34 protein-coding genes and 1 other annotated feature are annotated in these 47,165 nt (G+C 35.0%); of the genes, 4 read left to right on the top strand and 30 right to left on the bottom strand.

Annotated features, from left to right (window positions below):
* From RMR19_RS12260 to RMR19_RS12200, 13 genes are all read right to left on the bottom strand, one after another.
* On the bottom strand, positions 1 to 400 hold a 400-nt coding region (locus RMR19_RS12260; RefSeq protein WP_331654725.1), incomplete at its 3' end, for a hypothetical protein.
* 6 nt (positions 401 to 406) lie between these two features.
* Entirely contained in the window at positions 407 to 2,182 is a 1,776-nt protein-coding gene (locus RMR19_RS12255; RefSeq protein WP_310603776.1) for a hypothetical protein, read from the bottom strand.
* 21 nt (positions 2,183 to 2,203) lie between these two features.
* Positions 2,204 to 2,947: an ABC transporter ATP-binding protein gene (locus RMR19_RS12250; RefSeq protein ID WP_310603775.1), complete on the bottom strand. Its 744-nt coding sequence runs from the start codon at positions 2,945 to 2,947 to the stop codon at positions 2,204 to 2,206.
* Positions 2,948 to 2,959: 12 nt separating this feature from the next.
* The gene (locus tag RMR19_RS12245) at positions 2,960 to 3,754 is read right to left on the bottom strand and encodes an ABC transporter permease (RefSeq protein WP_310603774.1); all 795 of its coding nucleotides are present in this window, start codon (positions 3,752 to 3,754) and stop codon (positions 2,960 to 2,962) included.
* A 4-nt stretch (positions 3,755 to 3,758) separates the two neighbouring features.
* Positions 3,759 to 4,868: a DegT/DnrJ/EryC1/StrS family aminotransferase gene (locus RMR19_RS12240; RefSeq protein ID WP_310603773.1), complete on the bottom strand. Its 1,110-nt coding sequence runs from the start codon at positions 4,866 to 4,868 to the stop codon at positions 3,759 to 3,761.
* A 68-nt stretch (positions 4,869 to 4,936) separates the two neighbouring features.
* A complete protein-coding gene (locus RMR19_RS12235) occupies positions 4,937 to 5,557 on the bottom strand; it encodes an acetyltransferase (protein WP_310603772.1) in 621 nt (206 codons plus the stop codon).
* Positions 5,550 to 6,695, bottom strand: a complete 1,146-nt coding sequence (locus tag RMR19_RS12230; protein ID WP_310603771.1) for a glycosyltransferase family 4 protein — start codon at positions 6,693 to 6,695, stop codon at positions 5,550 to 5,552. The genes RMR19_RS12235 and RMR19_RS12230 overlap by 8 nt, the downstream gene beginning before the upstream one ends.
* 57 nt (positions 6,696 to 6,752) lie before the next feature.
* On the bottom strand, positions 6,753 to 7,871 hold the full coding sequence (locus tag RMR19_RS12225; protein WP_310603770.1) for a glycosyltransferase: 1,119 nt from the start codon (positions 7,869 to 7,871) through the stop codon (positions 6,753 to 6,755).
* Between the two features lie 83 nt (positions 7,872 to 7,954).
* Positions 7,955 to 9,679, bottom strand: coding sequence for a phospho-sugar mutase (locus tag RMR19_RS12220; RefSeq protein WP_310603769.1), 1,725 nt, complete (start codon positions 9,677 to 9,679; stop codon positions 7,955 to 7,957).
* A 48-nt stretch (positions 9,680 to 9,727) separates the two neighbouring features.
* Positions 9,728 to 10,546 carry an NAD-dependent epimerase/dehydratase family protein gene (locus RMR19_RS12215; protein ID WP_310603768.1) on the bottom strand — a complete coding sequence of 273 codons (819 nt, stop codon included), beginning with the start codon at positions 10,544 to 10,546 and terminating at the stop codon, positions 9,728 to 9,730.
* Between the two features lie 20 nt (positions 10,547 to 10,566).
* Positions 10,567 to 11,241, bottom strand: coding sequence for a sugar transferase (locus tag RMR19_RS12210; RefSeq protein WP_310603767.1), 675 nt, complete (start codon positions 11,239 to 11,241; stop codon positions 10,567 to 10,569).
* Positions 11,242 to 11,425: 184 nt separating this feature from the next.
* Positions 11,426 to 12,991, bottom strand: coding sequence for a putative ABC exporter domain-containing protein (locus RMR19_RS12205; protein WP_310603766.1), 1,566 nt, complete (start codon positions 12,989 to 12,991; stop codon positions 11,426 to 11,428).
* A complete protein-coding gene (locus RMR19_RS12200; protein ID WP_310603765.1) occupies positions 12,991 to 13,686 on the bottom strand; it encodes an ABC transporter ATP-binding protein in 696 nt (231 codons plus the stop codon). The genes RMR19_RS12205 and RMR19_RS12200 overlap by 1 nt, the downstream gene beginning before the upstream one ends.
* Positions 13,687 to 13,897: 211 nt before the next feature.
* Between RMR19_RS12200 and RMR19_RS12195 the strand changes: the two genes are divergently transcribed.
* The 3 genes from RMR19_RS12195 (at position 13,898) to RMR19_RS12185 (ending at position 20,611) form a co-directional block, all read left to right on the top strand.
* Positions 13,898 to 16,321 carry a hypothetical protein gene (locus tag RMR19_RS12195; RefSeq protein ID WP_310603764.1) on the top strand — a complete coding sequence of 808 codons (2,424 nt, stop codon included), beginning with the start codon at positions 13,898 to 13,900 and terminating at the stop codon, positions 16,319 to 16,321.
* Between the two features lie 213 nt (positions 16,322 to 16,534).
* Positions 16,535 to 17,770 carry a tyrosine-type recombinase/integrase gene (locus RMR19_RS12190; RefSeq protein WP_310603763.1) on the top strand — a complete coding sequence of 412 codons (1,236 nt, stop codon included), beginning with the start codon at positions 16,535 to 16,537 and terminating at the stop codon, positions 17,768 to 17,770.
* A gap of 402 nt (positions 17,771 to 18,172) precedes the next feature.
* A complete protein-coding gene (locus RMR19_RS12185; RefSeq protein WP_310603762.1) occupies positions 18,173 to 20,611 on the top strand; it encodes a hypothetical protein in 2,439 nt (812 codons plus the stop codon).
* Between the two features lie 121 nt (positions 20,612 to 20,732).
* Here the strand turns inward: RMR19_RS12185 and RMR19_RS12180 are convergent, their stop codons facing one another.
* From RMR19_RS12180 to RMR19_RS12160, 5 genes are all read right to left on the bottom strand, one after another.
* Positions 20,733 to 21,449, bottom strand: coding sequence for an O-antigen ligase family protein (locus tag RMR19_RS12180; protein ID WP_310603761.1), 717 nt, complete (start codon positions 21,447 to 21,449; stop codon positions 20,733 to 20,735).
* Between the two features lie 15 nt (positions 21,450 to 21,464).
* A complete protein-coding gene (locus tag RMR19_RS12175; protein WP_310603760.1) occupies positions 21,465 to 22,565 on the bottom strand; it encodes a hypothetical protein in 1,101 nt (366 codons plus the stop codon).
* Positions 22,566 to 22,682: 117 nt separating this feature from the next.
* Entirely contained in the window at positions 22,683 to 25,148 is a 2,466-nt protein-coding gene (locus RMR19_RS12170) for a hypothetical protein (RefSeq protein ID WP_310603759.1), read from the bottom strand.
* Positions 25,149 to 25,850: 702 nt separating this feature from the next.
* Positions 25,851 to 27,341, bottom strand: coding sequence for a threonine synthase (thrC, locus tag RMR19_RS12165; RefSeq protein WP_310603758.1), 1,491 nt, complete (start codon positions 27,339 to 27,341; stop codon positions 25,851 to 25,853).
* Positions 27,342 to 27,540: 199 nt separating this feature from the next.
* Complete coding sequence (locus RMR19_RS12160; RefSeq protein WP_310603757.1) at positions 27,541 to 28,512, bottom strand: cell wall hydrolase; 972 nt, start codon at positions 28,510 to 28,512, stop codon at positions 27,541 to 27,543.
* Positions 28,513 to 29,055: 543 nt separating this feature from the next.
* On the opposite strand from RMR19_RS12160, the gene RMR19_RS12155 reads away from it, so the two are divergent.
* Positions 29,056 to 29,868 carry a hypothetical protein gene (locus RMR19_RS12155; RefSeq protein ID WP_310603756.1) on the top strand — a complete coding sequence of 271 codons (813 nt, stop codon included), beginning with the start codon at positions 29,056 to 29,058 and terminating at the stop codon, positions 29,866 to 29,868.
* Positions 29,869 to 30,093: 225 nt separating this feature from the next.
* Here the strand turns inward: RMR19_RS12155 and RMR19_RS12150 are convergent, their stop codons facing one another.
* The 12 genes from RMR19_RS12150 to RMR19_RS12095 form a co-directional block, all read right to left on the bottom strand.
* Positions 30,094 to 30,888 (bottom strand): ABC transporter permease, encoded by a 795-nt coding sequence (locus RMR19_RS12150; RefSeq protein WP_310603755.1) that lies wholly within the window; start codon positions 30,886 to 30,888, stop codon positions 30,094 to 30,096.
* A 1-nt stretch (position 30,889) separates the two neighbouring features.
* Positions 30,890 to 31,813: an ABC transporter ATP-binding protein gene (locus RMR19_RS12145; RefSeq protein ID WP_310603754.1), complete on the bottom strand. Its 924-nt coding sequence runs from the start codon at positions 31,811 to 31,813 to the stop codon at positions 30,890 to 30,892.
* Positions 31,814 to 31,817: 4 nt separating this feature from the next.
* Positions 31,818 to 34,136, bottom strand: a complete 2,319-nt coding sequence (locus tag RMR19_RS12140; protein ID WP_310603753.1) for a hypothetical protein — start codon at positions 34,134 to 34,136, stop codon at positions 31,818 to 31,820.
* Between the two features lie 26 nt (positions 34,137 to 34,162).
* Positions 34,163 to 35,410, bottom strand: coding sequence for a sensor histidine kinase (locus RMR19_RS12135; protein ID WP_310603752.1), 1,248 nt, complete (start codon positions 35,408 to 35,410; stop codon positions 34,163 to 34,165).
* The gene (locus RMR19_RS12130; protein ID WP_310603751.1) at positions 35,361 to 36,053 is read right to left on the bottom strand and encodes a response regulator transcription factor; all 693 of its coding nucleotides are present in this window, start codon (positions 36,051 to 36,053) and stop codon (positions 35,361 to 35,363) included. The genes RMR19_RS12135 and RMR19_RS12130 overlap by 50 nt, the downstream gene beginning before the upstream one ends.
* A 237-nt stretch (positions 36,054 to 36,290) precedes the next feature.
* Positions 36,291 to 36,611: a DUF6142 family protein gene (locus RMR19_RS12125; RefSeq protein ID WP_310603750.1), complete on the bottom strand. Its 321-nt coding sequence runs from the start codon at positions 36,609 to 36,611 to the stop codon at positions 36,291 to 36,293.
* A 2-nt stretch (positions 36,612 to 36,613) separates the two neighbouring features.
* Positions 36,614 to 37,072 carry a VanZ family protein gene (locus RMR19_RS12120; RefSeq protein WP_310603749.1) on the bottom strand — a complete coding sequence of 153 codons (459 nt, stop codon included), beginning with the start codon at positions 37,070 to 37,072 and terminating at the stop codon, positions 36,614 to 36,616.
* Between the two features lie 156 nt (positions 37,073 to 37,228).
* A complete protein-coding gene (locus RMR19_RS12115) occupies positions 37,229 to 39,766 on the bottom strand; it encodes an Ig-like domain-containing protein (protein ID WP_310603748.1) in 2,538 nt (845 codons plus the stop codon).
* 10 nt (positions 39,767 to 39,776) lie between these two features.
* Positions 39,777 to 42,314: an Ig-like domain-containing protein gene (locus RMR19_RS12110; protein ID WP_310603747.1), complete on the bottom strand. Its 2,538-nt coding sequence runs from the start codon at positions 42,312 to 42,314 to the stop codon at positions 39,777 to 39,779.
* Between the two features lie 202 nt (positions 42,315 to 42,516).
* A complete protein-coding gene (pheT, locus tag RMR19_RS12105; protein ID WP_310603746.1) occupies positions 42,517 to 44,955 on the bottom strand; it encodes a phenylalanine--tRNA ligase subunit beta in 2,439 nt (812 codons plus the stop codon).
* A gap of 139 nt (positions 44,956 to 45,094) precedes the next feature.
* Entirely contained in the window at positions 45,095 to 46,126 is a 1,032-nt protein-coding gene (gene pheS / locus RMR19_RS12100; protein WP_310603745.1) for a phenylalanine--tRNA ligase subunit alpha, read from the bottom strand.
* 122 nt (positions 46,127 to 46,248) lie between these two features.
* Positions 46,249 to 46,495 (bottom strand) — a binding site (T-box leader).
* A gap of 92 nt (positions 46,496 to 46,587) precedes the next feature.
* Positions 46,588 to 47,165, bottom strand: a 578-nt coding sequence (locus tag RMR19_RS12095; protein ID WP_310603744.1) for a hypothetical protein, incomplete at its 5' end; no start/stop codon positions are given.

The raw sequence follows: 47,165 nt of genomic DNA, 5'->3' as shown, positions 1-47,165 counted from the left end.
TATCAAACAATAATTGTTTTAATTCATTTGGTTTAAATGGATTAAAGAATCTCATATTTAGTTGCATATATGTTTCATAATAACGCATCGCTGGGTAATCACTAGTTATCGTAGGAACCCCTAAAAAAGCTGCATCAATAGCTGTCATATTACCATTATCCGTAAAACCTGGATGCATAAAAAATCTCGCATTACTTAAGATATTTAAGTATTTATTTTTATTCATATTCCCGTAAAACACAAGATTATCTTTTAGTATTTTTTCTTTTTTTATGAATGCTCTTACTTCTAATATATATCCATTCTGTCCTTCATACTTTTCCTTTATATCAAAGTTTTTTGTATCAACACCAGTAATATAACATTTGAATTTTCCCCCACCTTCGTAGTAATCGACCAAGGCGGCTCAAGCTCTTAAATGATTCTTATGTCTTCCTATATTCGGGCTCCAAACAAAATACTCATCCTTGTTTTTATTTATTATTTTTTCCTCTAACTTAATTTCATCAAACATAAGTGGTGTCAAATAAAGCTTTTCTTTTTTTAACCCAGCATATTGAATTCCATCTTCAAGCGTAGGTTGTGTCATAACGATAACTCCCTCTGACTCTCGTTGTAGATTAATCACACACTCTTCATAAAATGCACCATATTGCTCAGGTAAGTATCGCTGAATATAGTCATGTACAACAACTACATAAGGTTTTGTTGTAAACAACTTGGTTGGTACTCTATCAATAATAAAAACTAAATAATCGCAATCCTCAAAATAATTTGCACCATCGTCAGGAATACAATATTGACCAGGTTGATACTCTTTAAACCAGCCTTTAAGTTCCATTATATTATTAAGATAGTTATTATCTACTAGTTTCCATTTAAAACTTCTTATTTGTATATTCGCCTCTTTTATCTTAGAAAAACAGTCTCCATCTTTAAAATTTTCATGGTCTAAATGCCCAAAGATAATTTCCACATCTTCTTTATGATCCTCTTTCAATCCGCGAATAATGGATTTCATAAATCTGAGCGTATAATCTAAAACCCCACCTGTATAAGCTTCTGGAAGTAAAACTCCAATTTTATGGACTCCCTTTTGAGCAATCTGCCCACTTCTATTCTTTTCTATTAGCTCTTCTATTTTTTTTAGTTCTCTATCCCAAATTTTTCTACAAAACTCATAACTAAATGGCTTTAACAAAATCGCCTGTTCTTGTTTAATCTGATTAATAAATCTCTTATCTCCACGCATAATACGTTTAATTTTTTTTCTTGCTTCCTTGATAGTTTCACAACTACCAATTAATTTTTTCCCAGCAATTTCTTCAAGTAGTCCTCCAGACATATATATTAATGGCATACCACTCTTAACAGCCTCTAATGGATGGTAATGCAAATGTCTTTTTTCTCTAGAATGATAAAACATAACGTCAAGATGCTTCATATTATAATCATATTGTTCCTTAGGTATAAACCCTGCTACATTTTTATCATCTGCTACATCAATAGGTTGAGCACCACCAATAATGTATTCAAATCCCTTGAAATTTTCTTTAAAAGTTGTATATATATTATTAAAGTATGGACTTGTATTAATTCTTGGGCAAACAAATAGAATCTTATTTTCTCCCCCTGCCCATTCATTTTTTACATAGGCATCCTTTAACCCTAGCGGTAAGTATATTGATCTATTTTTGAAAAAACGATATTCAATTTCTGCAATATTTTCATATGATTGTGCAAAAAAGAAACGTTCTCCTAACTTTTCCATTTTGTCCAGAAAGGCAATTCCTAAAGAATCTCTAATTACACCTGTATATGTGACTCCATTAGAAAGACCGAATGGCTGCATTACTAGGATCCCCTTAAATCCCTCTACTAACATTTTCAACTGTTCTGGAAAAAAACCAAAAAATGCAATGTCAAAATATTGGTTTAGTAGTTCTATAATATCCTGAGGTACAGCCTGATAAAAATTTATTGCATTTAGTTTCTCTATCACCTCTCTAGGAATAGTCAAGCTATCATCATATTGAAAATCAACGCTTGCTGACAAATTTCCTTCATCATAGGGAAACATTTTAGGACAATAAACTTCATATCCCATATCTAGTAACATTGGTACTTCAAAAGCCCTCAGTGTATTATGATTCATCAACCATAACGCTCTAAATTTATCCATTTTTCCCTCCACTTGTATAATCTATTTCATATATTTATAATATTCTTTTATAATCTCACTTGGTTTTCCATCTGCAATTATTTCACCCTGCTTAATTAATATAGTTCTATTACAAATTTCTTCAATTGCTGCCATATCATGTAGTACTAATACTAATATCTTCGCATTATCCATAACATTAAGCATTCTCTGTCTCGCCTTCTTCTGGAAATTAATATCTCCAGCACTTAACACCTCATCAACTAAAAGAATGTCCCCTCTTACCGAAGTAGAAATAGCAAAAGCTAATCGAACTAACATTCCTGAGGAATAGGCTCTTATGGGATAATCTATAAATTCTCCCAATTCTGCAAAGTCAATAATTTCCTGTTCTTTCTCTTTAACCTCTTTTGGAGTTCCTCCTAACATTAATCCTCTATACATTATGTTTTCCCTACCTGTTGATTCCATATCAAATCCTAAGGTAAGCTCAAACATTGATCTAATTTCACCCTTTGTTTCTATTGTTCCATTTTTAATAGGATATACACCACCTAAAGCTTTTAACAACGTACTCTTACCTGCACCATTAAATCCAATTACCCCTACTCGTTCACCGTCATGTATCTCCAAATTAAAATTCCTTAAAGCATGTACATCCTCAAGATTTTCTTTTGTTTTTTCAAAACGAAGTTTAGAAAAAATTTCTTGTTTAAGAGTTCTTGCATTATACATCGTCGATGGGTAATATAAATCCACATTTTTCATTTTTACATAACAATCCATTTTTCCACCACCTTATAAATAAAAAATCACTTTCTTTTCATTGTTTTTATTAATCCTAAATGCACAGAACACAATAACTATATTGGTACAGACAACAAATATATAATCAATTAGTGACGGCATTGTCATGTAAACAAACGGACATCTTATCAAATTTAAGATATGTGTTACAGGATTATATTTTAATAGATTTGTTAGAGCTACACTTGTTGTAAACATTTCCTGTTTAAAAAACACAGGAGAAACATAATAAATCATTTGCATGACCAGCACCATAATCTGAGGATAATCTCTATACTTAACACTCATATATCCTGATATTGTGGTAAGTCCCCATATCATCGGGAAATACATAATGAGTGTTAAAGGTAGCGTAATTATTGCAAATATTAGATTTTCTGGTGAAACAAACAATACCCATACAACTAATGCCATCAGTTCCATTAAAAATGTCACCATATTTAGTACTGCGTATCTTAAAGAATATATTGTGATTGGATGATTATATTGGCGAATGTACTGTTCACTATTAATGTAACAGTTCCCACCACCAATTACACATGCCTGTAATAAGTCCCAGACTACAATACCAGAAAGTACATAAAGAGCATAACTACCCAATGGTTGGTTGAACAGTGTACTAAATATAAATGATAATATAATTGTTAAGAATAATGGTTGAAGAACCTGCCAAAGTAACCCTAATTTGGATCTTCGAAAACGTGCTTTTAAATCACTTTTAGCCAGATGCAACCAAAAATATCTTGTCTTATAAATTTTAAAACCATATTCCTTAAAACCTTCCATCACACTATCCTTCCATCACAATCTTCTTCAAGCAATCACAGATATATGCCACTTCTTCCTCTGTCAACATAGCATGAGAAGGTAGGCTAATTCCTCTCGCCCCAAGTTTCTCAGCTATCGGACAAGAAATGGTATTATCCAAATAAGGAGGCATTATATGCATAGGATAGAAAACTGGACGCATTTCAATATTGCAAGCCTCCATCTCCTCCATAACCTGATCTCTTCCCTTTGCTACGATGTCTTGAAGCATTATATTATTCATCCAATACGTTTGCTTATAATCGTTTGGGGCATACTGCATCTTCATATATGCTTCTGTACCTTTTAAATACTTCCTATATAATTTTGCAATTCTTTCTCTCTCCGCTATGTGCCAGTTGATATTTTCCAACTGACCTAATCCTACCGCTGCCTGCATATTTGTCATTCGGTAGTTATAACCAACTGCTATATGCCAATATTTTTTATCTAGAGATACAGCTTGTCCTTTAAGCAATTTCATTTTCTTATATAGTTCCTCATCATTTGTTACTACCATTCCACCTTCACCACTAGTTATTACTTTATTTCCAAAAAAACTAAAAGAAGCAGCCAACCCAAAACTCCCGACTCGTTCTCCCTTAAATTCTGCACCATGAGCTTCGGCCGCATCCTCTATTATTGGTATATTATATTTTTTCGATAACTCCATAATTGCTTCCATATTCGCCGGTAAACCATAAAGATGAACTGGCATAATTGCTTTCGTTCTACTTGTTATTTTTTCTTCTATTTTCTTTGGATCAATATTGAATGTATCCTCTTCGCTGTCAACAAAGACAGGTGTAGCACCACAATAGCGTACTGTATTAGCTGTAGCAATATACGTTAATGTAGGCATAATTACTTCATCTCCTGAACCAATTCCCATCGCCAAAAGTATTAAGTGAAGAGATACTGTTCCATTGGAACATGATACAGCATATTTACAACCACAGTATTCTGCAAACTTTTCTTCAAATTCCTTAACAAATCTTCCATTAGCAGAAACCCAACCAGTGTCAATACATTCATTTAAATATTTTTTTTCATTTCCATTAAATACAGGACTTGCAATTGATATTCTTTTCATCTATAATCCTCCTAAGTATAAAACTTTTTATGTTCTTATATTTTACAATCAGTAATTCTATAATTTTGCTAATTTATTTGATGTGCAGGCACCCCAACAACTTTTGCCCCTTTGGGTATGTTTCTTATAACTACAGAACCTGCACCAACAGTAACTTCATCTTCAATTACAATCGAATCAATTACATTTGTACCAGTCCCTAGGAAACAGCCACAGCCAATCTTTGTTGAACCTGAGATTGAAGAACCTGGTGCTATATGCGAATACTGACCTATTATATCATCGTGGTCAATAGAAGTATTGGTATTAATAATACACCCTTCGCCTATATGCGCTTCTGCATTAATTACAGCCCCTGGCATTACTACTATTCCAGTCTCTAATTTAGCATGAGCAGAAATAACTGCATACTTACTTATAACATTAATTAGTTCATATCCTATATCTTTTAATTTATTCGATAACTTTTTTCTTACAACATTATTTCCGATTGCAACAAATGCATACCGAATTCCTTCCTCATATATTCTTTGTAAATCAGAATCTTGACCTATTACTGGAATCCCCCAAAAGCCTGTCTCTTCTTGTCCAGCAATCAGACCACAAATCTCATATTCATTATTCTGCCGAATTATGTCAAGTACACTTCTTGCATGACCCGATGCCCCTAATATTATCACTTTATTCATATCTATCAAGTATCTCCTCTACACACTTTGCTGTCTTTTCCCAATTGAATTTCTTTGCTTGCAATAAGCCAGCTTCAACTAACTGTGTTCTTAAACCAGATTCTGTTTCTATCCTTAACATCGCATCTTTAATTTCATTAATATCCAAAGGATTTACTAATAATCCAGCTTCTCCAACTACTTCAGGCAATGAAGCCACATTAGAAGTAATAACTGGGGTTCCACATGCCATTGCTTCCAACGGTGGTAATCCAAACCCTTCATATAACGACGGAAAGACAAACGCAATCGCCCCTTTAATTAATTTAGGTGCATCTTTTATATCAACATACCCTAAAAATTCAATCATGCTATGTAATTTCAATTCATCAACAGTATTAAAGATTTCATCATACAACCAACCCTTTTTACCTGCCAATATCAATTTAGGAATATCTTTTTTCTGCTCGTATAATGCCCCATATGCTCTGATTAAACGTTCTATATTTTTTCTAGGCTCTATCGTCCCTAAATACAAAAAATACTCACTATTAATGTTGTACTTTTCTTTTATTTTCTCAATATCTCTTTCACTGTAATCACTATTATAATACTTTGTATCAACACCTAAAGAGATAACTTCTATTTTTTCAGATTCAACTTGAAGATAACGTATAATTTCTGCTTTACTAAATTCTGATATTGTAATAATTTTATCTGCTCGTTTACATGTTTTAGCCAAAGACAGTTCAAGAAACTTTCTAGTCTTAGCTCTGACTGTTTCTGGATATGCTTTATACGACATATCATGTACCATCGCTATTTTCTTTCCACGAACTCCAGGTGGAATAATGTAATTAAAAAAGATTGTAACTTGCGAATTTCTCTCGAAAAAAAACCAATATGGTATCGGTATGAAATTCCATATCATTCGGTAAATTACATCATGAAACCATTTCACTTTTTTTATTGAGTATCCACTCTTTTTATACTTATCTATTTCTTGTTGACGTCCCCTATCATAACCCATAACAAAACAGTTTAATTGATATTTTTTATTACAATTCATATTTAGGTTACTTAAAATATTATGAGCAACCCAACCTATTCCCGTCTTTTCACCTTTTAAAAAAAGTTGCCCATCGATAGAAACCTTCAATTTATTTCCTCCTTAACACACTGACCAATCTAACGTACTTGTTTTATCCACATTACTCTACAGGGTTTCATACACCTCAAATACCCTCTCCAGCATAGTCTCCATCCTATACTCTTCCTTCATACGTTTTCGTGCCATTCTTCCCATTTCATTTCTTTCTTCCTCATGGTCAACCAGCCATTGCATTGCTTTTGCCAATGCCTGCACATCTTCAGGTGGAACTGTTAATCCAGTAATTTTATCTAAGCTTACATAAGGAACTCCACTTGGTAAGTTTGTATTAATAACAGGTTTCCCAAATGCCATTGCCTCTATCTGCACTAAACCAAATGCTTCGCTTCTTACTATTGATGGAAGTACGAATACGTCACAGGATTTCAGATGCTCATACAACTCTTCTTCTGCAACCTCACCACAAAAATCAACTTTATCTTCAATATGATACGATTTTGCCAGATCCTTTAACTCTTGTTCCATATCTCCTGAGCCTACCATAGTTAATTTTGCATTTTCTACATCTTTAAAAGCTTCCAGCAATACTTTACAACCTTTATAATAAATTAGCCTTCCAATAAAAAGGAACTGCACTTTACTTGTTTCACATTCCTGTTCTTTGGGTTCGACAATATATTTATCTGCTTCATATTCAATCTTCTGATCAACACCAAAAGGTACAATAATACATTTATCTCGAAAAGGCTTTAAGTATTCAGATCCTTCAATATGCCCTTTCGTCGCAACAATAATAACATCTGCTCGCTTAAGCATCCTATTCATAATCGGTTTATATAGTAACATCATCTTTTTTTGTCTTACTACATCACTATGCCACCATACAACTATTTTTCCTTTATAGTTAGATAGCAGACATGCTAAATCACCAAAGGGATACGGCATGTGTAGATGAATTACATCAACTTCATGTCTTAGACTTCGAAGTTTTTTTGTAAGACCTAATGGTACTGGTAGATTTCCAACCATAGCAATACTTGGTACTCTAATAACTTGTACTCCATTAATTTCTTCTTCAATTAACTTCTTCTTTTCAGAAGAAACAAGTACTTTCATATCTGTTTTATCAGCCAAACCCTCTGCTATTTGCTGGACAACTCGTTCAATCCCTCCAACATAGGGGTAGTAAAGTTTATTAATTTGTAAAATTCTCTTTTTTCCCATACTCCCTACCTTTGTCATCGTTTTTGGACTCTACCATACTAATTCATTCAAGCCAATTAAATACATCAACTATATTCCAAGAACTATTCTCTTACCAACCCTAACATACTGTTTGTAAGGCTTTCTAGTTTCTCACTCGCATCTTCCAAACTACTTCCCTTAACACCCATATAAAACTTAACCTTAGGCTCCGTTCCAGAAGGTCTTACACAACACCATGCATCATTCTCTAATTCATAATACAAAACATTTGATTTTGGCAATCCAGTTGATTCTTCTTGACTTGTTGCTAAATCAAGTCTCTTATCTGACTGATAATCACGAATCGCTTCTACTTTAAATTCACCAATTTGTTTTAATGGTGTCGTTCTCATTTCCTTTAAGATTTCTTGAATCTTTTTGCTCCCTTCTTCACCTTTCAATGTAATAGAAGCAAGGTTTTCTTTGTAGTAACCATATTTATCATAGATATTCAACATCTGATCCCATAGAGTCAGACCCTTTGTCTTATAATAAGCAGCCACCTCACACAATGCCATTACTGCGACAATCGCATCCTTATCTCTTGCATATGTGCCCAGTAAACAGCCATAACTTTCCTCATATCCAAATATATATTCATATGTATTATTTTCTTCAAACAGTTTAATCTGTTCTCCTATGTATTTAAAACCAGTAAGCACTTCAATTAGTTTAATATCATATCCTTTTGCTATTGGTTCTGCCATATTAGAAGAAACGATTGTCTTAACCATTGCAGCCTTAGAAGATAATGTTCCTTGCTCCTTTTTCGAAGCTAAGATATATTCTGCTATTAATAACCCAGACATATTACCTGTAAATGATACATATTCGCCTGTATTGCTGTCCTTAGCATAAACTCCTAATCGGTCTGCATCAGGATCCGTTGCAAGTACGATATCAGCATCTTTTTCTTTTGCCAATTGCAATGCTAATGTGAATGCTTTTGGGTCTTCTGGATTTGGATAGTCTACTGTACTAAAGTTTCCATCTGGCAATTCCTGTTTGGGAACAACATATACATTCTCAAATCCTAATTCCTTTAGAATTCTTCTAACTGGTACGTTTCCTGTTCCATGCAAAGGTGTATATACTATTTTAATCTCTTTTGCTTCTTGCTTAATCGATTCAGGATGTAAAACTAATTTTTTAAGCTCTAAGATATAAGCATCATCAATCTCATTTCCAATACTATTGTATAATCCCTTATTCAAAGCACTCGTTTTATCCATTGTTTTTACATCAGCATAGTTGTCAACTGCTTTTACTTCATTAATAATCTCTTTATCTTTAGGTGCTGTTATCTGTGCCCCATCTTTCCAATATACTTTATATCCATTATATTCAGGTGGATTGTGACTTGCCGTTATTACAATACCTGCAATACAACCTAATTTTCTTACTGCAAAGGATAACTCTGGCGTAGGACGAAGAGAATCAAACACGTATGTTTTTATACCATTTGCATTTAAGCATAACGCTGCTTCTTCACTAAATTCTATTGACATATTTCTTGAGTCATAAGCAATAGCCACACCCATATCCTGTCCATTTTCTTTCAGAATATAATTTGCCAACCCTTGAGTAGCTTTTCTAATCGTATAGATATTCATACGATTTGTTCCAGCACCGATTACGCCTCGTAATCCACCAGTACCAAAATCTAAATCTTTATAAAAACGGTCTTTAATTTCTTTTTCATCACTGATACTTAATAACTCTTTTTTTGTATCTTCATCAAAGTAGGCATCTTCTGTCCAAAAACTATATAATTCTCTGTAACTCATGCTTCAATCTCCTCTTTACTTTCATCTATATATCCTATAGTACATCAACTACTCATACCACCAATCCCCAAACATCTTCCTCACAGCCCCAATACACTTCATAGCAATTCTCACTAACCAAGCTGTCCCAGGTACTATAATCGTTTTCTTTCCTTGTATAGTTCTAATTCTTTTTATTGTCATAATTGTGTCAGCATACTCCTCATCTTGAGGTAAATAAGTCCCACAACCTGTATTCTCAATAACCTCTTCTAAAAAGGAACAAAGCATATCAATCTGTATCATGCTCCTCTTATTATGAATCTTCGGATAAATCGGATTATAGGTTGCCAATTTAACCAATCTAGTATAATTTCCTTTGCAACCTTCCCCATATACCATAGGTGGACGAATAATTGCTATATGAAAATCCTCTGTCTCCATCACTTTCAGCTTTATCTCCGCTTCTAGCTTCGACTTACCGTATAATGTATCTGGAAGTTCTTTCGTATACCTTGTTATACGAGTAACACTAGAGCCATAAACTGCTGCTGTACTCATAAAAATCAACTGTTTCACACCTGCTGCCTTTGCCTTCTTCGCAATCTCTACTGGCATATCACAGTTAATGCTTTGGTATAACTCTTTCATACTATTTTTTTCTTTTTGATGAACAATAGCAGCCAATATAAGTACTACATCATATCCTTCATAATTTACATGTTTCCAATCACCATTCGACGCTTGAACCTTATCAATCGTAATAGTACTCTCTGATGTGTTTGTGTTATCATTTATATATTTATTATCAATATATTTGTCGTTTATATACCGCTCAAACGCATTACCGATATAACTATTCGCACCTATCATCAACACTTTTTTCATGCATTTCTTCTCTTTCTATATCAATCTGAGTTATCCCTTGTGCTGGCATACTCTTCAACTGCCCCATCAGACGACATGTTCATTCCATCTTGTTTACTCTCTTCCTCAGCTTTGCCCTCTTTCACACCTTCGTGTCTCAGTACCGACCCAGCCGTCCTAAGTATCAACATGGCATCAACTAACAGCGTAATGTTATCCACATAATCCCCATCATACCTCGCCTTAACTAGTATCGGCAGTTCATCTCTACCACTAACCTGCGCAAGCCCTGTCAAGCCTGGACGTACAGCATTCGCATGATATAAATCTCTCTCAGCAATCAAATCCTCTTGATTCCATAGTGCAGGTCTTGGCCCGACAATAGCCATATCCCCTACAAATATATTAAACAATTGTGGTAGTTCATCTAAGCTTGTTTTTCGCAGGAATCTACCAATTGGTGTTATGTACTGCTCTGGGTTCGTAAGTAGATGTGTCGGCACATCTTTTGGTGTATCCGTTCTCATTGTACGAAACTTTAATATATTAAAATGTATCTTATCTTTTCCTACTCGTTTTTGTTTGAAGAATACTGGGCCTTTCGAAGTACATTTGATTATAATTGCCAGTATCATTAAAAGCCACGATAAAACCAGTATTGCTAAAGCTGACAATATAATCGCAAAGAAACGTTTTAGATACTGTCTATAAATCATAGCATTTACTACCCTTTCTTATAAGAATCTTATCCTCAACAATTCCAAACATGGTAAAATAGAATTAACCGACATCCATATCAGCTAATCCTACTTTCTCCCATTTTGCAATCTTTCTTAATTCTACAACATTATTCTGTCTTCGTCAATTAAATACCCCAGTTTTTACAAATCTTTCGTCCAACTACATCTCCATCTTCCGAAACAACACCGATGCCCCTATCGCAATTACCGCTGTAATAACAATCTCAACCAAAACCATTCCTAAGAATGCCACTTCCATAGTCACATAACGATTAAAGAAAATTAGCACCCAGATCCCTGCCCCAGCACATGCACACCAACCTATCATGCGCAACAACTGTTTTCCTATCGCCCCTACGGTATTGCCTAGCAACGCTTCACATAATACGCTTAGATATAATTTATTCGCTTGTAAGCATACATAGCATACGATACTTAAAACTACTGCCCCTATATTCATACGGCTAACAATCGCAACAGGTGCCACAATAAGCACTCCATTCACCAACGAACGAATATGTTCCATCAACGTTGCATACCATAACTTCCTAATTGAAGAGTCTGGTATCAGATAGGTATATGGATTCTCCAGTTCCTTTAACCACTTCATAGAAGAGCCAGCGAAAATCAAGGTACAATATGCTCCTGCTCCCGCTGTTATTACCAGTGCTTTCTCTCTAACTTCTGCATCTTTTGCTAGGAACGCAATCAACACACCAATTCCAAGGCATAACAAGTTATAAAATCCAAAGATAAAGAAACGTTTTTTCTTATATTCAAGAAGTTGTCTATAAAAGATTGCTTTACCATAATTTCCTTTATAGGTAATCGTTGATGCTTTCAATTTTGCCTTTTTACCACCAACGAACGCAACTTCACCCTTTTTACTGCGTTCTCTTGCCACTTCATAATCGTCCGCATATTTCATCGCATCTTCATAGAATAAACCGACACATTTCATACGGTAAGCGCAAATCAAAAGTACAATTGCTGATAGTATGTACAAGCAGGTGCAGATTACATTTACCGTCGTTGCTCCTAGGAATAGTAAGCGGTAACACGCAATACTCCAACCAATAATTGGCACAAATTGAAGATAAGCACTACCGAAAAATGGCTCCACAAACGCTAGACTCTTATCATATTGCACGAATAACACTATCGCAATTACTACAATTGCAGCTATAAATAATAATAAGCCTTTTCTCAAACACGCTAACGTTCTTTCACTTAATCGCTCATTTCCATACAGAATAATCATCAAACTAATCTCTAATGTATTCTCCAGAACCTGACTCACTAAAAAGTATAGAATCATCTTATACAGCGGTATATGAAACCATATAACTCCAAGCGGAACTGTAATTAAACCTATGATAAAACTCATGATAAGATTTCTAATATAAGCATATACCAGCACAGACTTTGGCGCTATCGGTGCTACAAACATAAGATGCACATCACTCTTCTTAAAGACTAATCCTTTTCTCTTTGCAAATGTTATCAGATTTACCGGCATAAAAAACACCGTAAACATCGACACAATCGCAACGAATCCTTCTGTCATTCCAATTCCTGTTTTTTCAACCATGTTTTGAAAGGTAATAAACATCCATACAAAATATGCAATTACAAGAATACAATATAGGACTGTAACAGGTTTTTTCACTGATTTCTTAACTTGATTTTTAAATGTTGTTTTATAAAGGTATCGTATCGCCTCCATTACTCTTCACCACCTGTCACTTGGAAGAATAATTCTTCTATATCCTGATTTTCTGCCTGTTCCTTCGTGTATGTAGCAAGAATTTTCCCTTTATTCATAACAAACATGATATCCCACAGTTCTTTAACCATTTCTAGCATATGTGTACTGATAAGGACGGTAACACCATCTTCCTTTAATTCGCGTATTACCTCTTTTAATTCTTTAATCGCTTTCGGATCGAGTCCAACCATTGGTTCATCAAGCAGAATTACTTTCGGTCTAATTGCTAATGCACAACAGATACTCACTTTCTGCATCATTCCTTTTGATAATTCATTCCCTAGCTTATCCTGCTTATCATGTAGCTCAAATCGTTCCAATAGACTCTCTATATACTCCTCGTTATCTTTCATTCCATACGCCTTACATATGAATGTAATATGCTCTCTTACCGTTAAGTTTTCATATAATACTGGTAGTTCTGGAACATAGGCAAATATTTTCTTCGCTTCAATTGTCAATGCCGGCGTATCTTGAATCATAATTTTACCGCTATATCGTAGCAACCCTGCAATACTCTTTATAACGGTAGATTTTCCCGCACCATTTGGTCCTAATAAAATCCCTACCGTTCCATCTGGTATCGTTAAATCAACTTCATCTACCGCAAGTAACTTTCCAAATTTCTTTGATAATTGATTAATTGTTAACATAAGTTCCTCCTCTATCTCTCATTCATTCTTTTCTATTATACACAGAAATTTGTATGAAGTCTTTAAATTAAGATTAAAATAAATCCAAACTGTACCAATTTTGACACCAATTACTAATTATAACTTGTTATAATGATGTAGAACATTGAAGTAACCAAGATATTATTGATATATGACGTTACGTAATTGAATTTTAGGAGGAAGAAAAGATATGAAAAAGAATTTTGTTAAGAAAACACTTGCATCTACACTTGCATTAGCGATGGTAGCAACTGCAATGCCTGCAGCATTCACTACTGCATCTGCTGCAGCATCACCTGCATTAAACAAAACTGCTAAAACAATTTACATCAACAAGGACAATGAATTAGGAAATTCTTATACATTCAAAGTAAACAACCAAGTAGCAAAATCTACTTATGCTTGGTCATCATCTAATAAAGCGAAAGCTACTGTAACTTCTAAAGGTGTTGTTACAGCAGCAACTACAACTGGTAATGTTACAATCTCTTGTAAAATCACTTTACCAACAAAGAAAACAAAAACATTAAAAGCAACTGTAACAGTGAAGGAAAATGCGAATAAAGTTTGGATTAGTAATCCTACTACAGCAGCAATTGGTATTGGCGTAGATTCTTATGACTTTAATAGCTCATTCTCAACAGCTTCTGGTGCAAAAGCAACCGACTCTAGAACTTGGCAAATCGATGAAGCAACGAATACTGCTGGCGCAACAATCAATAGCTCAAACGGTAAAGTAACTACTACAAAACCTGGTTCTTTCAAAGTTCGTGTTGTTGCTTTCCAAAACAAAACAAAATTAGCGCAAGGCGATTCACAAACAACAGTATCTGACTGGTTAACAGTTAATGTTGTATCTTCTTTATTAAACATCAGACAAACTAGTACTACTAAAATTGATTTAACTTTTGATGCTAATATGAAGGATGTTCTAAAAAAAGAAAACATAGGCATTAGAAATAAAACTACGAACCTAGTATATCCAGTTAATACAGTTGCATTCTCAGATGACGGAAAAACTGTTACTGTTGAAACTTACTCTGCTTATGTAGATGGCTATACTTATGTGTTATCTTACGATGGAAAAGACACTGATTTCACTACAACTGTTGGTGAAGTTGCGACTATCGAAGTAAAAACTGTTCAAGTAATTGAAAACAAAGCTACCGTAATTGAATATGTATTAAAAAATGCAAACGGCGTAGACATTACAGATATTAAGAAATCTTCAGTAACAATCGAAGAAGTTGAAAGCAACAACAGTTGGTACAATCCTGCTGATGGAACACTTACTATCTTCAACAAAGGAACACAAGCAACGTTAAAATTCACTTACCATACTTACCAATATAACTCATCTGCTCAAGAAATAGGTGCTTTATCTGTAACAGCTGTTATCACTGCTGTTGAAGAATCTGCTGCAACAGTTGGTAACTATGATAGATATGTAATCACAGACCAAACTTCTGTAAATTGGGATAAAGTAACCACAACTAGCAACATAATCTGCGTTGGCGAAAGCATGAATTTATTCCTTAAAGCTGTTGATTCTACGAACACTGCTTTGACAGGTCTTACTTTCGAATCTGGTAATGATAGCATCCTACTTGCATCTACTGATGGTGACCACGCTTCCTTGTATGCTATCAAAGAAGGTTCCACTTATGTAATTGTTAAAAATGCAAAAGGCACTACACTTTGGTCTCTACCTGTAGTTATTAAATCACAAAGAACTGCTACTCGTATTACCTTAGCGAAAACTTCAACTCAATTAGTAACTAACACCGATATTTCCCAAGATACGATTGCCTTTACCGTTCAAGACCAATATGACAACGCAATCAAATCATCAAGTAACTTTGTTGATATTACAGCTCTTGGCACTTACAAAACAACAGAACCAACTCTTTACTCTGATGGTTCCAACATTATTGTAGATGCTAAATATGCTGATCCTGGTACTTACCAATATAAGATTGCTTTATCAAATAGTACGGTAGCCACTGTATTAAGCGTAGTTGTTGTGGCAAAACCTACTACTGCTGTAAGCGCTTATAAACTAGATGTCGCAGCAAACACCGTTGATGCTGTTGTAGACGAAGATACTACTGCTGCAAAATCTATTTCTGTTAAATTACTTGGTTATGCAAATGGCCTTGCAGTTGAAAACGCAGTTGCTACTTTCACCGTAACTGGACCAAATAGTTATAGCAGAACTTATACTTCTGCATTTGATTTCGAATATGTAACTATTTCTGGTAATACAATTACCAAATTAGATAGAGGTACTTATACAATCACTGCTGAGAAAGACGGCAAAGTTGTCGATAAGAAAGTTATCCTTGTATCCGACTCTCAAATTGCACCAACTGTAATTCTTAATAAAACAACTTACTCTTATACTGGTACAATTGATAAAGCCGCTGTATTAGCAGCTATCAAAGAGATTTCTACTGTTAAGAGCAATACAGGAAAAACATTATCAATTACTGATGTTGAATACACTCCAAACGGTTCTTCTGTATATATTAAGTCTGTAACTGTAGAAGAAAACTTTAACGGAAGCTCTTTAATGCACTCTGTAGCTGTTGCAAGAACAATTACAATCAAATAGTAATGTAACTTATTTTATTTAATAACACAAAAAATCCCTCAGTCAATGACAATTCTGACCGAGGGATTTTTTGGTGTCACTTTTGGTGTCATCAAACATTGAATTTTCATGCAATTCATGATATGGTTACACTATACTTTCTATAAGATTTCACAGAATTGGGCATACTACATTACATCTACGATTAATCTAACAATTTGGAGGTAATAAAATATGTCTGAAGAATGTATACAGCTACAGTCTGATGAACTTTTCGCTTCTGCTTTAAAACCAAAACTTCCCTCTGGAATTACAATGAGGAAAGATGGTCGTTACCAAGGTCGATTTACTTGTAATGGCAAACGATATACGCTTTACGACAAGAATCTACGAACATTAAAGAAACGTCTGGCAGATGCCAAATATGAGGCTGAACACGGATATTATTGTACTGGAGGACAAGTCACGCTTGAGAACTGGTATCAGACTTGGCTAGAAGAATACAAAAGTGTTGTTGTTAAGAACTCTACAATCTTACTTTACACTACTAGCTATGAACGCTATATTGCGAATTCTCTTGGCAATCGAAGACTCAAAGATATCCGTACAATTCACATTCAAAAACTCTATAACGATTTGCAAAAAAACGGTCTAAGTGTTGGAACCATTCAGATTGTCCACTCCGTTCTATTCAATATCTTCAAGCTTGCACTTAAGAATGATATTTTACTCAAAAACCCGTGTATTGGTGCAGAGATTCCACGAGAAGACAAGAAAGAACCTCGTGTATTATCCGCTAGGGAACAAGCGATTTTTTTAGAAAATATATGTGGTAATTACTATGAATCATTACTTAAAGTTGCACTTGGAACTGGACTTCGTATCGGTGAACTCCTTGGTCTTACTTGGGAAGATATTGATTTCAATACTTCAACAATCTCCATTACTCGCACACTTTTGTATATGAAAAACCGTCAAACTGGACATTACTGTTTTCAAGTACAGACACCAAAGAGCCATTCTAGTAAACGCATTGTTCCATTGATACCCTCTCTTGCTCTTTTATTAAAAGACCATAAGAAATATCAACATGTACTGCGTACAGCAAGAGGTCCTTTCTGGACACCGCTACCGAATATGGATAACTTAGTCTTTACAACGAAAAATGGTACGCCAATTCAAGAGGTATATATCGTAAAATGCCTGAATACCGTTACAGAGAAAATCAATCGAATTGAACATCAGCAAGCCTTATACGAGAATAGAGACCCTATTCCTTTTGAGAAGATTACACCTCATACTCTTAGACACTCTTTCGCTACAAGAGCCTTTGAGAATGGCCTTGCTCCGAAAACGGTACAAGAACTATTAGGACACAGTAACATTAATTTAACTATGAATCTATATACTCATGTCACGCAAGATATCAAAGTACGTGAAATGGAAAAACTATATCATCTATTTCAATAATATAATACCGTAATATAATTAAAATTCTATGTGTTTCCTATGCAAGTGGTGTAAAACTGGTGTAATCACCTTGTTTTAATCAAATTTACCACTCTTGCTATCCCTTATCCTATAAGGGATTCTTAACTCCTGATCTAGACATTATGAAAGATTATATTTCATAATGTTTCGCTACCTACCAATTATAGCAAGCAATCTCCAACAAACGCTTTAAATTGTGCATTCATTCAGATTATTCACATCAATGCAATTCAAAGCCCAACCAGTTTTGACACCAATTTGTAAAAAGCAACTTGTTATCGTAGTAGCAAACATTGAAGTTACCATGTAAACGAATTTAAGTAACAAACATAATACTAATACACAATGTTACTTAATCGAATTTCAGGAGGAAGAAAAAATATGAAAAAGAATTTTGTAAAAACAACACTTGCATCTACACTTGCACTAGCTATGGTAGCTACAGCAATGCCAGCAGCTTTCACTACTGCATCTGCAGCAGCAGCCCCTGCATTGAACAAAACAGCTAAGACAATCTATATCAATGAAAATGCTCTTGGAAGTTCATACGACTTTAATATCAAAAACAAAGTGTCTGGCTCTAAATACGCTTGGACAACTTCAAACAAAGCGATTGCTACTGTAAATGCACAAGGTCTTACAAAAGCAGCTACAAAAACTGGTACAGCAACAATTACTTGTAAAATCACATTACCAACTAAGAAAACAAAAACTTTAAAAGCTACTGTAACAGTAAAAGAAAATTCTGATAAAGTTTGGATTAAAAATGTTCCAACTACTACAATTGGTATTGGTGCAGAAGCTTACGATTTTGATAGTTCATTCTCAACAGCTTCAGGTGCGAAAGCAACAGACTACAGAATGTGGGAAATTGACGAAGCTAGCAACACTGCTGGTGCAACAATTCACAAAACAAATGGTAAAGTAACTACTACAAAAGCTGGTTCATTCAAAGTTAGAGTTGTAGCTTACCAAAACAAAGCAGAATTAGCAGCTGGTAATACAAGAGTATCAGAATGGTTAACAGTTAATGTTGCTTCTTCATTACAATCTGTTGCACAAACTTCTACAACTAAGGTTGCTGTAACTTTTGATGATAATATGAAAGATATCGTTAAAGCTGAAAACTTTGCAATCAAGAACAAAACTACAAATGTTGTTTCTTCTGTAAAAGGCATCACGTTCTCAGATGATGGTAAGGTTGTTACTATTGAAACTTACGCTTCATACGCAGATAGCGCTACTTATGTATTAACATACGGCGAAAAAGACTATGAATTCGGTACAACAATTGGTGATGTTGCATCTATCGAAGTTAAAACTGCTACTGTAGTTGAAAACAAAGCTACTGCTGTTGAATATGTATTAAAGAATGCAAATGGCGTAGATATTACAGATCTTAAGAAATCTTCTGTAACAGTTGAAGAAGTTGATAGCAAAGATAGCTGGTATAATTCAGCTGATGGAACACTTACTATTTTCAACAAAGGTAGTCAAGCAAAATTAAAATTCACTTACCATACTTACAAATATGACGTAGCTGGTAACGAAGAAGGTGCGGTATCTGCTGAAGCTGTTATTACTGCAGTTGAAGAATCTTCTGCAACAGTTGGAGAATATAAGAATTATGTAATCACTGATAAGGCTTCTGTTAATTGGGATAAAACAACAGCAAACAGCAACGTAATCTGCGTTAACGAAAGTGGCATGAACTTATTCTTAAAAGCAGTTGACTCAACTAAAGCAGATGTAACTGGACTTACATTTGAATCAGGTAACGAAAATCTTCTATTAGTATCTACTGAGGATGACCACGCTTCTCTATACGCTGTAAAAGAAGGTTCAACAGTTGTAGTTGTTAAGAATTCAAAAGGTGCTGTACTTTGGACTTTACCTGTAGTAATCAAAGCAGAAAGAAAAGCAAATTCTATCTCATTAGCTAAGAATACAACTACATTAGTAACTAGTACTGATATTGCTAAAGATAACATTGCTGTTTCAATCAAAGACCAACATGGAGATGCTTTCCAAGTAGAAGGTAACTTCGCTAAACCAGTAGCTGTTACAACTTACAAGACAACAGAACCAGTTGTTGATTTAGAAGGTACAAACGTTACTGTAGATGCTACTGCTGCTGATCCTGGTACTTACCAATACAAGGTTGCTCTTGCTAACGATGCTACTAAAGTTGCTGTATTAACAGTAGTTGTTAAAGAAAAACCTTCAGCAGATGTAAGCTCATACAAATTAGAAGTTGCTAAAAACACAGTTGATACTGCAATCGACGGAGACACAGATGCTTCTAAATCTGTAGCTGTTAAATTAGTTGGTTATGCAAGTGGTCTTGCAATTGAAAACACAAATGCCGACTTCACTATTACTGGACCTAATAATTATTCTGATACGAAAAAAGGTGCTTTTGACTTTGAATATGTAACTGTTTCTGATAAAAAGATTACTAAATTAGAAAAAGGAACTTATACAATTATCGCTGAAAAAGATGGTAAAGTTCTTGCTAAAACAACTATCGTTGTTAGTGATTCTCAAGTTGCTCCAACTGTAGCTCTTAACAAGACAACTTACTCTCACACAGGTGAAATTGATGATGCCGCTGTATTAGCAGCTATGCAAGAAATCGCTACTGTTAAGAGTTCTACTGGAAAAGAATTAAAAGTTTCAGATAGTGTTGGTATCACTAATGTTAGCTATACAAAGAATGGTTCTTCTGTATACGTTAAAACTGTAACTGTAAAAGAAAACTTCGGTGAAAACAGCTTCGAGCATACTGTAACTGTTGGAAGAACTATTACACTTAAATAATTTAACTCCTAAAAAGTAATAAATATGATTCTACACTAAAGATTAGATATAATTAGATATACAGAAATCCCCCAAGTAAAGAGTTCTTTCTTCTCTTACTTGGGGGATATTCTAGTTTAACCTATTGTTTTTTAATACCTCTAACTATTCTATTACATGCAAATCCTGTTCCTAGTACAATCCAAAACAGGGGAGCCACCGCAATAGAAGAATCGTTGATAATTCCCGATAACATATACCCTAGTACTCCTATGAACAAGAACACGCCCATTTGCTCCATATAGCTGTCAAACGTCGATTTACGGTACAATTTGATACAATCGATTGCATAGATTATAAATACCGCAATAAATAGGATACAAGACACTACGCCTGTTTGAATCGCTATTTGAAGATATAAGTTATGTGGTTTTGTAATAACTTGATTTTCAAAACCCGAATTTTCTTTTCCAATGTAATCCTCTTGTGGGAACTCATATACGAAGGTATTTGGACCGCAACCAATCAATACATTATCTTTTAGTAAAGGAATCGACTTTGACCATATAAATCCTCTACCTGTGAATAATCGCGCATGATTTTGAAACAAAGACGATTCAGAAATCATACAATTTGATAAACGTCCCCACTTATTAATATATAGATAGCCAGCTTCGCCATCTGCACTTTTAAAATAACGTGTCACATTATCAATAACTAATTCACAACCAAGCGTTCCATTCTCATCAACAAAAAATGGCTTTACTGATAATCCATTAAATGCTTCATCAACCATGGTAAAAATCATTGAACTTTCATCAAAAGAAGTACCATATATATTTCCTTCTGAATCTTTCAAAAGACATAACAGTTTTCATTCCGAATCATACTCACACTGAAGAAAAATTGTCTTGTTATTATATTCAATACGAATATATTCCTCTGTCGTTTCTATACCTTGCAATGCAGCTTGACTCTCTTCTGTTATAAAAGCATTCTTTATTGCATTCAAGTACGCATTATGTTGTGCCATATTAATGATAAAGAAGGCAATAACAGCAACAACTCCTATCGCAACAAACATCTTCATATGCTTCATAAATCGTTTTCTGAAGAATAGTAATAGCACAGCAACCGTAATAATAACTACAAGTAAACCTGTCTTTGATTGCGCTCCAAACAAGCAGATTAGCAATAACACAGACAGTACACCCGCTATAATACGTGGCTTCTTCTCTTTTGCAAATAATGTTACTCCTAATGTAATTGGGAAAAACAGTGTTACATATACACCAACATAGTTAGGATTAAACAAAGTTGAATATACACGATTTTTTTCAAATGTAAACGTAAAGTTATCTAGGTTGTCCCAAATTTCACGATTCGTTATAAGCATCTTACCAAGCGTAGTACGGGCTGGATCAAGCGATAATGCTTGCAACACACCAATCACTACTATAATAGCGATTCCTATTGAGGAAAACTTAACTAATCTACGTATATCTTCCTCTTTTGTAATTATTATATAGGCATAATAAGTAAGTAAACAATATACTAACCAAACCCACATTGGCTCAAAATGATCATAGCCTCCATTTAGCGCTATATCCTTATGCCCTGACATCAATGTAGATATCACAACAAGTCCACAAAAAGCAAGTAACAGCCATTGCCATATAGGTGCTTTTTCTTTTTTCTTTGCACTTACTCGTTGATATATCGCCATGAATAATATAATTGCACCTACTACCATCAAGATAACGCTTTTCCAGTACAAGAAGAAATCCGCGCTTAGCTCTTCCCATATATACCATGGATAATTCGTAATATCATTTTGATAATTATGCTGATGTATAATCAATGGAAAAATCGTCACAAGAAAGAGAAGCGGTAGAAGAAAATTGTTCTTCTTACTCGCTTTTGCCTTCTTATATCTCGGTTCAGCATCCGAGGTTTTGTTCGAATTATATGACATTGCAGTATCTCCTTTGCATAGTCTGTATTAGATTCATTATAATTTAGTCCTAATACTTAAAAAGAAAGACCACTAACTTAGTGGTCTTTCTCTATATCTCACCTAAGTAAACTTAGATTATTTTGCAGGTTTGTAAGTAAGAGTTCTGTTAACTAATACTTTTTGCTCTACTTTAATTTCTTTACCATCAGCGTTAGTAAATGTAACATAAACTTTTACTGAGTTAACATAAACTTGGTTTCCACCTTTAAGTTCAACTACGTCAACGCTATTGATAGCACTAATTACATTACCAGCTGCATCTTTGATTACTACACAATCTTTGATTGCATCTTCAATTGTTGTTGCTTCTGTAGAAGTCTTTTCAACTTTTGCAGTTGGAGCTACTTGTGAGTTATCAACTTTGAATGAAGTAGTTCCTACTACTGTATCTTTACCATCTTCATTTTTTACAGATACAGTTACTTTGTAAGCACCTGTAGTTGCTGTAGTTGCAATACCAGTTTCTTCATCTACAGTAATAAATTGGAATGAAGCGCTTGTAGCTGTAGCATCAACATCAAATGTTTTGTCATATCCTTGACCAGTAATTGTTACTTTAGCTGTTGGATATTTTGCTTGAATACCAGCGATTGATTCAATAACATTAACTGTTACAGCCTTACCAGCTACTGTTGTATCAGCATTAACAACTGCATCTACAGTATTCGAAGATAATTGAATAGAGTAAGATGATTTTCCTGTAGTAGGAACATCTTTAACTGTTACTGTTAATACTGTTTTCTTAGTTGAATCAGCTTTTAAGTTAACGATATATTGATAATCTCCTGCTTTTGCAGCTGTAGCATTGATATCTAATTTATTACCATCTACTGATACAACAGGTGCACCAACATATGTTGTTTTAGCTGGATTTACATCAACTACATCTGCATTAACTGCATAGTCATCACCATGTTGATCTTTAACTTTGATTTCTACTGTTTTGTTAGCAAGTGTAGCTGAGTTAGATACTGTAATAGTATTTGATACAAGAGAAATAGCATTAGCTTTTCTTGCAGCTTTAATTACTACTGGTAAGTTCCAAAGAAGTTTTCCGTCTTTTTTAACAAGAACAGTTGTAGAACCTTCTTTAATAGCTACTAATCTAGCGCCTTCACCTTGAGTATCTACCATTAATACTTCATCGTTTCCAGATTCAAATGTTAATCCAGTAATTTGAACTTTTGCTGAATCTACTCCGTATACGAATAAGTTTTTATCTTCACCAACACAGATTACGTTGTTAGTAGTAGCTTTACTCCAGTCTGCAACTTTTGCATCACTAGTGATTACATATTTATCATAGTTACCAACTGTAGCTACTGGTTTTTCAGCACAAACGATTACTGCTGTAACAGTTTTAGCGCCTTCTTCGTTTCCAGTTGAATCATATTTGTATGTATGGTATGTTAATTCAACTGTAGCTTTGCTATCTTTGTTAAAGATTGTGATGCTAGAACCATCTAACCAACCATCTTTATTTTCAATTTCTTTAATTGTTACATCTGATTTTTTAACATCTGTAATATCTACACCGTTAGCATTTAATAATCTGTATGCGATTGGAGTAGCAATTCCTGGTTCAACAGTTGTAGTATCTACAACGATTGAATCAACTTCGCCGATTGTTGCACCAAATTCGATTTCAGTACCAGCATAAGCTAATGTATAAGTTGTAGCATCGTTAAGTGCTCCGTATAATACTACAGTAACAACTTTACCATCTTCAGAGAAAGAAAGTTCTTTAACTGCTGATACTACGTTGTTTGTTTTGTTTGTAACGATGAAATCAGCAGCTTTAACTGTATCTTTCATGTTATCATCAAATGTTACATTGATTTTAGAAGTAGCTGATTGTTTAACTTCTTTTATAGAAGCAACAACATTAACTGTTAACCAATCTGTATCTAATGTATCATTTGCAGCTAATCTAGCATTGTTTTGGAATGCTCTTACTCTAACTTCGAATTTACCAGCTTTAGTAGTAGTTACTTTACCGTTTTTAGAGTTAATTGTTGCACCTGCAGTGTTTGTTTCGCCTTCTTTAATTTCCCAAGTTCTGTAGTCAGTTGCTTTAGCACCTGAAGCAGTTGAGAATGTACTGTCGAAATCGTAAACATCTGCACCGATACCGATTGCTGCTTCTGGAGCATTCTTAACTTTGATTTCTGTAGCATTTTCTTTAACTGTTACAGTAGCTTTTAAAGTTTTAGTTTTCTTAGTTGGTAAAGTGATTTTACAAGAGATTGTAACATTACCAGTTGTTTTTGCAGCTTTAACTACACCTTTAGAAGTTACAGTAGCTTTTGCTTTGTTTGATGATGACCAAGCATAAGTAGATTTAGCTACTTTGTTCTTTACTGTGAAAGTATAAGTACTTCCAATTGGATTTTCCTCATTGATGTAAATTGTTTTTGCTGTTTTGTTTAATGCTGGAGCTGCTGCTGCTGATGCAGTAGTGAAAGCAGCTGGCATAGCTGTAGCTACCATTGCTAATGCAAGTGTAGATGCAAGCGTTTTCTTAACAAAATTCTTCTTCATATTATTTCTTCCTCCTTAGATATACATGGGTCAAGCATTATATTTTCCGCGTTTCACAGATATTGGTGCAAATAACATTCATCCACTTGGATATGTAAGTGTTCCCTCAATCTATAAAACAGAATGAAATATAATCTTTCCAATAACAAGATGATTATAACAATATTCAATTCAAAGGTCAAGTATTTTCCATTAAATTTACTAGTTGTCATATTCCGTACAATGTTCCAACATATGCCAATCAAGCATATTTGAAACATGACTCTTCGTTTCATGTAAAGATTACATTTTGGTCAAGGACACTTTGTGAACATTCCTGTTCGAGATGTGATTTGCTGTATCCTTAACATGCTTATATAATGCACTTTGTTTGTGTCAATATTATGTCACGCTTTTGTCATAACTAGATTATTTTCAGTCCTATTCTATATCTAATTGCCTTATTTCTATCACTCTACATAGTCATATATCTACGTAACCCTAGAGTTTCTCTAGCATTACGGCTATATGCCACCCCCGTTGCTACTAATAACTCTATTTACATTTTGTTATGTATTTTTTATAATACATTCCATTTTCCCATATCGAATCCAGCATAAAAAAAGTGGCAAGATACATTCTCTACTCTGCACCTTGCCACTTTCTTCTATATAAATGATATATCTTTCAGTATATTCCATATACCATCTTGCTATTATTTTATTATTTCAACTTTAAGATTGCTTCAACTGTAGCTTGCATCTTATCTGAATCACAAACCATGTCATGAAGAACTTTAGCACTTCTAATATCTTCAATTGCTTCTGGTACTTCTACTTTTGCAATTTCACTTAATTCATCCACAAGTTCAAAATCTGTCATTGAAGCATATTTCTTATCAATCGCTTCCATTACGCTTCTTGTGAATTTGTATGGGCTTGCTGTTGATGCGATGACTGCTTTTGTTTCATCTTTGCTAGTTGCTACATAATCTTTGAATACTGCTGCTGCAACTGCTGTATGTGTATCAATTACATAACCAGTCTTTTCGTATAAGTCACGAATTGTTTCTGCTGTTTTTGCTTCGTCTGCATATCCACCAATGAAATCTGCAAGTTCTGCTTTCATATCATCTGTAATGTCATATACACCTGCACTTGATAATGCAGTCATAAGATCTTTTGTTTTGGCAGCATCACTTCCTGCTATTTTATAGATTAATCTCTCTAAGTTACTTGAGATTAGGATATCCATTGATGGTGATGTTGTTAAGATGAAATCTCTGTTTCTATCATATGTTCCTGTTTGGAAGAAATCATATAATACTTTGTTATCATTAGAAGCACAGATTAGCTTTCCAATTGGTAATCCCATGTTCTTTGCATAGTATGCTGCTAAGATATTTCCGAAGTTACCTGTAGGTACTACAACATTCATCTTTTCGCCATTTGCAATTTCTTCGTTTGCAAGTAAACGGCTATATGCATATACATAGTATACGATTTGTGGTACTAAACGACCGATATTAATTGAATTTGCTGAAGAGAATTGGTATCCGGCATCTTCCATTACTTTTGCAAGGTCTTTATTATTAAACATATCTTTTACACCAGTTTGGGCATCATCAAAGTTTCCGCTGATTCCAACAACATATGTGTTGTCACCCTTTTGTGTAACCATTTGTTTTTCTTGAATTGGACTTACTCCATCTTTAGGATAGAATACAATAATCTTTGTTCCTTCTACATCTGCGAAACCTGCTAAAGCTGCTTTACCAGTATCTCCTGATGTAGCTGTAAGGATTACGATATCATTCTTTACTTCGTTCTTCTTTGCTGATGTTGTTAAAAGATGTGGTAAGATTGATAATGCCATATCTTTGAACGCAATTGTAGAACCATGGAATAATTCTAAGTAGTATGCACCGTCAGCTTTTACTAATGGAGCAATTTCTTCTGTATCAAATTTTGAGTCATATGCTTTGTTAATGCAATTCTTTAACTCATCATCTGTAAAATCAGTCAGGAATAATCGCATAACTTCATAGGCAGTTTCTTGGTAATTAAGTTTTGCTAACTCATCAAGTGACATAGTTAATTTTGGTATAGAAGTTGGTACAAATAAGCCTCCATCATCTGCTAGCCCCTTTAATATTGCCTGTGATGCTGTTACTGTTACATCTTCACTTCTTGTACTTTTGTATAAGAGATTCATCTTCGCTCATTCCTTTTCTTAATTTATTTATAAAAATATATAGTTTCATAATGCTCAAGTTGCATTATACCACGTATCTTGCCATAGAACAATCTTAAATCCTTATTTTTCTACTGAACGCATTATACCACATCGCACTACTACAGTAAAGTGCAAAGTAAGAGAAAACGGTAAGGAATTCGTCCTTACCGTTAATCTCTTACTTATAAAATTCGTGACCGCCATATTTGAATAGCCATGTCAGATTGTTATCAAACCAACTCATGCTACTCTTTTTGGCTTTACTTCTTGCCGAGAAATATAATGCCCCTTGTGATTCATCTTCGCCTTTTAGTACTCGTTCCACTGCCTCTTTTGTTGATTTTGAAACTTTTACGGACCAGTACCTTCCATCTGCGATTGGTGAGAATTGAACTGTCTTTCCATTCTTTTGGAATACCACTTCTTTCACCGTATCTGGGAATTGGCTACTCTTCACACGATTTAGTATTACATTAGCTACTAGCATTTTTCCTTTAATATCTTCGCCTGTCGCTTCGGCTTCTACTATTCTAAGTAATACTTCTTTTTGCTCAGTTCCTAAACTAATCGTCTGAACTGCTTTTTCTTTTTTCTTTTTGCTTGCAGCTGCTTTCTTTTTTGTCTCCGTTTTTTCTTGACTCTTTGTTGTAGTTTTTTCCTCTACAACCACCTGTTCTTCTGTCTTCTTGTTTTCTTCTGATTCTTTCTCACTCTTATCTACTACATCTTCGGTTACAACATCACTTGGAAAATCCTTCATTACGGTTTGTCCTAACAATGTTGTGCACTTATCTGCTGCAATAATCGTACTAGTTACGATTTGTAAGCTGTAGTATTCTGTACTCTCTGCGACTTCTCCTCCCAGCACATTCTGTGCTAATATATTGACGCTTTCATTCTCGGCTTGTATTTGTGCTTTTTTTGCTGTTTCTTCCTTTGCTAACTCGAAAGCTTCTGCTTCAACAGATGCGGCTTTCGCGTATGCTTCTGGCATTTTACCGCCTTTCGCAAACGAGCTGTCTGCACAAAGTACTAATATAACTGCTGCCATTGCATATGCTGTAATCATTAGGCATGATTTATAGCATTCAACACCAGAGTATTTCATATTTTCCTTTATGCGGTGAAGAAACGAGTGTATTTTTAGCATACATACGTCCTCTTTTCTAATTTTTTTTGTGCCCCGCCTAAGCACATTTGCATTATATCATCTAGTCATTTGATGTCAATAACTCCTTCTATATTTCGGAGAATACGATATCCACTTCCCATCATTTTGTAAATTCAAGTGCAGATTTTACCAATTAATCTTGTTAATTTTATGTGTTTTTTGTTTCATTTCACAACAACTAATTTAACATTTCCTTAATTAGTTATTAACTATTTTATGCGACAATTTTAGTTTTTATTCAATTTCTTAGTAGTTATTTTTATTTCACTCATAATAAACCTCCTTTTTTTTAGTTTTTTCTATATTTTTTCCTCCTTATTGCAATAAATTCTATTTAACAAGTTGTTAATAATTATATTCACAACTTCATAATAATATAACACTTTTTCAAGTTATTATTTGATTCCAAGTCATGTTGCACGCTGCAAGTCTATGGGCTAACAACGCATAACAACCAAGAATCTTGCTTCTTGCGTTGAACTCACATCTTCCTTATGTTATACTCTGACTGAGGTGATTACTATGCCATTACTGCCTGGTGTTTACCAAGCTACAAAAAAAGATGGAACAATTTATTATCGTACTTCATTTACATATAAGAACAAACATATAAGTCTAGGAAGTTATCCTACCCCTGAGGAATCTCACAATGCTTACCTAGAAGCAATTACGATAACAAAGGATTTATCTATTACATTAGATTCCTACAATCGTAAGAAGCATATCCTCGCATTTGATAAATGGGTTGTACTAATAAACTTTCGTGATAACGGGCTATACTTTAAAAATCCAATCTACTTAAAGAATCAATACTTTCTCTACTATCTGAATCATAAAGTGATTCTCAAGTTTGATGTTGATGACTTGTTCTATTACTCTAATCACAAAATTATGCAACGTGGAAACCACCTTTTTGTTGCTGATTACGGTATGCAGGTTAGTCTGCTTTCTCGATACGGTATTCACAGTTTCTCCGTTCCAGACAAAGACTATCGATTCATGAATGGAGATAACACGGATTATCGCTATGGTAATATAGAAATTATAAATCGTTATATGGGTGTACGCAAAGAATCAGAGAGTGGTCTTAGCCAATACATAACAAAGATTCATCTTGTAGGTGATTTTATTGTAGGAAGATATCCTACGGAGATCGAAGCTGCTGTTGCATATAACAAAGCAGTCAACTTTTTAAAAGAGAACGGTATTGAAAAGAATTTTGCTACAAACTATGTGGAAGAGCTTGATGCCATTGCTTATGCTTCTATGTATAGTCGTATTCGAATTAGCAGACATCTTAGGGAACATATCAATAGTTTAAACTCATTATCCTAGGACTTCTGTACTAATTCCACATACGAAACCCAATTTCAGTAATGACTTTTATAAATTAATTTGTTAAATTTCAATTTAGCACTATCTTTTTTGAAATTATGTGTTATAATTAACTTATATTTTTTCTTCTTCCATTTTCATAGTTCCAACAATGAAGCTATTTTAAAGGTTTTCATTGAAGTGAATGCGAATCACCAAGTGTATCTTCCTACACTTGGTGATTTTTTATTTCTTTATTCTATCTATGTTTCTTGTACTAAATCTAAGCAGAATTCCCCCCATCATCATCTGTACTACCACGCTGATTATTACCCAATGCTCTAGTACAAATGCATTGCATCTTCCTGCTCTGTTCATGTACTGAGCAAACAGACCTCCATTCCCTGTCTGTTCCATCAATAATGCTATCAATGTTATCAAAGGATTAGTTAAACATGGCATTCCTAATACTAACACTGTTCCAGTCACTAATAACAGCACCGTTGCATAACTTACTATCGTTGCTCTTACTGTCGTTTTACTAATGGACGAGAAAAACAATCCGATACTTCCAACAAATACAGCTTCTAGCAGACAGACCACTACATACATTACAATATCTATTATAGAGACGCCACCTACGCTAAACACAATTGCAAGTATTGGCAAGCTTGATACAATCAGAAGTAATATCATATTAACAGAAGCACTTAATTTCCCAATAATGATTGCTCCTGGTTTCTTATTGGCTATCATAAGGATATCAAACGTCTGCCGCTCCTTCTCACCTGTTATTGCACTCGCTGTAAGCGTTGGTACAATTAACAAAAGTAAAGCAAACTGAAATACTCCCATTAACGCATACAACGTCAATGTATCTTGGTATCTTGCCATTCCTACCTCTGGTTTCGCTCCATAAATCATAAAGAACGCAAGAATTAGTAGTACTGTAAGTCCAAGATTATAGCCTGCAACCAATAGCATCAATCTAGGTGAACGTGTACGGACTTTCTGTTCTTTCTTCAATATTGGATTATCCATATTACGATTCCCCTTTCGTTATCTCAAGAAATAATTGTTCCAAACTACTTTCTTCCCTTGCAAAGTAGCAAATCCCTGCTCCATCTCGTATCAATGCACTTAACAAGCTTGCTTCTTCTAAGGAATCCCCTTGAAATTGCATCATTACTTGTGTTCCGTCAATTATAAGATTACTAATTAATGCGTGAGAATCCAGATACTTTAACACATTTGCATTCACTTCTGTAAATCGAATTCTTAGTGGTTTTGATTTCTCTTCCATCTTGAGGATATCTTCCACTCGCCCATCTATTATTAACTTTCCATGATCAATAATTCCAATATTAGTGCAGATCCTTGAAAGCTCATGTAAGATATGCGAACTTATTATTATCGTTATCTGTTTCTTTTGCAGAGTGTGCAGTACCTCTTCAATCTCTCTACATGCTCTTGGATCAAGTCCTGAACTAGGTTCATCAAGTAACAATAATTCTGGCTCTGCAATTAAGCATCTTGCAAGAGATAGTTTCTGCTTCACTCCTCTTGATAAAGTCTCAACATATTCGTCTTTTTTCGAATATAGGCTCACTAATTCCAGATTCTCTTCTATTCTCTTCCTTGCTTCTTTACCTTTGTATCCATACAACTGCGTATAGAATTCCATATATTCATATACTTTCAGATTCGGATATACTCCAAAATAATCAGGCATATAGCTAATCTTTGTACATCCTCTTCTTTCCCTTGTACTCGTTTCTTCTCCATCTAACACTATAGTTCCTAAATCATGCTCCAGCAAACCTGCTAACACTTTTAGTATTGTTGTTTTTCCTGCTCCATTTGGACCTACCAACCCAAACAACTGCCCCCTTTGTATACGGAGATTAATATTATCAAGTACGGTATGCGAATCATACGCCTTACATAACTCTTGAATTTGTAGCATAGTATTACTCCTTTATCGCTGTTAGTTTGGGCATCGTTATTAGGTTACTATTCAAGCTATCTTGGGATACTTCATAGCGAACTCGTAGAACATTGCAATCACCTAGGTAATCACTCAATTGATTAATTGTTGCTACTTCTCCACTTGTGATTACTTTCTCATATTCTCTCGTTCTTCGGTTATAGAAATATACCGTACCATAAAACCCAAACCATATAGCCTCTTTATTCGTATCATCAATATAAAACTCCGTATTATAATATGGCGAATACTCTATTTGCTTTATAACTTCCCTACCAAAGTCATAATCAACAATAAGACTGTCTGATTCAATCATATCAAGTTCCTGATAGTACTCTCCACTTACTATAGACATATATGGTTTGATTGTTGGTTGGAAGACCTCTCCATTTCCATTGCCATAATTCACACTCAATTCCATAATAATCATATGTGCACTTGAATCAACTTGAGAAATCCCACTGCTACTCAATACAGAATCATTCTCCGAATCTTTGGCAAATGCAAGCAAATAGCTTCCATCCGGATTTTGAGTTAACCATTCATTCAATACATACTGCATCAAATTATAGGTACTGCTTTCCTCCACCTTATCTGTACTTTTTGTCAAATTCTTCACACGAGCATCCACCGTATCTGTATAGAGAAAATCATAGGAAGGTATATAACCATACTGACAGTTTTCTAATTGAACTTCTTCTCCGCTTACCCAATCCCCAATCTCTACAATCGTTTGGTTACTAACAATGCAAACATTACTCAAATCCATCCCCATTGTATTCGTCACACTTCCCGTTATTCTATAATTATCACAGATTATCGGTCCTATTGATTGCATTTCTTCTCTCTGTGTTGTCGGTAGATATGATTTTGCTATCTTTAGATAAACAGGTTGAAATGCTCGAATATCTGGAATAGTACATGTCACACTTGAGATTTTCATGTTTTCTTCACTTGTAGAATTTTCTACACTTGTAGTAAATTCCATATTCACATGTGTTTTCTCTGATGTAAATTGATAATTATCACTTTGTGTATACAATGGTTGAAGATTATCTTCAACATCTGTCTGAACTACTACTTCACCTTTTGTAGGATTTACCACAGCCAAACAGGTTGTATCCTTCGTATATCCATCCTGCGCAATTTGTGTTATTGTCACATATCTAAGATAGGAACTTTCCACACGACTATCTCTTCCTAAACCATAGATTACTATTACAAATATAGCCGATATTATTGGAACAATTCTAAAATACCATACTCTTTGTTTCTTTATCTTAAGTATTCCATATAGCACAGGGCCAATCAATATTATATATAGTAGAAACACTATCATATACTTCGTAATGTCAGGCACTTTCTTTACAATATCTGCATAAACACTTTCCTTCACCTGATTACCAACATTCCTTGATAAGAATAGTTTAGGGTTCAATCCAAGATTATCTACATAGTCTACTAGTTCATTGATTGTACTCATCTTTGAAACACGGATACATCTTCCAAAACCATATGCCCCATCATTACCTATCGTCATCGCTATCTTTTCATATATATCTTCTCTATCCGCACTAGCCTTAGAGGTGCTTTCAAGCAGTAATGTTCCTCCATTTTGTAGCCATTCTTTCATCTTTAATACTTCAGTATCTTTTAACTGATCTATCTCTTCTTCATCTAGCAAGATACAATCAAGCAGATCAAGATTATCAAAGCCATCTTCTAACTTATCTGAATATAACTGAAACACTTGCACTTTTCCTCTGCTCACAACTGCTTCTGCTTGCATCTGCTTATCTAGTATTCCAATGTATTGAACATTGAATATTCTACTCGCTTGAACCATTGTTTCCTGAGAAGCTTGGATGTTTTCCTCTTTATCTAGAAGATGAATAGAAAACTGCATATTTTCATAAATAACAGGTATCTCCATCGTATATTCTGCATAGGAGTTCGAGTTCATCGTAACTTCTTGATTATACTTAGTCGTTGTATTGTCATAGGGCACTTCAATTTGAACGCTTCCTTCGAAAACAGTTCCTCCTGTATAGATTCCTATCTTCACACACATATCCTTACCAACTTTTGCATAAGCATTCAATCCATACGATACACGGATTTGAATGTTCTTTGAATCATTTTGAAAAACAATTGGATAATTATACACTAGATTACTACTTATCCCTACGCTCTTTTCTGCATATGTATGCGATTCCGTTCGCACAAACATGTTACAGCCTGTGAGTAGCAGTAACATCATACTACACACCAGTAAGCTATATCGCTTCATCCGTGAATTCATCTATCAATCTCCTTACTTTCGTTATTTCAACTCTGCAATGCCTTATTCAATGTTACTGTAAATGTCGTTCCACCAACATTACTCGTTACTGCAATCTGTCCTCCATGCATTACTACAATATTCCTTGCAATCGCTAGACCTAAACCTGCCCCACCTGTTTCCCCTGACCTAGAGCTATCCACACGATAAAACCGCTCAAATATATATTCAATATCCTCTTTTGCTATCAACTGTCCGTAATTTGTAATTCGAATCTCAAAGGTATCCTCTTTCTCTTCCAGATACGCCTCAACCTTTTCTCCTGATTTTCCGTATTTCGCTGCATTTCCATATAGATTCGCGAACACGCGTGCCAGCAAGTCTCCATCTCCATATACATCTGCTCTCACCACTTCTGTGCTAAATGTATATTCTAAATTTGATTCCTGAAATATTGGATAGAACTCTTCTGCGATTTGTTCTAGAAACTTTACCATATCAAGGTTCGTGTTTCGAAGTGTAATCTTTCCAAAGCTAACTTGTGTATATACAAACAAATCTTCAATAAGATTTTGTAATCGTTTCGCTTTATGATATGCGATATCGATATATTTTCTTTTTGTCTCTTCATCTGTTACCTTGCCTAGTCGAACGAGATCAAGATATCCAAGAATAGAGGTTAATGGCGTTCTCAAATCATGGGCAACACTTGTAATCAACTCATTCTTTGATTGCTCATTCTCCTTCTGCATCGCTATCATCTTCTGTATACTCACGGATAGACGATTTACTGTATCCGCTACAGACGATAATTCATCTGTATATCGTACTGGTATCTTAGATTCAAAATCACCTCCTGCAATTCGGTTAATACCTTCGGTAATCTCATAGATATAGTTATAATACCTCCGTATATAAAACAAGAATATGCAAGTGAACATAATAGCTCCTGCTACCAAACAGATAATTGCTACAACGATAATTACAACTTCCTTTTGTGCTTGCCCTTGACTGTTTGCACCTTCCATCATTGTGGTGTTCACATCTAAACTATTCTTTAGCATATTCGATTTCATGTCAATCGTTTGCTCACGGTGAGTAGCTTTGTTCTCAAATACATGACTCCCAAGATAAATCATACCCATCACCATGAATTCAACGAATATTGTAATCAACAAACTAAAAACTGCATAACGAATAATTCTCGTTTGAAAATTTTCTTCTATCTTACGTTTTCTCAGATAACTAATCAATTTTATATCCCACTCCCCATACTGTTTTAATAACCTGTGCATCTCTTGGGTCTAACTCAATCTTTTCACGAATTCTTCTAATATGCACCATTACGGTATTGTTTGCATCTAAGAGTCTCTCATTCCATACACGTTCAAATATCTCTTCTACACTGAATACTTTCCCTCTGTTTGATGCTAATAGGAATAGAATACCGAATTCAATTGGAGTCAGCTTTACTTCGCGGTCATAAACCTTAACAGAGTGTGATTCCTTATCAATTATTAAGTTTTCCAATTGAATCATTGTTTCTTGCTTCTCCCCAGATTGCCCACTATTGAATTGCATATAGCGACGTAATTGTGATTTCACTCTTGCCACCAATTCTAATGGATTAAACGGTTTTGTTACATAATCATCTGCACCCGTTGCAAGCCCCTTAATTTTATCATCATCTGTCGATTTCGCACTAAGCATTATAATTGGTACTGCATTACTCTCTCTAATTTGTTTGCACAACTGGATTCCATCGATTCCAGGCATCATGATATCTAGCAAAACAAGATGTACTTCTTCTTTCTCCATAATACTTAATGCTTCTTTTGCATGATACGCTTTGAAAACACGGTATCCTTCTGCAATTAGATGTATCTCTACTAACTCAGCTATCTCTTTATCATCATCTACTATAAGTATTGTCATCATCTAAACCTCTTCCCAAATCTCGAATTAATATATTAGGCTTCTTCCATTGCCCACTTCGTTACTGTAAATGTTTTGCATGAACAGTAACCACTCTCTCATCATACCACATAATCTCCATAAAAAATCTTACTTTTTTCTTACAAGCATATTACGATTCACAATAACGCATACGCTCTTCATAACTCAAAAAGATGAAGCCTTTACTAACTTACATTAGCAATCAACCTCATCTTTTTATTAAATACCTACAATATACAGTAACAAAAACATAATAAATAAACAACCATTCATCAATATTCCTATGATTGGGAAGCGATAGTATACCTCTTGCTTACGAAACCCAAGAATAGAGAGTATAAAGCCAACTATATTAATTGCAAATACTACTCCACCAACCAAACCAATCCATGCTCCCGCATTGCCAGAGGATTTACTCGATATATAAAACAGTACACCGATTGCAATTAGAGCAATTACTGCAAAAATCACTCCTAGAATCCCTTGCAACGGATGATATTTATTCGAAAACTTAAATTCTTCCTTTTTCTTTCTCTTCAACCTTACTTCCTCCTCAAAGATATGATTCGATTTCCAATTACAAATAAAATATATCCTATTATTCCACCCATTAGATTCAAAAATATGTCATCCACATCAAACGTACCTACCTGCAATATTAACTGCATAGTTTCAATGGATAATGTAAGCTCAAAACTTAACAATGCCATATTCAATAATTTTCTATTTCGCGGACTGATTGCTGGAAGTATAAAACCAAATGGTATAAATGCAACAACATTCCCTACAATATTAATCATAAAACTTGTAAAACCCACTTCTTTTCTATATACAATAAACCTTTTTATCTCTCGAAACAAATGCAAATTATAACGGTATTCTCCTCCCATAACTCTACCAAATTGTTCACTAAAGAACAAAAAGTATGTCAAGGCAACCATATATATAATAAACAAAATCCACAATATCACTCTAATCGTTTCTCTTGTCTTCCTATTCAAGGATTTTCACACTCCTTACCTAATAGGTCGTATCCTATCGTTTAGCGACCCTTATACGCAATTACATCCTTCTAGTAAATACTGGAAGGATGTAATTATAGAAACATATTTATTATAAATCATTGCTTCATAAAGGTAAAGAGGAAAAAAATTCTTTTATTTAACCGCAATTGCTCCGTCTGATATGATTGCTAGATTTCCTACCGCATCGACCAGATTACCATTAACCAGAATATAGATTCCACTTGTTCCTGACACACTCGTATTCAACGAAATCGTTACATACATATCGGAAACTACTGGGCTTCCTGACTGTGAAAGAACATTTCCATTTTGTGTTACGGTACAGTTTACACTTCCCTTTACAGCCTCTGTGAATGTTAACACAATGGTTGTATTCGATGTTAACACCGCAGACACAAGTGTTGGTGGATTGTTTTCCTTCAATGTTACCTTAATTGGATTTGAATCAATAGCAGTATAGCTTCCACCGTAGCCAAGTAAGTTGCTTATCGACAATTGATATTCTGCTGTAGTAATAATAGACGCAATAGACACTCTCAATTGTACAACTGCTTTTGACTTATCGTTTTGTGTTAATGTAGCTGATTCAACAATTACTCCGTTATTAAATGAGTAGTTACTTGCCTTCGTTGCTGATGCCACATCAAGTTTGTTCTCAAATACAAGATTAATAACACTATTGTCATTAGCTGCTTGAAGAATACTTACTGGTGCTGGCAATGCATTTGACGTTGGTGTTACTGCTGCCTCCGTCTTAACAATCGCAATAATCTCTGGTGTTGTATTTGGTAAGTCATCATCATCCGTTACAAATGCTGCCGGTATCGTTACGATATACGTTCCTGCCTGCTGTAAACTTTCTGAATCAAGGATAACCTTAACCGTACTACCGTCTACCACTGCTTGGTAAGGAATTGTTGTTGCATAAGTATATGTAATCGTTGTACCTTCATATGTTACAGTTACAGATGCTGACAAGCTACCGGTACTCAATCCAATATTAACTTTCTTTGAGTAATTCAATGTAATCATATTCGTATTACTATCTGTCGCATAATCCACTAATTTTGGAGCTTCTGACATCATACTAAGTGTAAAGTCTATTGTACGAGTTATATTTGTTGTAGCTACTGTACTTGCTACATTGTAGCCACTATATCCTACAATTGATACCGACTGTGAACCAGTTAAGATTGCTATTGATGGTGGTATTGTATACTTAACCACTTTCTTATCTTTTGAATCAACCGTACCATTACAAGAAACACCCTTAACATATAATGTACCTGGTTTTTCAATCGAACGGTCATATGTAGCTGTAATCGTGTAGTACGCTGTACGTTCAAGACTCACAAGATTTGCTTGTGGTTTCGCAGTTGTATCACTAAATACTTGCATCGATATCGATTCTGGATCCGTCTTATTCCCTGATACATCCTCTATACCCTTGGCTAGTACATAAATCAATGTATTCTTATCATTCGCATTAATACTATTCATATTAACAATGATGGAAGTTGCATCAGAGGATAGACGATATACCGACTTATTCTTCAGTACCGCTGATGACACAGCATTCAGCGCAGTTCCATCTGCACGAGATACTACTTCAATTGACATACGTGAGATATCAATCGGTTCATTGAAATTAATTGATGCGATTAGTCCTGTTTCATCTACCGTTGTATCAACATATTTTGGTGCAACCGTATCACCGAATTCCACAGTTCTTATGTAGGTATCAACCATTTTCTCTGACTTTGTTCCGATATTTTTAATCGTAACTCTGTATTTTCCGCTAAATGGCATCTCACTCTTTAATGTTAACAACGTATAATCCGTTGAAAACTCACCTGTAATTCCACCATAAGCACTCGCTAATTTTCCAAAATCATCTTTCAGTGCCAAGAATGCAATATTATCAAGTAAATTGTTCGAACCATCTATATTGAATACCGTATCTGGATTGATTGGCTCACTGAATGCAATCTGCATCACTGTTGCACTCGCTTGATTCACACTAATTACTTCTGCAGTATCACCTATTACATATAGATTGATTGCATCATTAACAATTCCTTTGTTTGCATTCGATCTGCTTGTTCCTGTTGCAGCGATTAATCTTGTTAATCCCTGTTTCTTAGCTGTAACAATACCTTTTGAATCCACTGTTGCAATCGAAGTGTCTTCCACAGTCCAATATGTCTTATCTGTAGAATTGCTTGGTGTTAATTTGCGATTAAAATCGTACTGCTCACCTACTTTAATTGTTTGGCAGTTGTTTGCAGTTAATTTTTTATTGCTCATTGATACGCCTGTTGCTGGAATACGTACTGTTACTGCACAAGTAAGTGTCTTCGTCTTTTTCGTCTTAAATGTAATCTTACAACGAACTGTTGCTGTTCCACCAGCCACAGCTTTCACGACACCATTCTTATTAACAGTAGCAACCTTCTTGTCAGAAGTGGACCAAGTATACTTCGAACCACTTACCTTGTTACTTACAAGTAAGGTAAACATATCACCCTTATTGCTTAAGGTGATTGCTGACTTATTCAGCTTTGGAGCTGCTGCCGCCTTTGATGATAGCAAACCGATTGGTTGAATCACCTGCACCAACAAGAGCAGAATTAGTACATAAACTAACCTCTTTTGTCTCTTATGCTTCATTCGTTCCCTCCTAATATACATACACCGTTGAACTGATTTGAGCTGCATTACCATTTGCATCTTTTAGATTGTTATCTGCTGCTGGTATTAATGTTAATCCTGATGCAGTGCTTACATAGCTGTTAAAATATATTGTAATCGTATTATCTGCCGTATTGTATGCCACAGAAGTTTCTGTGTTCTTACGATAGATTGTTCCATTAACATAAACATCAAAACAAGCAATGCCCATTACTGGTTCACTGAATGTCAGAATAACACCATCTTTAATTGCTGTTAACTTCGATGATACAAGCGTAGGTGCAACGTTTTCTTTTAATGCGATCATCTGTGTATAATTTGTTATTGCGTTATATGTATTATTATGCCCCTTTACACCACTAATTGTAACTAGGTAATTTGCATCATATTTGATACTTCCTGACGCTAATGTTAGATTTACTTCTGCTAATGTACTCGCATTCGATACCACTTCCGCTTTCACAATCGTTGCACTTGCTACCGCATAATTCGCAATATTCTGTGCTGTTGTGATATCAAGCTTTTGTCCAAACTTAACGACAATCACGCTTGCATCTGTAGTTGATTGTGTAATTGAGATTGGTGCTGCTAATGTTGTATCCGAAGTTGCACTTGTCGATGATACCGTAACTGATGTTTTCACACTCTTATTGTAATAAGCATCTCGAACAAATTCGGCTGGGATTGCGATTTCGTACTTGCCCGACATCGTCATCTGGCTACTTTCTAATACGAGTGTAACCGTTTTCTTATCTACCGTTGCTGTATAATTGATATTGTTACTTGGATAGATATCATCGCTTGCTGTTGTTACTTTCGCAGTTAATGTTCCTTTTGTTGTTGGTATGGTTACTGCTTTTGAGTACTCTAATATCAAGGTATAGACTCCATTTACGCTTGTTAATTTGGAGCTTGTAATCGCTGGAGGTGCTGTATCTGGCGAGAAATTCACAACTCTACTAACAGGAGTATTCGCTGTTGTATCTGTAGAAGATGTGTTATAAGCTGTCCAACTTTGAATTGATACCGTCTGGCTTCCTGATAATGCAGCAACATCTGCTGGTAAAGTAAAATGAACCAACTTGTTGTTATCTGAATCGACAACTGCTGAGTAAATCGGTGTGTTATTTACAATTAATACACCTGTTCCATATGGCTGAATCGAACGGCTAAATTGTACCGTAATTGTTTCATATGCTGTACGAGTGATATTAATTACAGAAGCCTGTGGTTTTACACTTGTATCATAATATACAGATACCTGAATAAAGTTTTGTGCTGAATAATTTCCTGCAATATCTTTAATTCCTTGTAATGTAACAGTATATGTTTTTGATGTATTACTTAGTGCAACACTTGTTAAATCGATTGTTAATGACTTCTTATCCGTTGATAACACATAGTTTGTCACTGTCGTAAGTGCTGCTGTCTCAATTGCTGTTGTCGCTGATGCGCTTTGCGTAGACACTACCATCAAACTGCTGATATCAATTGCTTCACTAAAATTAATCGTTGTCTTCATACCAGAATCATCAACGACAGAACCAAGATAGGAAGGTGGTGTTGTATCTACTAACGAAACAGACTTCACGTATGGCGTAATCTCCATTCCGTCTTTTGTTAACACATCACTCGATACATTAACTGTATATACACCATTGAATGTATTTGACGCTTTAATCGTTAACACTTTCTGGTCATCTGAAAATGTTCCTGTTAAAGAACCAAAATCTGTTGCTTGAACTGCTTTTGAATCCTTACCAGCCGCGATAACAATTGCTGAAGTCAATTGCTTTGTATCTGTATCCACTGCTGTTGATGGATTAATCGCTGTTGTAAATGTAATAACTAACTCATCTGCACCTTTTAGTGCTACTGAGGCAACTGCTGCAGTCTTCTCCACTACATTCACTAATATCGTATCTTTTACTGTACTTGTTGCTGCTTTCGCTGCGGAATCTGCTGCTGTTGCAACAATATTGAATGTTCCTGCTTTTGCTGGCGTAAACACACCATTCTTATCGATTGTTCCGTATTCTGCTGGCTCTACGCTCCAGTATGTTTTATCCGATGATGTAGATGGTGTGATTTTACGATTAAAATCATACGTATCTCCCATCTCTATTTTATGAACATTGTTTACAATATTCGCATTGCTAATCTTTACTGCAGTTGCTGGTACTTTCACTGTAACTGCACATGTTAGAATACGTTTTGTTCCTGTAGAATATGTAATTGTACATGTTACTGTCGCTGTACCTTTCGCGACTGCGGTTACCGTAGCACTACCATTGCTTGCTTTCACAGTAGCAATCTTAGTATTAGAAGACTTCCATGCATACTTGCAACCTGCCTTTTGGTTTTGAACTGTTAATTTGTAAGTTTGCTTTGCACCAGTAATCGTTTTTTTCGTTACATTGAGCTTCGGTGCAACCGTTGCAGCCTCTGAGTACTGTGGTACAGCAAAGGCAGAAGCGATTAGTAATACTGCCATGAACACAGCTATTTTCTTTACTAGTTTCTTCATGAACTTCCCTCCTAATTCGTTACTGTTCACTCCGTGTCCAGTAACCCCAATTATCTCTTCTCTATAAATATAGTTATGTTGGTAGATTATCACACATGTTTGTCAAAAGTTTGTTAGTATAATGACCTTTTGCCCCTTGTATCTTGCATATTGCAAAACCTGTTACACTTAAGTAAATGTAACAGGTTTATTATTCTCATTATTACTGACGTAATTCGATTCCAATCTTCGCTAACGCATTTAAGATTTTCGTCATTACTTCATTAACATCTTTATCTTCTAGTGTTCTATCTTTTGCACGGAAACTAATAGAGTATGCCATTGATTTGCATCCTTCTTTAATCTGCGCACCTTCATAGATATCGAATAATGTAACAGATTCAAGAATCTTGCCACCATTCTTACGAATAATTGCTTCTACATCACCAGCTAAGATGGCTTTTTCCATTACCATACTGATATCACGTGTTACGGCTGGATATTTTGCAATTCCTTCGTATTTTGTAGCAAATCCTGCACGCGCTTCTATTTCTGGCATATCAAGTACTGCTACATATGCTTTCTCGCCGATGTCATAGTTATCAAGTACTTCTGGATGAACTTCTCCCAGATAGCCGATTACAACACCATCATACATGATATTCGCTTGTCTTCCTGGATGTAAGAATGGTTTTCCTGATTTTGGATCATATGTTTTAAGTGCTTTTAATCCAATCTTTTCAAGATATTCTTCTACAACACCTTTTAAGTCAAAGAAATCACCTGCTCCATACATACCAAGTGTTACTTGTGTTCTCTCATCTGGAAGCTCTGTTAATGGCAATGCTTTTGGTAAATAGATATTACCGATTTCGTATAAACGAACATCTTTGTTTCTTCTGTTATAGTTTGTTGCTAAAGAAGTAAGCATACCATTAAGAGAAACTGTTCTCATAATACTATAATCTTCTCCAAGCGGATTTGAGATTACTACTGTTTGACGTAATGCATCTCCCTCTGGAATTAATAATTTATCGAATACTTTTGGACTTTCGAAAGAATATGTCATTGCTTCATTGAATCCAAAATGTTCTGCGATATCTCTTGCTACATTCTCAATTCTCATCTTAAATGATAATTTACCTGTCGTTGCTTCCCCTGTTGGAAGTGTTGAACCAATCTTATCATATCCGTAGAAACGAGCTACTTCTTCTGCAAGGTCTGCCATACAATGAATATCTTGTCTCCATGTTGGAACTACAATTTCTTTTGTTTGCGCATCATAATCTAAATCAACTGCTTTGAAATAAGCAAGCATTGTTTCTTCATCAAGGTCTGTTCCAAGCAATTTGTTAATTCTTTCTGGTTCAAATGCTACACGATTTGGTTGACGAACTTCATCGTATACATCTACACATCCACCAACTACTTCACCAACGCCTAACTCATTAATTAATTGACATGCACGATTAATTGCATCCATTGCATTGTTTGGATCAAGTCCTTTTTCGAATTTACCAGAAGCATCTGTTCTTAAACCAACTTTTTTACTTGATAGACGGATATTTGTTCCATTAAAGCAAGCTGCTTCAAACAATACTGTCTTTACATCGTCAGTAATCTTTGAGTTTTCTCCACCCATAATACCTGCAAGACCAATTGCTTTTTCCGCATCACAAATCATTAAGATAGAAGAGTCTAACTTTCTTTCTTGGCCATCTAATGTTACGAATGTTTCATCTTCTTTTGCACGTCTAACAACAATCTTGTTTCCAGCAACTTGATCTAAATCATAAGCATGCATTGGTTGTGCAAACTCTTCCATTACATAGTTTGTGATATCAACTAAGTTGTTGATTGGACGAATTCCACAAGCTGCAAGTCTTCTTTGCATCCATTTTGGAGATGGTCCAATTTTGATATTCTTAACAACTCTACCAACAAAACGTGGGCAAAGGTCTTTTGCTTCCACTTCAACTTGGATATAGTCTGAAGTCTTTTCGTCATTTTCCTTCACTTCTACAACTGGAGGAACAAACTTCTTACCAAATGTAGCTGCTGCTTCTCTTGCGATACCGATTACACCAAAACAGTCTACACGGTTTGATGTGATTTCATATTCAAACACAACATCGTTAAGTCCTAATGCTTCAATTGCACTTGAACCGATTTTTAAATCTGTATATTCCGGATTGTCACTAAAGATATAGATTCCGTCTTCTGGTGCGTCTGGATACATCTCTTTTGTTGATCCAAGTTCTTCGATTGAACACATCATACCAAATGATTCAATTCCACGTAGTTTGCCTTTCTTGATTTTGATTCCGCCAACTGCTTTCTCTCCATCATGTCCGCCAGCTACTCGTCCTCCATCAAGAACAACAGGAATGATATCTCCCTCTTTTACGTTTGGAGCACCTGTTACGATTTGAACTTGCTCTCCTTCTTCTGAAACTTGTACTTGACATACGATTAATTTATCTGCATCTGGATGTCTCTCTATCTTTAAAATCTTACCTACTACGATTTTCTCTAAGTTAACATCTAATTTTTCATATCCCTCTACCTTAGAACCCGATAATGTCATTGCATCTGTATATTCTTGTGCTGTTACATCAAGCTCTGGTACATATGCTTTAATCCACGATAATGGTGTATTCATATTTTATACCCATGCCTATCACAAGTCTTCTTGCGATACTGCCTTGCTAAAAAGGTTGAAAGAAGGCAACGCATGGCTCCTTTCTGTATTTTTGATATTCTTTCAACCATCTATTATCCAATATTACATAATTTATTATTTAGAATTGCTTCAAGAAGCGAACGTCATTTTCATATAGCAATCTCATATCATCAATTTCATATTTTAATAATGCGATACGCTCTAATCCTACACCAAATGCAAATCCCGTATATTCGTTTGGATCAATTCCGCTCATCTCTAATACATGAGGGTGAACCATACCACATCCTAGGATTTCAATCCAGCCTTCGCCTTTACAGAAACGACAGCCACTTCCACCACATTTGAAACATGATACGTCCATCTCTGCACTTGGCTCTGTGAATGGGAAATGATGTGGACGGAATTTAACTTTTGTATCTGCACCGAAGATTTCTTGCGCAAATACTTCTAATGTTCCCTTTAAATCTGCAAATGTTACATTCTTATCAATTACAAGTCCTTCGATTTGGTGGAAAGAAGGGGAATGTGTTGCATCTACTTCATCAGAACGGAACGCTCTACCTGGAGCAATCATACGAATTGGAAGTTTTCCTTTTTCCATCTCATGAACTTGAATTGATGATGTTTGTGTACGAAGTACAATATTACTATCTGCATCTGCACTTACATAGAACGTATCTTGTTCATCTTTTGCTGGGTGATTTTCTGGAATATTAAGTGCTTCGAAATTGTAGTAATCGAATTCTACTTCTGGCCCTTCCACTACTTCATATCCCATACCAATGAAGATTCTCTCTACTTCTTCTAATGCGATTGTATTCGGATGACGATGTCCTACCATTGGTTTTGTCGCTGGTAATGTTACGTCGATTGTTTCACTCTTAATTTGTTCTTCACGAAGTTTCTTCATGAAAGCTGTTTTCTTTTCTTCTAAACTACTCTCTAATTTTTCTCTCGCTTCGTTTACTAATTGTCCTACCATTGGTCTTTCTTCTGGTGCAACATCTTTCATTGATTTTAACACTGATGTTAATTCACCCTTCTTACCAAGGAAGGCTACTTTAATTTCATTTAATTTTTCTAATTGTTCCGATGCATTAATTTGCAATAATGCCTCATCTACAATTGCTTTCAATTTTTCTTTCATATTGAAGCTCCTCTCTGATTGTTGAATTACTACTTAAACAAACTGGAATGAATAGATAGATATAAGATAATTCTTTTATAAAACATAAAAAATCCCTTATACAACACACTTCAGTCTGTTATATAAGGGACGAAATATTCTAATCCGCGGTACCACCCTGCTTCTTATTGCGTATGCAACAAGCTCTTCTTTCATGAATAACGGTCATTACCCGACATATTCTACTAAGCAGGAACATAGTCCTACCATTCCAATATGCAGCTCCTGTGGGAAATTCAATAATTGTCTGAACTTAAAGAAGCTTACAGCCGATGACTTCTTCTCTCTGAAAGGAACACAATTACCTACTTACACATTCTTTGCATTTATAATGTTTAATTTCACGACCCTTTGGTCGTCGTTACTCTCTATTCTAGCATATGCAGGATTTTTGTCAAGTACGGATTTTTTCTAATTATGACCTAATTCAAGTCATTAACCTTCCATCTTCCACTAACTTTCTCTAACGATACCGTCATATCTTCTGTTGTAGACATTCCCAGCCAAGAGATTGTTACATTCAATGTTACCTCTGCATACTTTCCTTCTATCTTTGTATCAGTTGCCTTTACGTTTGAAATTTTAGCACCCATGTCTTCAATTTCACTCATTGCCTCTTTAATATCTGCATAATCCACATTTTCAACTGTTATCATATATTTGTTCGCTTCTTTTGCATCAAAATCAACCATTACCGCTTTTATACATTTTTCAGCTACTTGAGCAGGTTTACTTGGATATGCAAAAAATCCTTGGTAGATAAAGAATACAACTGCTAATACCGCAACAACCCCAAATATTCCAGCAATCATTTTCCCTTGCTTATTATTCTTTGCCTGTTGATTCTCATCTGGAATTGGACTATATACTGGTGTTGGTTGTGGAGCAGGTTGGTTTACGTTCTCCATTGGTATTGAAGCAGGTTGTGCAACTGGCGCACTCTCTTCCTCTCGTTTTGTACCACATTTTGTACAAAATAACACTCCTTCTCCTAACGGTG

It is taken from the genome of Anaerosporobacter sp. (assembly GCF_031551385.1).
Lineage (GTDB): Bacteria > Bacillota > Clostridia > Lachnospirales > Lachnospiraceae > Anaerosporobacter.
This window is presented reverse-complemented; position numbering and strand designations above follow the sequence as displayed.

Bases quoted from the DNA above. Each gene is read 5' to 3' on its own strand.
- RMR19_RS12245 (WP_310603774.1), bottom strand. From the start codon at position 3,754: ATGGAAGGTTTTAAGGAATATGGTTTTAAAATTTATAAGACAAGATAT.
- RMR19_RS12240 (WP_310603773.1), bottom strand. From the start codon at position 4,868: ATGAAAAGAATATCAATTGCAAGTCCTGTATTTAATGGAAATGAAAAA.
- pheT (WP_310603746.1), bottom strand. From the start codon at position 44,955: ATGAATACACCATTATCGTGGATTAAAGCATATGTACCAGAGCTTGAT.
- RMR19_RS12170 (WP_310603759.1), bottom strand. From the start codon at position 25,148: ATGAAGAAGAATTTTGTTAAGAAAACGCTTGCATCTACACTTGCATTA.
- RMR19_RS12250 (WP_310603775.1), bottom strand. From the start codon at position 2,947: ATGGATTGTTATGTAAAAATGAAAAATGTGGATTTATATTACCCATCG.
- RMR19_RS12155 (WP_310603756.1), top strand. From the start codon at position 29,056: ATGCCATTACTGCCTGGTGTTTACCAAGCTACAAAAAAAGATGGAACA.
- RMR19_RS12175 (WP_310603760.1), bottom strand. From the start codon at position 22,565: ATGTCATATAATTCGAACAAAACCTCGGATGCTGAACCGAGATATAAG.
- RMR19_RS12255 (WP_310603776.1), bottom strand. From the start codon at position 2,182: ATGGATAAATTTAGAGCGTTATGGTTGATGAATCATAATACACTGAGG.
- RMR19_RS12195 (WP_310603764.1), top strand. From the start codon at position 13,898: ATGAAAAAGAATTTTGTTAAGAAAACACTTGCATCTACACTTGCATTA.
- RMR19_RS12200 (WP_310603765.1), bottom strand. From the start codon at position 13,686: ATGTTAACAATTAATCAATTATCAAAGAAATTTGGAAAGTTACTTGCG.
- RMR19_RS12145 (WP_310603754.1), bottom strand. From the start codon at position 31,813: ATGCTACAAATTCAAGAGTTATGTAAGGCGTATGATTCGCATACCGTA.
- RMR19_RS12115 (WP_310603748.1), bottom strand. From the start codon at position 39,766: ATGAAGCATAAGAGACAAAAGAGGTTAGTTTATGTACTAATTCTGCTC.
- RMR19_RS12135 (WP_310603752.1), bottom strand. From the start codon at position 35,410: ATGCACAGGTTATTAAAACAGTATGGGGAGTGGGATATAAAATTGATT.
- RMR19_RS12190 (WP_310603763.1), top strand. From the start codon at position 16,535: ATGTCTGAAGAATGTATACAGCTACAGTCTGATGAACTTTTCGCTTCT.
- RMR19_RS12215 (WP_310603768.1), bottom strand. From the start codon at position 10,546: ATGAAAAAAGTGTTGATGATAGGTGCGAATAGTTATATCGGTAATGCG.
- pheS (WP_310603745.1), bottom strand. From the start codon at position 46,126: ATGAAAGAAAAATTGAAAGCAATTGTAGATGAGGCATTATTGCAAATT.
- RMR19_RS12185 (WP_310603762.1), top strand. From the start codon at position 18,173: ATGAAAAAGAATTTTGTAAAAACAACACTTGCATCTACACTTGCACTA.
- RMR19_RS12110 (WP_310603747.1), bottom strand. From the start codon at position 42,314: ATGAAGAAACTAGTAAAGAAAATAGCTGTGTTCATGGCAGTATTACTA.
- RMR19_RS12150 (WP_310603755.1), bottom strand. From the start codon at position 30,888: ATGGATAATCCAATATTGAAGAAAGAACAGAAAGTCCGTACACGTTCA.
- thrC (WP_310603758.1), bottom strand. From the start codon at position 27,341: ATGAATCTCTTATACAAAAGTACAAGAAGTGAAGATGTAACAGTAACA.
- RMR19_RS12225 (WP_310603770.1), bottom strand. From the start codon at position 7,871: ATGGGAAAAAAGAGAATTTTACAAATTAATAAACTTTACTACCCCTAT.
- RMR19_RS12220 (WP_310603769.1), bottom strand. From the start codon at position 9,679: ATGAGTTACAGAGAATTATATAGTTTTTGGACAGAAGATGCCTACTTT.
- RMR19_RS12130 (WP_310603751.1), bottom strand. From the start codon at position 36,053: ATGATGACAATACTTATAGTAGATGATGATAAAGAGATAGCTGAGTTA.
- RMR19_RS12205 (WP_310603766.1), bottom strand. From the start codon at position 12,991: ATGGAGGCGATACGATACCTTTATAAAACAACATTTAAAAATCAAGTT.
- RMR19_RS12235 (WP_310603772.1), bottom strand. From the start codon at position 5,557: ATGAATAAAGTGATAATATTAGGGGCATCGGGTCATGCAAGAAGTGTA.
- RMR19_RS12160 (WP_310603757.1), bottom strand. From the start codon at position 28,512: ATGCTAAAAATACACTCGTTTCTTCACCGCATAAAGGAAAATATGAAA.
- RMR19_RS12140 (WP_310603753.1), bottom strand. From the start codon at position 34,136: ATGAATTCACGGATGAAGCGATATAGCTTACTGGTGTGTAGTATGATG.
- RMR19_RS12210 (WP_310603767.1), bottom strand. From the start codon at position 11,241: ATGATTTATAGACAGTATCTAAAACGTTTCTTTGCGATTATATTGTCA.